This is a genomic window from Streptomyces sp. BE20, assembly GCF_036322525.1.
In the GTDB taxonomy this organism is placed as follows: Bacteria; Actinomycetota; Actinomycetes; order Streptomycetales; family Streptomycetaceae; genus Kitasatospora.
Map to the genome: position 1 here is coordinate 173015 of NZ_JAQYWW010001090.1, position 57522 is coordinate 230536.

The 57522-nt window shown below is 73.0% G+C and carries 47 protein-coding genes (2 of these 47 only partly in view); 21 read left to right on the top strand and 26 right to left on the bottom strand.

What is annotated here, in order from left to right:
- The 5 genes in view from PUR61_RS32295 to PUR61_RS32315 are tightly spaced (at most 22 nt apart) and all read right to left on the bottom strand, a layout consistent with a single transcriptional unit that may run on beyond the window.
- Positions 1-215 carry the start of a beta-ketoacyl synthase N-terminal-like domain-containing protein gene (locus PUR61_RS32295; protein WP_329883047.1) on the bottom strand. 1069 nt of this gene lie to the left of the window's left edge, so only the first 215 of its 1284 coding nucleotides appear in the window; its start codon is at positions 213-215; its stop codon lies beyond the left edge, outside the window.
- 22 nt (positions 216-237) lie between these two features.
- The gene (locus PUR61_RS32300) at positions 238-1086 is read right to left on the bottom strand and encodes an SDR family NAD(P)-dependent oxidoreductase (protein WP_329883048.1); all 849 of its coding nucleotides are present in this window, start codon (positions 1084-1086) and stop codon (positions 238-240) included.
- On the bottom strand, positions 1083-1622 hold the full coding sequence (locus PUR61_RS32305; RefSeq protein WP_329883049.1) for a MaoC family dehydratase: 540 nt from the start codon (positions 1620-1622) through the stop codon (positions 1083-1085). The genes PUR61_RS32300 and PUR61_RS32305 overlap by 4 nt, the downstream gene beginning before the upstream one ends.
- Positions 1619-2419 carry an SDR family NAD(P)-dependent oxidoreductase gene (locus PUR61_RS32310; protein ID WP_329883050.1) on the bottom strand — a complete coding sequence of 267 codons (801 nt, stop codon included), beginning with the start codon at positions 2417-2419 and terminating at the stop codon, positions 1619-1621. Before PUR61_RS32310 ends, PUR61_RS32305 begins: the two co-directional genes overlap by 4 nt.
- Entirely contained in the window at positions 2412-2681 is a 270-nt protein-coding gene (locus tag PUR61_RS32315; protein WP_329883051.1) for a phosphopantetheine-binding protein, read from the bottom strand. Before PUR61_RS32315 ends, PUR61_RS32310 begins: the two co-directional genes overlap by 8 nt.
- 442 nt (positions 2682-3123) lie before the next feature.
- On the opposite strand from PUR61_RS32315, the gene PUR61_RS32320 reads away from it, so the two are divergent.
- Positions 3124-3828, top strand: a complete 705-nt coding sequence (locus PUR61_RS32320) for a helix-turn-helix domain-containing protein (RefSeq protein WP_329883052.1) — start codon at positions 3124-3126, stop codon at positions 3826-3828.
- Here the strand turns inward: PUR61_RS32320 and PUR61_RS32325 are convergent.
- From PUR61_RS32325 to PUR61_RS32340, 4 genes are all read right to left on the bottom strand, one after another.
- Positions 3795-4793 (bottom strand): trypsin-like serine peptidase, encoded by a 999-nt coding sequence (locus tag PUR61_RS32325; protein ID WP_329883053.1) that lies wholly within the window; start codon positions 4791-4793, stop codon positions 3795-3797. The genes PUR61_RS32320 and PUR61_RS32325 overlap by 34 nt on opposite strands.
- Before the next feature lie 284 nt (positions 4794-5077).
- Positions 5078-6613 carry an MFS transporter gene (locus tag PUR61_RS32330; RefSeq protein WP_329883054.1) on the bottom strand — a complete coding sequence of 512 codons (1536 nt, stop codon included), beginning with the start codon at positions 6611-6613 and terminating at the stop codon, positions 5078-5080.
- Positions 6614-6938: 325 nt separating this feature from the next.
- Complete coding sequence (locus PUR61_RS32335; protein WP_329883055.1) at positions 6939-8663, bottom strand: DUF885 domain-containing protein; 1725 nt, start codon at positions 8661-8663, stop codon at positions 6939-6941.
- A 95-nt stretch (positions 8664-8758) separates the two neighbouring features.
- A complete protein-coding gene (locus PUR61_RS32340; protein WP_329883056.1) occupies positions 8759-9457 on the bottom strand; it encodes a rhomboid-like protein in 699 nt (232 codons plus the stop codon).
- A 174-nt stretch (positions 9458-9631) separates the two neighbouring features.
- Between PUR61_RS32340 and PUR61_RS32345 the strand changes: the two genes are divergently transcribed.
- A complete protein-coding gene (locus PUR61_RS32345; RefSeq protein WP_329883057.1) occupies positions 9632-10372 on the top strand; it encodes a TetR/AcrR family transcriptional regulator in 741 nt (246 codons plus the stop codon).
- Between the two features lie 184 nt (positions 10373-10556).
- Here the strand turns inward: PUR61_RS32345 and PUR61_RS32350 are convergent, their stop codons facing one another.
- Positions 10557-11417 carry a fumarylacetoacetate hydrolase family protein gene (locus PUR61_RS32350; RefSeq protein WP_329883058.1) on the bottom strand — a complete coding sequence of 287 codons (861 nt, stop codon included), beginning with the start codon at positions 11415-11417 and terminating at the stop codon, positions 10557-10559.
- A gap of 359 nt (positions 11418-11776) precedes the next feature.
- Here PUR61_RS32350 and PUR61_RS32355 point away from each other — a divergent pair, with 359 nt between their 5' ends.
- Positions 11777-12478 (top strand): MBL fold metallo-hydrolase, encoded by a 702-nt coding sequence (locus PUR61_RS32355; RefSeq protein ID WP_329883059.1) that lies wholly within the window; start codon positions 11777-11779, stop codon positions 12476-12478.
- On the opposite strand, the gene PUR61_RS32360 is transcribed toward PUR61_RS32355, so the two are convergent.
- The 7 genes from PUR61_RS32360 to PUR61_RS32390 form a co-directional block, all read right to left on the bottom strand.
- Positions 12434-13627: a serine/threonine-protein kinase gene (locus tag PUR61_RS32360; RefSeq protein WP_329883060.1), complete on the bottom strand. Its 1194-nt coding sequence runs from the start codon at positions 13625-13627 to the stop codon at positions 12434-12436. The genes PUR61_RS32355 and PUR61_RS32360 overlap by 45 nt on opposite strands.
- An 86-nt stretch (positions 13628-13713) precedes the next feature.
- On the bottom strand, positions 13714-14703 hold the full coding sequence (locus PUR61_RS32365) for an ABC transporter substrate-binding protein (protein WP_329883061.1): 990 nt from the start codon (positions 14701-14703) through the stop codon (positions 13714-13716).
- A 122-nt stretch (positions 14704-14825) separates the two neighbouring features.
- On the bottom strand, positions 14826-15578 hold the full coding sequence (locus tag PUR61_RS32370) for an amino acid ABC transporter ATP-binding protein (RefSeq protein WP_329883208.1): 753 nt from the start codon (positions 15576-15578) through the stop codon (positions 14826-14828).
- Positions 15579-15616: 38 nt separating this feature from the next.
- The gene (locus PUR61_RS32375; RefSeq protein WP_329883062.1) at positions 15617-16630 is read right to left on the bottom strand and encodes an amino acid ABC transporter permease; all 1014 of its coding nucleotides are present in this window, start codon (positions 16628-16630) and stop codon (positions 15617-15619) included.
- Between the two features lie 40 nt (positions 16631-16670).
- A complete protein-coding gene (locus tag PUR61_RS32380) occupies positions 16671-17618 on the bottom strand; it encodes an ABC transporter substrate-binding protein (RefSeq protein WP_329883063.1) in 948 nt (315 codons plus the stop codon).
- A gap of 173 nt (positions 17619-17791) precedes the next feature.
- Positions 17792-18286 (bottom strand): GNAT family N-acetyltransferase, encoded by a 495-nt coding sequence (locus PUR61_RS32385; protein ID WP_329883064.1) that lies wholly within the window; start codon positions 18284-18286, stop codon positions 17792-17794.
- A complete protein-coding gene (locus tag PUR61_RS32390; RefSeq protein ID WP_329883065.1) occupies positions 18283-19437 on the bottom strand; it encodes an LLM class flavin-dependent oxidoreductase in 1155 nt (384 codons plus the stop codon). Before PUR61_RS32390 ends, PUR61_RS32385 begins: the two co-directional genes overlap by 4 nt.
- Before the next feature lie 717 nt (positions 19438-20154).
- Between PUR61_RS32390 and PUR61_RS32395 the strand changes: the two genes are divergently transcribed.
- From PUR61_RS32395 to PUR61_RS32405, 3 genes are all read left to right on the top strand, one after another.
- The gene (locus tag PUR61_RS32395; RefSeq protein WP_329883066.1) at positions 20155-21216 is read left to right on the top strand and encodes an amino acid ABC transporter permease; all 1062 of its coding nucleotides are present in this window, start codon (positions 20155-20157) and stop codon (positions 21214-21216) included.
- On the top strand, positions 21213-23132 hold the full coding sequence (locus PUR61_RS32400; RefSeq protein WP_329883067.1) for an FAD/NAD(P)-binding protein: 1920 nt from the start codon (positions 21213-21215) through the stop codon (positions 23130-23132). Before PUR61_RS32395 ends, PUR61_RS32400 begins: the two co-directional genes overlap by 4 nt.
- A 247-nt stretch (positions 23133-23379) precedes the next feature.
- Positions 23380-25665, top strand: coding sequence for an FdhF/YdeP family oxidoreductase (locus PUR61_RS32405; RefSeq protein WP_329883068.1), 2286 nt, complete (start codon positions 23380-23382; stop codon positions 25663-25665).
- Positions 25666-25752: 87 nt separating this feature from the next.
- On the opposite strand, the gene PUR61_RS32410 is transcribed toward PUR61_RS32405, so the two are convergent.
- Entirely contained in the window at positions 25753-27405 is a 1653-nt protein-coding gene (locus PUR61_RS32410; protein ID WP_329883069.1) for an NlpC/P60 family protein, read from the bottom strand.
- A gap of 405 nt (positions 27406-27810) precedes the next feature.
- Here PUR61_RS32410 and PUR61_RS32415 point away from each other — a divergent pair, with 405 nt between their 5' ends.
- Both PUR61_RS32415 and PUR61_RS32420 read left to right on the top strand, forming a co-directional pair.
- Complete coding sequence (locus PUR61_RS32415) at positions 27811-28992, top strand: inorganic phosphate transporter (RefSeq protein WP_329883070.1); 1182 nt, start codon at positions 27811-27813, stop codon at positions 28990-28992.
- Between the two features lie 27 nt (positions 28993-29019).
- On the top strand, positions 29020-29274 hold the full coding sequence (locus PUR61_RS32420) for a hypothetical protein (protein WP_329883071.1): 255 nt from the start codon (positions 29020-29022) through the stop codon (positions 29272-29274).
- Between the two features lie 233 nt (positions 29275-29507).
- Here the strand turns inward: PUR61_RS32420 and PUR61_RS32425 are convergent, their stop codons facing one another.
- Together PUR61_RS32425 and PUR61_RS32430 are read right to left on the bottom strand one after the other, a co-directional pair.
- Complete coding sequence (locus tag PUR61_RS32425; RefSeq protein ID WP_329883072.1) at positions 29508-31055, bottom strand: MDR family MFS transporter; 1548 nt, start codon at positions 31053-31055, stop codon at positions 29508-29510.
- 142 nt (positions 31056-31197) lie between these two features.
- Entirely contained in the window at positions 31198-31740 is a 543-nt protein-coding gene (locus tag PUR61_RS32430; protein ID WP_329883073.1) for a MarR family winged helix-turn-helix transcriptional regulator, read from the bottom strand.
- Positions 31741-31852: 112 nt separating this feature from the next.
- Between PUR61_RS32430 and PUR61_RS32435 the strand changes: the two genes are divergently transcribed.
- Positions 31853-32941 carry an ABC transporter permease gene (locus PUR61_RS32435; protein WP_329883074.1) on the top strand — a complete coding sequence of 363 codons (1089 nt, stop codon included), beginning with the start codon at positions 31853-31855 and terminating at the stop codon, positions 32939-32941.
- Positions 32942-32976: 35 nt separating this feature from the next.
- Here PUR61_RS32435 and PUR61_RS32440 read toward each other — a convergent pair whose 3' ends face one another.
- From PUR61_RS32440 to PUR61_RS32455, 4 genes are all read right to left on the bottom strand, one after another.
- On the bottom strand, positions 32977-34191 hold the full coding sequence (locus tag PUR61_RS32440; RefSeq protein ID WP_329883075.1) for an ROK family transcriptional regulator: 1215 nt from the start codon (positions 34189-34191) through the stop codon (positions 32977-32979).
- A gap of 134 nt (positions 34192-34325) precedes the next feature.
- Positions 34326-34832 (bottom strand): GtrA family protein, encoded by a 507-nt coding sequence (locus tag PUR61_RS32445; RefSeq protein WP_329883076.1) that lies wholly within the window; start codon positions 34830-34832, stop codon positions 34326-34328.
- 164 nt (positions 34833-34996) lie between these two features.
- Positions 34997-37468 (bottom strand): endopeptidase La, encoded by a 2472-nt coding sequence (gene lon / locus PUR61_RS32450; protein ID WP_329883077.1) that lies wholly within the window; start codon positions 37466-37468, stop codon positions 34997-34999.
- 359 nt (positions 37469-37827) lie between these two features.
- Positions 37828-38607: a rhomboid-like protein gene (locus tag PUR61_RS32455; protein WP_329883078.1), complete on the bottom strand. Its 780-nt coding sequence runs from the start codon at positions 38605-38607 to the stop codon at positions 37828-37830.
- 550 nt (positions 38608-39157) lie between these two features.
- Here PUR61_RS32455 and PUR61_RS32460 point away from each other — a divergent pair.
- From PUR61_RS32460 to PUR61_RS32490, 7 genes are all read left to right on the top strand, one after another.
- Positions 39158-39895: a response regulator transcription factor gene (locus tag PUR61_RS32460; protein WP_329883079.1), complete on the top strand. Its 738-nt coding sequence runs from the start codon at positions 39158-39160 to the stop codon at positions 39893-39895.
- A gap of 98 nt (positions 39896-39993) precedes the next feature.
- Positions 39994-41124 (top strand): sensor histidine kinase, encoded by a 1131-nt coding sequence (locus PUR61_RS32465; protein ID WP_329883080.1) that lies wholly within the window; start codon positions 39994-39996, stop codon positions 41122-41124.
- 404 nt (positions 41125-41528) lie between these two features.
- Positions 41529-45311 (top strand): multifunctional oxoglutarate decarboxylase/oxoglutarate dehydrogenase thiamine pyrophosphate-binding subunit/dihydrolipoyllysine-residue succinyltransferase subunit, encoded by a 3783-nt coding sequence (locus PUR61_RS32470; protein WP_329883081.1) that lies wholly within the window; start codon positions 41529-41531, stop codon positions 45309-45311.
- Between the two features lie 257 nt (positions 45312-45568).
- Complete coding sequence (locus PUR61_RS32475; RefSeq protein ID WP_329883082.1) at positions 45569-47629, top strand: serine/threonine-protein kinase; 2061 nt, start codon at positions 45569-45571, stop codon at positions 47627-47629.
- Positions 47630-47676: 47 nt separating this feature from the next.
- Entirely contained in the window at positions 47677-47856 is a 180-nt protein-coding gene (locus PUR61_RS32480) for a DUF6104 family protein (RefSeq protein WP_329883083.1), read from the top strand.
- Between the two features lie 219 nt (positions 47857-48075).
- Positions 48076-48993 carry a DUF4097 family beta strand repeat-containing protein gene (locus PUR61_RS32485; protein ID WP_329883084.1) on the top strand — a complete coding sequence of 306 codons (918 nt, stop codon included), beginning with the start codon at positions 48076-48078 and terminating at the stop codon, positions 48991-48993.
- A gap of 1 nt (position 48994) precedes the next feature.
- A complete protein-coding gene (locus PUR61_RS32490) occupies positions 48995-50113 on the top strand; it encodes a PadR family transcriptional regulator (RefSeq protein WP_329883085.1) in 1119 nt (372 codons plus the stop codon).
- Between the two features lie 53 nt (positions 50114-50166).
- Here PUR61_RS32490 and PUR61_RS32495 read toward each other — a convergent pair whose 3' ends face one another.
- Both PUR61_RS32495 and PUR61_RS32500 read right to left on the bottom strand, forming a co-directional pair.
- Positions 50167-51129 (bottom strand): zinc-binding dehydrogenase, encoded by a 963-nt coding sequence (locus PUR61_RS32495; protein ID WP_329883086.1) that lies wholly within the window; start codon positions 51127-51129, stop codon positions 50167-50169.
- 108 nt (positions 51130-51237) lie between these two features.
- Positions 51238-52434 carry an NAD(P)-dependent malic enzyme gene (locus PUR61_RS32500; protein ID WP_329883087.1) on the bottom strand — a complete coding sequence of 399 codons (1197 nt, stop codon included), beginning with the start codon at positions 52432-52434 and terminating at the stop codon, positions 51238-51240.
- Between the two features lie 623 nt (positions 52435-53057).
- Here PUR61_RS32500 and PUR61_RS32505 point away from each other — a divergent pair.
- From PUR61_RS32505 to PUR61_RS32525, 5 genes are all read left to right on the top strand, one after another.
- Positions 53058-53987 carry an ABC transporter substrate-binding protein gene (locus PUR61_RS32505; RefSeq protein WP_329883088.1) on the top strand — a complete coding sequence of 310 codons (930 nt, stop codon included), beginning with the start codon at positions 53058-53060 and terminating at the stop codon, positions 53985-53987.
- Positions 53988-54417: 430 nt separating this feature from the next.
- Positions 54418-55344, top strand: coding sequence for an ABC transporter substrate-binding protein (locus PUR61_RS32510; RefSeq protein WP_329883089.1), 927 nt, complete (start codon positions 54418-54420; stop codon positions 55342-55344).
- A gap of 37 nt (positions 55345-55381) precedes the next feature.
- A complete protein-coding gene (locus tag PUR61_RS32515) occupies positions 55382-56356 on the top strand; it encodes an amino acid ABC transporter permease (RefSeq protein ID WP_329883090.1) in 975 nt (324 codons plus the stop codon).
- A 44-nt stretch (positions 56357-56400) separates the two neighbouring features.
- Positions 56401-57153 (top strand): amino acid ABC transporter ATP-binding protein, encoded by a 753-nt coding sequence (locus PUR61_RS32520; protein WP_329883209.1) that lies wholly within the window; start codon positions 56401-56403, stop codon positions 57151-57153.
- 112 nt (positions 57154-57265) lie between these two features.
- Positions 57266-57522: the 5' portion of a CGNR zinc finger domain-containing protein gene (locus PUR61_RS32525; protein WP_329883091.1), read on the top strand. 334 nt of this gene lie beyond the right edge of the window; the window shows 257 of its 591 coding nt (coding positions 1-257); it begins with the start codon at positions 57266-57268; its stop codon lies beyond the right edge, outside the window.

The window sequence follows — 57522 nt, forward strand, 5'->3', positions numbered from 1 at the left end:
CAGTAGGCGGCCAGGTTGGCGTACTTGCGGTTGTCCACCCAGGGCTTGCCGGGCGGCCACCCCACGGCGGCGCGGTCGACGGCGGCCACCGGCCAGGGCAGCGGCCCGTCCGAGTCGAAGAACGACCGGCCGGCGGCCATCGCGGACCAGAGCGGTTCGGTGCCCAGACCGGCCGGGGAGACCACCCCGGTACCGGTCACGATCACCTCGGACATGGCGACTCCCCCCTTCCCGGTGTCACTCCCCCACCCGCAGCGGACTGTTGAGGTTGCCCCAGAGCGCGTAGCCGCCGTCCACCGTGATGGTCTGCCCGACGATCCAGGCGGCCTCGTCCAGGCAGAGCATGGCGACCACGTCGGCGCTGTTCTCGGGGGTGGTCATCTGCCCCTCCGTCCACGGGGTGACCGAGAGCTCGTGCCGCACCCCGTGGTTGAAGTCGGGCCGGACGTTGAAGACGCCGGTCTGCACCAGGCCCGGGCGGACGCAGTTGGCGACGATGCCGTGCGGCGCCAGCTCGTAGGACAGGAACCGGGTGAGGTTCTCCAGGGCGGCCTTGGCGGCGCCGAGCAGACCGGCGCGCGGCACGATCCGGGTGGTGGTCGAGTTGGTGATGGTGATGAACCGGGCGCCGGGGCGGCCCTTCATCAGCGGCACCGCGTGCTTGGCCAGCAGCCAGGTGGCCCGGGCGTTGGTGTCCTGGACGAACTGCCACTGGCCGAGCGTGGCGTCCTCCAGCAGTGAGAACTTCGTGGCCGCGGCGTTCTGGACCAGGATGTGCAGGTCGCCGTGGGCCTCGGCGACCTCGGCGATCAGCTCCTCGGCGGCCTCCGCCTCGGACAGGTCGGCCCGGTGCAGGGTCACCTTGGCTCCCGCCGCGGTGAGTTCGGCGGCGAGCTCCTTCGCCGGTCCGCCCCGGTCGACGTAGTTGATCGCCACGGTGGCGCCCCAGGCCGCGAGCTTGCGGCTGATGCCCGCGCCGATGCCGCGCGAGCCGCCGGTGACCAGGGCCACCCGGCCCTCCAGCGGGCGGGGCGAGAGCGGCCCGGGCACCGGGGCCGGCGGGTGGTTCGCGGAATCGTCGGTCATCGGTCTGTCCTCTCGCTGGTCCGGGCGGGGGCGGTCGTCACCCGCGCCGGCTCGGTGGTGGTTCCCGGGGCGGCCGGGTCCGTTCGGGGGGTGAGCGCGACGGCCGCGGCCCGGCGCAGCACCACCACGCTCATCCGGCCGATCGCGTACACCCGGCCGTCCTCGTCGTGCACCCGCCGGGTGGACTCGACCAGCCCGAGCCGGTCGTCGATCTCGACGGCCCGGCCGGTCCGGGTGGTGAACCAGAACGGGGTGTCGGGGTAGAGCGGGCGGACGAAGTCCCAGGCCAGCGTCCGCAGGCCGACGACGGCGGCCGGCGAGCCGTGCTGGACGACCCAGCCGGAGGTGATCGAGTGGATGAAGCCGCCGGGCACGATCCGCCGGGTGCGGTCGAGGGCCCGGGCGAAGGCGTCGTCGTCGTGGACGGGGTGCTTCTCGCCCATCAGGTCGAGCAGGCGGTCGAGCAGGTCGCCGCCGAAGACCAGCGGACCGAACCGGTGGTCGGGCGCGCCCACCAGGTCCTCCCAGTACTTCACGCGGGCACCCCCGCCCGGCGCGGCCGGGCGCCGGCCGCGGCCCGCATCACCAGCCGGCCGCCGTCCACCGTGAAGGTCTGGCCCTGGATGTAGTCGGCCTCGTCCCCGGCCAGGAAGGCGACCAGGCCGGAGATGTCCTCGGGCAAACCCCAGCGGGTGCCGGCGCCGTCCGAACCGAGCCGCTCGGCGACGGCGTCGGTCATCTCGGTGCGCACCTTGCCGGGGGCGACGGTGTTGATCCGGATGCCCTTGCGTCCGACCTCGACGGCCAGCGTGCGGGTGAGTGCCTCCAGCCCGCCCTTGGCGGCCGCGTAGGCGCTCTGGCCCGGGCCGGGGATCCGCACCGAGTTGGACGAGATGTTGACGATCCGGCCCCACCCCTGGTCGAGCATGACCGGGAGGACCTCCCGGCAGGCCAGGAAGGGCCCGGTCAGGTTGATCCGGAGCACCCGCTCCCAGTGCGCGGTCGGGGTGGCGGCGACCAGCCGGTCGTCGATCACGGCCGCGTTGTTGACCAGGACGTGCAGCGCGCCCTCCAGGTCGGCGATCCGCTCGACCAGGTCGACGACCTGCTTCTCGTCCGCGACGTCGGCGCGGTGGGCGACCGCCCGGCCGCCGGCCGCCGTGACGGCGGCGACGACGTTCCGGGCGGCCTCCTCGGCCTCGCGGTAGACCAGGTGCACGGTCAGGCCCTCGGCGGCGAGGCGGTGCACGACGGCCGCGCCGATGCCGCGCGAGCCGCCCGTGACCAGGGCGACCCGGCCGGTGCCGGACTCGGTCGAGGGCCGCTCAGACACGCTGGGCCGCCTCGACCACGGCCAGGATCGAGCCGACCGTGCGGCGGTGCTCGGCCGCGGTCTCGTTCCAGCTGTCGAGGTCGAAGTCGACGCCGAGCCTGCGGTTGATTTTCCGGGCCAGCTGAAGAAGGTCCAGGGAATCCAGCCCGAGGTCCTCGACCACCGAGTCGGCCTGGGTGATCGGCTGGTCTTCCAGGCCGGATTTGACGTCCTTGAGCAGCTCGACCAGGACGTTGAAATCGGCGTTTTCCGTGGGCGACATAATGCCTCCTCCGAGAGTTCCTAAATACCGCTGCGGACGCCGCCAATGCCAACAGACCGGTAAAGGCTGCCGCAAGAGCCACTCGGCCCGGCGGCGCCGGACAATCACGCCGGCCGGACGCCCGCCGGGCCCGGCTTCACCCAGGCCAGGGCGGCGGAATCCGTTCCGCCGCATTCCGGACGAATTGAATCAACGGCTCCCCGCAAGACACTGTGGTGGTATCTCCCACAACGCGGGACGATGCAAAGAAGAGGCAAAGGGCATTGACCTTGGTAGAACCCGGTGACTACCGTGGTCGCACCCATACGTGTACCACCCGGAACGTCATTCGAGGCGATTCACGACATCGCACCGCAGTCGGCTGGCCGAACCGGTCGGACCAGGTTCCGGCCGCTACCGGGAACACCGGCCGACCGGGCGGCACGCCGTGGGGAGGGCGGCAATGGCGCGACGCAAGAATGCGATGCCATCGGCGGCACCGCACTACGAACTGGCCCAGTGGCTGCGCGCCCTGCGCGCGGAGTCCGGCCTCACCTACCGGCAGATGGCCGGCCGGATCACCCGGTCCGGGTGCTCCTCGGCCACGCTGTCACGGGCCGACAGCGGCTCCGCACTGCCCCGGCTGGGGGTGGTCGAGGCGTACGCGGCGGCCTGCGGGGCCTCGGTCCGCGAGGCGCGGCAGCGCTGGGAGCGGGCCGCCACCGGAGCGGGCACCGCGGCGGCCCGCGCCGACCGGCGGCCGGACAGGGCGCCGCCGGGCGGCCGGGCCCGCCGGGTCGAGCTGGTCTACGAACCGGCCCACCTGCTGGAGGCCATGCACCGGCTGCGGCTGGCCGCCGGGCAGCCCTCGCTGCGCGAACTCCAGGAGCGGGCCCGGACGGGCGGCTTCGGGGCGCTGCCGCGCAGCACCCTGGCGGACGTCCTGGCCGGGCTCCGGATGCCCTCGGAGCCGCTCCTGGTCACCTACGTCCGCTGCTGCGGCATCCCCGGGGACCGGATCGCCGCCTGGCGCGCGGCCTGGTTCCGGGCGGTCGGTTGTTGCGGGCCGACGGCGGTGCCGTCCGCGGACGCCCGGGTGCGCTCACTCGGACTGCACCGGCGCCGCTACGGCGGTCAGGAGCCGGCCGCGGCGAGCGCCTCCGCGTAGAGGGCGGCGACGGTGTGGTCGAAGTAGGCGCTGTACGAGGTGTCGGGGGTGTCGCCGCCCTCCTGGTAGCCGCCGATGGTGCCGACGACCCGGCCGGTGGTGGTGGAGATCCACGGGCCGCCACTGGTGCCGCCGGGGTAGTCGGGGCAGTCGACGACCCGTTGGTAGGCGCTGTGGCGGCCGGTCACGCTGGTGCAGAGGAGCGGCTCCTCGCTGCCGGACGGGTAGCCGTAGAGGCGGACGGTGGTGCCGAAGTCCTCGTCGGTGCCGAGCGGGTTGGCGCCGACCACCTCCTCGACCCGGTGGCCCGAGGCGTCGGCGGCGGTCTCCAGGACGGCGAAGTCCTCGTCCGGATCGCCGTCCCGGGACCAGCCGGTGGTGGTGTGCACGGCGGTGACCCGCCAGGTGCCGTACGGGGCCCGGCCGTCGCGGTAGCCGGGGGCGAAGGTGACGCCGGCCGGGTCGTCCAGGCAGTGGGCGGCGGTGAGCAGCAGGTTGCCGGTGCTGCTGTGCAGCACGCTGGCGGTGCAGAAGTGATTGCCCGGCCGGACGCCTCCGGTGAACAGTGCGCCGACGGTGGCCGCTTCGGCCGTGGCGGGCGCGACGGCGGTGGTGCCCGGCGCGGTCGCGGCCGGGGAGTCGCCGGCCGGGGAGTCGCCGACCGGGGAGGGCGCGGCGGTGGCGTCCGTCGGTGCGGGCGGGTCGGTGGCGGCCGGGGAGGGCCCGGCGGCGTCGGCGGTCACGGGGGCGGGCGAGGCCGCTCCGGTGGCGGCGGGGAGTTCGGGCGCGGCCGGGGCCGCGGTCGCGAACGCCGGGGCGGGCGGCCGGGCGGCGGTCGCCTCGGAGGTCGCTCCGTGGCTGCCCGCGAGGACGGCGGCGGCGGTGAGGACGGAGAGGGCCGTGGTGACCACCGCGGCGCGGGCCAGGAGGCTGCGGCGTGGTCGGTGGCGGCGGTGCTGGCCCATGCCCGGTCGGCTCCTGCCCTGGTCGGTGACGGTGGCGGCGGCGGTTCGAGAACGCTCCGACTATGGCGGTCGGAGCTGGGAGAGCGGTGATGCACGGCTGGGAGCCGGATGAGAATTCAGCCGGTCGCCGTCACCCGGCCGCCCGCGACCGCCGGATCGCCCACCGCCCCGCCCCCGCCGGGGAGGCAGGAGCGGGGCGGGGTGGACGGGAACCGGGCCGGGCCGGACCGCCGGAGGGTGACTGCGTGACCTCGCGGCGGGCCCGGGCGGGACCGGGATCGGGATCAGGAGGCGCGCTGCCGCGGACCCGGCGCCTGCGCGCCCGCCGTGGCGGTGGCCTCGGCGGCGCCGCCCGCCTCGCCGGCGGCCTCACCCGGCGCCGGCCGGTGGTCGATCATCAGGAACGCGATCAGCGCGGCCACCAGCAGGATGCCCATCGCGACCCAGGTGGCCACCACGTAGCCGTGCACCGCGCCCTGGGCCTGGACCCCCGGATCGGCCGAGATCCGGGTGGCGAGGTAGCTCGCGGTGGCGCTGGCCGCGATGGTGTTGAGCAGTGCGGTTCCGAAGGAGCCTCCCACCTGCTGGGCCGAGTTGATGGTGGCCGATGCGGCGCCCGCCTCGCTGGGCGCGACGCCGAGGGTGGCCAGGCTCATCGACGGCATGAAGACCAGGCCCATGCCGAAGCCGAGCAGCAGTTCGGCGGGCAGCACCATGCCGGCCCAGGGGCTGTCCACCTTCATCTGGGTCAGCCAGGCCATGCCGGCGGCGGCGAGCAGGAGCCCCGGCCCGATCAGGTTGCGGGACGGCACCCTCGTCATCAGCCGGGCCGCGAACCCGGTGGAGGAGATGACGATGGCCGCCGTCATCGGAAGGAAGGAGACGCCGGACATCACCGGCGAGAACCCCTTGATGACCTGGAGGTAGTAGGTCAGGAACAGGAACAGGCCGAACATCCCGATCATGGCCAGGCCGATCGAGAGCGCGCCGCCGCCGCGGTTGCGCTCGGCGACGATGTGCAGGGGCAGCAGCGCGTGTTCGGTGCGCTTCTCGACCAGGACGAACACCACGAGCAGGGCGACGCCGAGGATCAGCGAACCCAGCACCAGCCAGTCGCCCCAGCCCCGGGTCACCGCCTCGGACGTGCCGAACACGATGGCGAGCAGGCCGCCGCAGCCGAGCACCGCACCGGGCAGGTCGAGTTTGATCCGCCGGCCCTTGCCGATGTGGTCGCGGGAGAGCACGGAGAAGGCGGCGAAGGCGGTGACCACCGCGATCGGGGTGTTGACGAACAGGCACCAGCGCCAGTTCAGGTACTCGGTGAGCAGCCCGCCGGCGAGCAGGCCGATCGCGGCGCCGCCGCCGGCGATCGCGCCGAAGATGCCGAAGGCGGTACTCCGTTCCTTCGGGTCGGTGAAGGTGGTGGAGAGCAGCCCCAGGGCCGAGGGAGCGAGCAGCGCGCCGAAGGCGCCCTGGAGGGCGCGGGCCCCGAACAGCATCTCCGGGCCGGTCGCGGCGCCGCCGATCGCGGAGGCGAGGGCGAAGCCGAGCAGGCCGACGGTGAAGACGCGTTTGCGGCCGAAGAGGTCGCCGAGCCGGCCGCCGAGGAGGAGCAGACCTCCGAACGCCAGCGTGTAGGCGGTGATCACCCACTGCCGGTCGGCGTCGGATATGCCGAGGTCCTTCTGGGCCGACGGGAGGGCGATGTTCACGATGGTGATGTCGAGGACGATCATCAACTGGGCGATCGCGATGACCGCCAGGGCCCACCAACGGCGGGGGTCCGGCGTCTCATGACGGGTGGCAGCAGTGGAAGACACTGGGGGAGCCTTTCCGGAGGGGTGCGGAGAGGTCACGCAGTCGACTTCCAGCCAAACGCGCGTTCGGGCGGATGGCAAGGAAAAAGCTCACCAAATAGGGTGAAACAGGACCAAAGAACCAGAGGTGCGGGACCGGAGGACGAGCGGCTCCCGGGCCGGAGGACGGACGCCCCGGGCCGGACGCCGACCACGTGCTCAGGACGGCCCGAGGACCCGGGAGACCTCGGGACCGGACGGCCCGGGGCCGGAACGTGCGGGGCCCCCGGGGCTGACACCCCGGGGGCCACCGAGCGGTCCCGCGCCTCGGGCGCGGGGTCCGCCGCGCCTACAGCGCCGACAGCTCCGCGACCAGGTCGTCCAGGCCCAGCGAGCCCTGCGACAGCGCCGCCATGTGCCACGCCTTGAGGTCGAACACCTCGCCGCGCGCCTCGTGCGCCGCCCGGGCGGCGGCCCGGCCCCGCAGCCAGGCGCGCTCGCCCAGCTTGTAGCCGATCGCCTGGCCGGGCATGCCCAGGTAGCGGACCAGCTCGCTGTCCAGGAAGTCGGCCGACAGCCCGCAGTACAGGCCGAAGAACTCGCGCGCGGCGTCCGGCGCGACCGGCTCGCCCGCCCGGTACGGCGAGTCGGCCGGGAAGTCGAGGCCGGCGTGCATGCCGATGTCGACGATGACCCGCAGCGCCCGCATCATCTGGGCGTTGAGGTAGCCGAGCCGGTGGCCCGGGTCGGTCAGGTAGCCCAGCTCGTCCATCAGGCGCTCGGCGTACAGCGCCCAGCCCTCCAGGTTGGCGCTCACCCCTCCGACGCTGACCTGGTAGGTGGAGAGCCGGTCGGCGACGTAGCTCCACTGCGCGAGCTGCAGGTGGTGGCCGGGAACGCCCTCGTGGTACCAGGTCGAGACGAGGTCCCACTGGGGGAAGCGCTCGCGACCGAGGGTGGGCAGCCAGGTGCGGCCGGGGCGGGTGAAGTCCAGCGAGGGGGCGGTGTAGTACGGCGCGGCGGCGCTGCCGGCCGGGGCGATCATCGACTCGACCCGGGTGATCGGCTCGGCCAGGTCGAAGTGGGTGCCCTGGAGGTCGGCGATCGCCCGGTCCATCAGGCCCTGGAGGTAGGTGCGGGCGGCCTCGGCGCCGTGCAGCGCTGGGCCGTCGCTCTCCAGCCACTTCATGGCCTCCATCGGAGCGGCGCCGGGCCGCACCTTCTCGGCCTCGGCCTGCATCTGGGCGTTCAGGTCGTGGAACTCCTCCCAGGCCCACGCGTACGCCTCGTCGAGGTCGAGGTCGGCGCCCGTCCAGTAGCGGACCCAGCGGGCGTAGCGCTCACGGCCGGCGGTGTCGGAGACGTCGGCGGCGGCCGGACCGTAGACGTCGCGCAGCCAGTCGCGCAGCTCGGCGAGCGCCCCGGCGGCGGCCACGGCGTGCTCGGCGAGGCCCGCGCGCAGCGCCTCGGGGGCGTCCTGGACCAGCTCGCCGAACCAGCCGCCGGGCACGTCGCCCGCCAGCCACTCGCCCAGCTGGCCGGCCACGGTGGTGACCTGGCGGGGGCCGGAGAGCAGGCCGCGCCGGATGCCCTCGTCGAGGGTCTCGCGGTAGCCGGTGAGCGCGGCCGGTACCCGGGCGAGACGGCGGCCGAGGACCTGCCACTGCTCCTCGGTGTCGGTGGGCATGAGGGTGAAGACCTCGCGCACGTTGTGCACCGGCGAGCCGAGGTTGCGCACCGCCCGGTAGACCTCCCCCGCGTCGTGCACGGCGAGCTCGGCGGTGAGCCGCTCGCGCAGCAGGCGGGCGCAGCGCCGTTCGGCCTCGTCCCGGGGGGTGCCGGCCGCCTCGGCCGCGTCCAGTGCCGCCTCGGCCGCGTCGAGCCGGGCGAGGGTGCGGCGGCCCAGCGCGGCGATCGTCTCGGCGCCGGCCGGGGAGAGGTCGGGAAGGCGGTCGTCCTCGGGGTTGAGTCCCAGGTACACCGCGGTCAGCGGGTCGAGCTCCGCGAGCTCCCGCACGTGGTCGTCCGCGATACGGCGGGGGGTGGTGCCGTCGGAGGTGATCAGTTCAGCCATCCGGACATCATTTCGCGGCCGGAGCCGATTGCAAGCCCCTGACGAGTGGCATGGACCGGCCAATTCGGACGAACGACCGGTTTTCGCCGGAACGTTCAGCCGGGCAGGTGGCGGATCCGCCACCTGCGCAGGGCCGCACCCGGATCCCGGACCGGCCGTCCGCGCGCGAAGCGGAAGAAACAGAGGCCGATCAGAACGGCGCTGAAGTGCCCGAGATCCGTGAACGTGTGCGAGACGGCGAGCGGCAGACCGTAGAAGAGCAGCACCCCTCCCCCGTACACCGCGCGCCAGCGGCCGGCGAACCGGTAGGTGAGCACGGCGACCACGCCGGCCAGCGCGTACGAGACACCGACGTCCACGGTCTCGGCCATGCTCCGCTGCAGGCTGCCCCGGACGATCCCCCAGGCGACCACGCCCTCGCTCACCAGCGTGGCCAGCACGTGCGCGGCCGCGGCGACCGTGAACCAGCGCAACGTCCCCAGCCAGCGCTCGGCGTTGGCGTGGAACAGGGTGAAGAGGACGGCGTACGACGGCCAGCTCGCCTGCTCGGTCCAGAGCGCGCTGGCCACGAGGGCGTGCACCGGCCGCTCGCGCAACTGGTCGAGGTTGGTCGAGCGAGCGGCCAGGAACCAGTCCAGGGTGGCCGGGTCCGTCCGCGCCACCACGAAGCTGGTGACCCCGAGGAGCAGCAGCCACAGGTACGTCCCGGGGGCCGAGCGGACCCACCGCACCACCCCGCGCGGCAACCCGCGCAGCCCGCCGGCCCGGCTCCCCCGTCCCGGCGACTGCGCCATCCGGCGGGCCCTCCTCGGTAGCGCGGACGATCGGTCCCATCCTCGGTGGTCGCGCGGCAACCCGCCTCCGGACCGGTCCGCCCGGCACCGGGCCCGCGACGTCCGCAAACGCCCGTTCGGAAGATCGGTGCACGGCCGGATCCCATCCGGCCCGCGGCGACTACGCTGGCCGCCATGGAAGCCAGCTCAGCGCCCGTCCCGCCCGCACCCGAGCCGGCCCGGCCGCGGCGGGCCGGATACCGGCGGCTGCCGGTGCAGCAGCGGCGGGAGCAGCTGATCGAGGTGGCGCTGGAGCTGTTCGCCACGCGGCCGCCCGAGGAGGTCGGTCTGGACGACGTCGCGGAGGCCGCCGGGGCCTCCCGGCCGCTGGTGTACCGCTACTTCGCGGGCGGCAAGCAGCAGCTGTACGAGGCCGCGCTGCGCAGCGCGGCCGAGGAGCTGACCGGACGGTTCGCGGTACCGCTCGCCGGCACCCCGACCGAGCAGCTGTCGGCCGTGCTGGAGCGGTACTTCGCCTTCGTCGAGGAGCACGGCGCCGGCTACTCGGCGCTGCTGCGCGGCGGTTCGGTGGTGGAGACGGCGCGGACCTCGGCGATCGTGGACGACGTCCGGCGGGCCGCGCTGAAGCGGACACTGCGGCACCTCGGGGTCCGCGAGGCCGGACCGCTGCTGACCCTGCTGGTGCGCTCGTGGATCGCGGTGGTCGAGGGCGCCTCGCTGAGCTGGCTGGACGAAGGGCGGGCGCTGCCGGTCTCCGAGCTGCGGGAGTGGCTGGTGGACCAGTTCGTGGCGATGGCCGCGGCGTCGGCGCTGCACGATCCGCAGACCGCCGGGGTGCTGACCGCGCTGCTGGCCCTGGAGGGCGAGGACTCGCCCCGGACGGCGCGGCTGCGGGAGATCCTCTCCCCGCACTGACCCGCCTCCGGGTGCCCGGTCTGCGCGTGCTCTGCCTGCCTGTGCCCTGCCTGCGCGTGCCCTGCCCGTGCCGCGTCGGACCTCCGCCCCGGACCGGCCGGACCCTCTGGCCCTCCGGTCCGTGCGCCGCCGACCCCGAACCCCGACCTCCGACCCCCGTGCCAAGGGTCGGGTGCGCGGACGCTCAGGCCTTGCCGAGCACCTGGCGCTGCCGGCCGAGCCCGTCGATCTCGATCTCGACGATGTCGCCCGGCGCCAGGAAGGGCGTGCCCGGGCGGCCGAGGGTGACGCCGGCCGGGGTGCCGGTGACGAGGACGTCGCCCGGCTCCAGCACCATGAACCGGCTCGCGTAGCGGACCAGCTCCAGCACCGGGAAGATCATCTGCCCGGTGGAGCCGTCCTGCCGCAGCTCACCGTTGACCCAGAGCCGCAGCGGGAGCCGCTGCGGGTCCGCCACCTCGTCCGCCGTCACCAGCCAGGGCCCGAGCGGGGTGAAGGTCTCCGCCGACTTGCCCTTGTCCCACTGGCCGCCGCGCTCGAACTGGAACGCCCGCTCGGTGACGTCGTTGGCGATGGTGTACCCGGCTATCACCCCGGCCGCCGCCGCGTGGTCCTCCAGGTAGCGGCCGGTGCGGCCGATCACCACCGCCAGCTCCGCCTCGTAGTCCGTCTTCTCGCCGCCGCGCGGCACCAGCACCTCGTCGTACGGGCCGACCACGGTGGAACTCGGCTTGAGGAAGATCACCGGCTCGTCCGGGACCGGCGCGCCGGCCTCGGCCGCGTGGTCGCGGTAGTTGAGCCCGATGCCGACCACCTTGCCCGGCCGGGCGACCGGCGCGCCGACCCGCCGGCCGGCGATGTCGGTGACCGGCAGCCGCCCGGCCGTCACCGCGCCGGCCAGTTCGGCCAGGCCGGCGTCGTCCAGCCCGGCGAGGAACCCGCCGTCGATGTCCGCGGTCACCCCGGAGAGGTCGTACGCGGTGCCGTCCTGACCCAGCACGACCGGGCGCTCGGCGCCCGGCGGGCCGACACGGAGGAGCTTCATCTGAGCCTCACCATCAAGTTCGTCGCAGGTCACCGGGGCGGTCGCGGACCGCGCCGGCCTCTTGTCCAGGAGGTATATCAACGGCCCGCACCCCGGGACCAGACCGTCCCGGTCGGCGAAATCCTCCCGACCCGCCCGGGCCCGGGCCCCGCCTTTCGGCCGCCCGCACGGTTGACACCCCCGGGCATCCCACGGGCCCCCACCGGACACCCCTCCGGACACCCCTGCGGACACCTCGCCGCCACCCCGCCGTCGCCCGGGCAGCGCCCTCCCCGCCCGCCGTCACGCCGACGGCGAACACCCCACGCCCGAGGCGAACACGAGGACTGAACGACCGCCCCGCGGTCCAGGATTCCCGCATGGAGACCACCCGCATACGCCCCGAACTGACCCTCATCACGCTGGACTTCGGCCTCGTCTACCTCTGGCGCGACGAGGACGGCACGCTGACCCTGGTCGACACCGGCATCGCCGGCCAGGCCGACGCGATCGAGGCGGGGATCCGCGCCGTCGGCGCCGACCCGGCCGCGCTGCGCACCGTCGTGCTCACCCACTACCACGAGGACCACATCGGCTCGGCGGCCGAGCTGGCGAAGCGGCTGGGCGCCGAGGTGGTGGCGCACCGGCTGGAGGCACCGGTGATCCGCGGCGAGCAGGACGAGGCGCCGTTCGTGCTGAGCCCCTTCGAGCAGCAGATCTGGGACAGCCTCCCGCCGCGTCCGCCGGCCCCGCCGTGCGAGGTGCACCGCGAGGTCGAGGACGGCGAGGTGCTCGGCTTCGGCGGCGGCGCGGTCGTCGTGCACGTGCCGGGGCACACCGCCGGCTCGATCGCCCTGCACCTGCCCGGCCCCGGCGTGCTGTTCACCGGGGACGTCGCGGCCAACGTGGACGGCCGGACCATGCCCGGCGTCTTCAACGCCGATCCGGCCCTGGCCGTCGAGTCGTTCCGCCGGCTGGCCGCGCTGGACTCCCGGACGGTGCTGTTCGGACACGGCGACCCGGTCGTCGAGGACGGCTCAGCCGTGCTGCGGCGTGCCGTCGAGCAGCTGGGCCAGCACTAGCGGCCGGGCCGGGCCGGGGCCCGCGAGCAGGGTCTCGCGCTCCCAGCGGTCCAGGTCGCGTTCGACGTCTGCGCGGGCCCGCTCGTGGCCGTCCAGGGCGGGCACCAGGTCGCGCAGCAGCGCGACGGCCGCCCCCGGGCTGCCCGAGCGGGCCAGCCAGAGCGCCAGGTCGTGGCAGGTCCGCAGGGTCCGCGGGTCGGCCGGTCCGAAGGCCCGGGCGAACGCGGGGATCAGCGCGGTCAGCTGCTCGACGGCCCGGTCCGGCGAGCCGGCCGCACCGCGCCGCCAGGCGTCGTCGGCCCTGGTCCGCAGCTGCTCCGGGTCGGGGCCGAGCCTGACGTCGCGCAGCCGTCGGCGGACCTCCGCCGCGTCGGCGGGCCGGTCGGCCGGGTCCTTGGCGAGCAGCTGCAGGACCAGCCGGTCGAGCGCCGGGTCCGCGGTGCGCAGCGGCGGCGGGGCCTCGTTGAGGTGCTGGAACATCATGGTGACCGCCGAACCGGCGTTGAACGGGCGGCGGCCGGTGGAGAGTTGGTAGAGCAGCACGCCGAGCGCGTACAGGTCCGTCCGGGCGTCGATGTGCCCGCCGGCCCAGCACTCGGGCGCCAGGTACGGCGGGGTGCCGATGACCACGCCGGTGGAGGTGAGCCCGCTGCCGGACTGGGTGAGCAGGCGGGCGATGCCGAAGTCCAGCACCTTGGCCTCGCCGGTGTCGGCGATCATGATGTTCTCGGGCTTGATGTCCCGGTGCACCACGCCCGAGCGGTGCGCGGCGTCCAGCGCCTTGCAGACCTGCCGCACCCACTTGAGGGAGAGCGTCAGGTCGGGGGTGCCGTCGCGGAGCAGCGCGGAGAGCGGACGGCCCCTGACCAGCTCCATCACCAGGTAGTGCGTCCAGCGGGAGCCGTCCTGCACCCGGCCGTAGTCGTGCAGGGTGACGATGTGCGGGTTGGAGAGGCCGCCGACGGTCTTGGCCTCGCGGACGAACCTGCTGACCGCCTCGTCGTCGGTGGCCTTCTCCTCGGAGAGCACCTTGAGCGCGACCGCCCGGCCGATGGTCTCGTCGTAGGCGGCCCACACCACGCCGAAGCCGCCCTGACCGAGCTCCCGGTCCAGCCGGTAGCGGCCGCCCACGACATCGTCCGCCTTCATGCCTTCCCCCAAGTCCGCCGGAATCGAACGCCGTTCATCCTGACCGGGTCACGATAGCGGTGGGGGAAGGCAGGGAGGTGAACGGGTCAGACCTTGGGCTTGGGCAGGCCGACCGGATTGACCTCGGAGGTCGGGACGGCCTCGGCGTCCAGGCCCCAGCGCTTCAGCACCTGGCCGTAGGTGCCGTTCTTGATGACCTCGTTGATCGCGCCGTTGAGTGCCTGGACCAGGCCGTTGTCCTTCTTCGTGGTGGCCCCGATCTTGCCGAGCACGTCGGCGCCGCCGCCCGAGTAGGTGCCGATCACCTCGGTCTCGCCGGTCTGCACGCCGTGGAAGGCGGCCACCGGGTTGGGGCCGACGTAGGCGTCGATCCGGCCGGAGGAGAGCGCCAGGTAGTAGTCGGACGAGCTCTGGAAGTACTTGATGTCGGCGGCCTTCAGGCCGTTCTTGACGTTCTCCTCGTTCCAGGAGATCAGCAGCTTCTCCTGGTTGGTGCCGGACGAGACGGCGACGGTCTTGCCCGCGATGTCCTTGGGCCCGGTGACCTTCCAGCCGCTGCCCTTCTTGGCCTCGAAACCGAGGATGTCGAGGCGGTAGGTGGCGAAGTCGTACTTCTCCTTGCGGGCCTCGGTGACGGTGATGTTGGAGATGCCGACGTCGTACTTGCCGCTGTCCAGGCCGACGAAGATGTTCTCCCAGGAGACCGGGTTGAACTCGACCTTGAGGCCCAGCACGTTGCCGACCAGCGAGGCGATGTCCGGCTCGACGCCGATGATGGTCTTGTCGTCGTTGGCGTAGAAGTCCAGCGGCGGGGTGGTGCCGAGCGAGTCGACCACGGTCAGTGTGCCCCGCTTTCTGATCTCCTCCGGCACCAGCGCCGCGATGGCGTCCACCTTGGGCGTGGTCACCCGGTTCTGGTCCGGGGTGAGGTTCACCGTGGTGCCGTTCGGCGCGGTGCTGCCCTTCGCGGGGGCGAGTTCCGCCGTCGCGTCCGAGGAGCTGCCGCAGGCGGCCAGGGTGAGGGCGGCGGCGAGCGCGGCGGCGGCGGTCACGAGGGCGCGACGGGGTAGGGACATGGCGGAACTCCTGCGGATGGAAGGGGGTCGTTCGGGAGGGTGGTCGTTCGGAGGACCTCGGCTCGGAGGACCTCGGCTCGGAGGACCTCGGTTCAGAGGACCTCGGTTCAGAGGACCTCGGTTCAGAGGACCTTGGCCAGGAAGGCCCTGGTCCGCTCGTGCTGCGGGTCGTCGAGGACGGCCGCCGGGGAGCCCTGCTCGACCACCAGGCCGTCGTCCATGAAGACCACGGTGTCGGCGACCTCGCGGGCGAAGCCGATCTCGTGCGTGACCACGATCATCGTGGTGCCGCCCCGGGCGAGATCCTTGATGACGTCGAGCACCTCGCCGACCAGCTCCGGGTCGAGCGCCGAGGTGGGCTCGTCGAAGAGCAGCACCTTCGGGTCCAGCGCGAGCGCGCGGGCGATCGCCACCCGCTGCTGCTGGCCGCCGGAGAGCTGGCGCGGGTAGGCGTCCTCCCGGTCGGCCAGGCCCACCCGGTCGAGCAGTTCCCGCGCCCGGGCCCGGGCCTCGGCCTTGGGCCGGCGCAGCGCGCTGACCGGCGCCTCGACGATGTTCTCCAGCACCGTCAGGTGCGGGAAGAGGTTGAAGTTCTGGAAGACGAACCCGATGTTGGTCCGCTGCCGCAGGACCTCGCGCTCCTTCAGCTCGTGCAGCCGGTCCCCCGACCGGCGGTAGCCGATCAGCTCGCCGTCGATCGCCACGAAGCCCCTGTCGAGCTTCTCCAGGTGGTTGATCGACCGCAGCAGGGTGGACTTGCCGGAGCCGGACGGACCGAGCACCACGGTCACCGAGCCGACCGCGACGTCGAGATCGACGCCGCGCAGCACGGTCTGCGGGCCGAAGCTCTTGTACAGGCCGCGGACCTGCACCATGGGCTCCGCGGCGGGGGCGGGCTTCTCGACGGCGGTGGTCACGAGCGTCCTCCGGGGGCGGTCTCGACGGTGCTGGTGCGGGCCCGCAGGCCCTGGACGACTGTCCGGGCCCGCTGGAGCGGAGTGGGCGGCGGGGTCCGGTCGGCGCCCCGGGCGAAGTAGCGCTCGACGTAGTACTGGCCGATCGACAGCACGGTGGTGAGCAGCACGTACCAGACGGTGGCGACCATCAGCATCGGCACCACCCGGCCGGTGCGTCCGTAGACCACCTGGACCTGGTAGAAGAGCTCGCCGATGGCCATCACGTAGACCACCGAGGTGCCCTTGAAGAGCGAGATCACCTCGTTGGCGGCGGACGGCAGGATGCCGCGCATCGCCTGCGGCAGCACGATCCGCCACGCCTGGCGCCAGCGCGGCACGCCCAGCGCGGCGGCGGCCTCCCGCTGGCCCGCGTCGACGGCGATGATGCCGCCGCGGATGATCTCGGCGGCGAACGCGGCCTGGTGCAGCCCGAGGCCGAGCACGGCCGCGCCGAGCGCGCCCAGCACGCCGATCGTCTCGAAGTCGCCGAAGGTCGGGCCGAACGGGATGCCGATGCCGAACGTCTTGTAGAGGTACGACAGGTTGAACCAGAAGACCAGCTGGACGATCAGCGGGATCGAGCGGAACGCCCAGACGTACGCCCAGGCGATGGACTGCAGGATCGCGCTGCGGGAGAGCCGCATCGCGGCCACCACGGCGCCCAGCAGGAAGCCCAGCAGGGTTCCGTAGGCGGTGAGTTCGACGGTCCGGCCGACCGCCCGCAGGATGGTGTCGGCGGAGAAGTAGACCCGGAACGTCGCCCAGTCCCAGCCGGGGTTGGTGGCCAGCCCGTGGGCGAACTGGGCGAGCACGACGAGCGCGGCGACGCCGGCCGCCCAGCGCCAGGGGTGCCGGGCGCGGACGGTGCGCAGCTCGGCGAGTTCGCCGAGGTCGAGCGGGGCGGTGTCCGGTCTGCCCGCGGACTTCCCGGGGGCGGCCGGAACGGCCGGGGTCGTGGTGGTGACGGTCATGGTGGGATTCCTCCAAGGGCCCCGGGGCCCGGACAGGGGGTCACGCGTGCTCGGGCGGGCTGATCTGGGACTCCTTGATGGCCGAGTCGGCCACCCCCCACTTCTTCAGGATCCGCTCGTAGCTGCCGTCCTTGATCAGCTGGTTGACCGCCGCCTGGAACGCCGGGGTGAGCGTGGAGCCCTTCTTGAACGCGAAGCCGACGTCCAGCCGGTGGAACTCCCCGAGGAACTTGGTGCCGGACGCCTCCTGGGAGGCCTGGTAGCGCAGACCGTTGATGGTGGACATCGAGATGTCCACCCGGCCCTGCTGGAGGCTGGTCAGCGCGGCGCCGGCGTCGCTGAACGCCTTCACCTCGTAGGGCTTCTTGCCGGCGTCGGTGCAGACGTTCTTCTTGGCGTTGAGGGTGGTCTCGAAGGTGGTGCCGGCGCCGGTGCCGATGGTCAGGCCGCACAGCTGGACCAGGTCGGTGACCGGCTGGATGCTCGTGTTGTCCTTCTTGACCGCGAAGCCCTGGCCGTCGTCGATGTAGGTGACGAAGTCGATGGTCTTCAGCCGGGTCGCGGTGACGCCGAAGTTTCCGGTGCCGACGTCGTACTTGCCGCTGCCCAGCGCGGGGAGGATGGTCTCGAAGGCGGCCTCCTCGCGCTGCACGGTCAGGCCGAGCAGCTTGGCCACCGCGTCGGAGAAGTCGATGTCGAGCCCGGCGGCCTTCTTGGTGGCCTGGTCGGCGTAGAACGCGCTGGGCGGGGCACCGAACGAGGAGCCGAACTTGACCGTCCCGGCGGCGCGGACCTCCGCGGGCAGCAGGGCGGCGGCGGCGTCCGACTTCTTGAGGCCGGAGATCAGGTCCTCGGCGGCGGCGGAGACGGCCTGCCCGCCGGGGCCCGGCGTGCCCCCGCTCTTCGGGTCCGAGCCGCACGCGGCCAGCGCCAGGATCGGCAGCAGGGCGGTCGACGCGAGCAGGCGGCGGGCGGTGGTGGTTCTCACGGGGGCTGGTGCCTTTCGGTGCTTCGGTGCTTCGGTGCGGGACTCGGCTTCGGTGCCGGGCGCGGCTTCGGCGCGGGACGGTGTCTCGGTGCGGGACTCGGCTTCGGTGCGGCTGGGTGCTCCGGTGCGGCTGGGTGCTCGGGCGGTGCAGCGGTGAACCGGAGCGGTCGGGCTCACCGCAGGTCCTTCTCGAACGGCAGCGGGCCGATGGTCAGCGGGTCGGCTCCGACGTCGAACTGCGGGGTGTAGCCGGTGGCCAGGTACAGCTCCTTGGCCTCCGGCTGGAGCGGCCCGGTGGTGAGGAAGATCCGGCTGTAGCCGACCGCCGCGGCGGCCCGCTCCAGCTCGACCAGGACCCGGCGGGCCAGGCCCCGGCGGCGGTGCGCCGAGTGCGTCCACATCCGCTTCACCTCGGCGGTCCGCTCGTCGTACCGCTTGTACGCGCCGCCCGCCACCGGCTCGCCGTCCTCCAGGAGGATCAGCAGCACGCCGTCCGGCTCGGTCCAGCTGTCGGCCGGGTAGCGGGTCATCTCGCTGTGCGCGGACGGTCCGTACCGGCGGACGTACTCCTCGGTGAGTTCGCGCAGCAGCGGCTCGACGAGCGGGTCGTCGATGGTGACCCGGCGGACCTCGACGTCGAGGCCGGTGCCGGGGCCGGCGCCGCTCACGCCTGCACCGCGATCAGCTGCTGCCGGTCCCGCTCGTCCCGCTCGGCCCTGGCCGCCTTCTCGGCGTCCCGCTTGGCGACCTCCTCGCGGACGATCGGGATCACGTGCCGGCCGAAGTCGATGGTGTCGCCGATCAGGTCGTAGCCGCGCGCCGAGAGGATGTCCACGCCGAGGTCGTAGTAGTCGAGCAGCGCCTGGGCGACCGTCTCCGGGGTGCCGACCAGCGCGTTGGAGTTGCCGGCCCCGCCGGTGGCGGCGGCGGTCGGGGTCCACAGCGCCCGGTCGTACCTCTCACCGGCCTCGGCGATCTCCAGCAGTCGCCGGGAGCCGGTGTTCTCGGGGGCGGTGCCCTGCGGCTGCCCGCGGCGGACCAGCTCGCCGCCCTCCCGGCGGGCCTTGATCGCGTCGACCGTCCGGTGCGCCTTCTCCCAGGCCAGTTCCTCGGTCGGCGCGATGATCGGCCGGAACGCCACCTGGATCCGCGGCACGTCGCTCCGCCCGGCGGCCCGCGCCGCCTCCTTCACGCGCTCGATCTGCTCGGCGGTCCGGGCCAGCGGCTCGCCCCAGAGGCAGAAGATGTCCGCCTCGGCACCGCCGGCCGCGTAGGCCGCCTCCGAGGAGCCGCCGAAGGAGACGCCCGGGCGCGGCTGCTGCACCGGGAAGACGTCGGAGACGAAGTCGTTGAACCGGTAGTACTCGCCCTCGTGGTCGAAGGGCTCCCGGCTGGTCCACGCCTTCTTGACGATGCCGATGTACTCCCGGGTGCGGGCGTACCGCTCGTCCTTGGTGAGGAAGTCGCCCTCGCGCTGCTGCTCGTGGTCGTTGCCGCCGGTGATGAAGTGGACGGTGAGCCGGCCGTCGCTGATCCGGTCGAGGGTGGCGAAGGTCTTGGCGGCGAAGGTCGGGTAGGACACGTTCGGCCGGTGGGCGAGCAGGATCTGCAGCTTGTCGAGGCGCGAGGCGAGGAAGGCCGCGGCGGGTGCCGGGTCGGGGGCACCGGCGCCGTAGGCGAAGAGCACACGGTCCCAGCCGTGGTCCTCGTGGGCGCGGGCCAGCCGCAGGGTGTAGTCGCGGTCGAAGGCGGCCGTGGTGCGGGCGGTGGTCTCCGAACCGTCGCCGGTGGCGGCTATGCCGAGGAATTCGACGGGCATGGTGGTGGAACCTTTCGGGTCGTGCGCGGTCCGGTGGGCTGCGGGTGGGCAGGCCGGAGAGGGCCCTGGCGGGGCCGGGCCGTGGTGCTGGACGGGCGCGTACGGGGTGGTGGCGGTGCGGTGGCCGGGTGGGCGGGTCCCCGGTGAACGGGTCGCGGGTGAGCGGGACCGCCCGGGTGTGCGGGGTGGCGTGCATGACCGGTCGGCCGGGGCGAGAGGGGAGACTGCCGGAGCGCAGAGCTGGGGAGGAGAGGGGCGGCGGCAGCGTGCGCCAAACGAACCGTCAGGTGACGACGGCTCTCCCGGCCCGCGACGGGGCACCGAGGGAAGGTCCTCCGCAGGAGGACGGGGCCGGCTGGACGGCCCGCTGCCGGGTCAGCCGCGACACGCCGCGGACCACACTCGACCGAAGTCGATGTGGTCGCGGGTGACCAGGGGCTGCTCGGCGTACATGGACCCAAGTTGAGCAGTGAACCATGCATGGCGTCAACCACCCTCCATTACCGCTCTGTTGCGATCTCCTGTCGCCCCGCGACGCGTCCCGGGGCCCCGGCGCACCACCCTTGACAGCCGCCGATCGCTCATGCGTACGATCACGGAGGAGTGCAGTGCAGGGCCGGCCGTGTTGAGGGACGCGGGCCGGCCGCAACGGCCGTACGTGACCACGCCGTGCCCCCCGCCTGCCCGCATCTCCGCCCTCCCGCCTGGAGCCTCCGCATGGCCACCCCGCAGGACGTCCTCCCCGCTCCCGCCCTCACCGCCACCACCGCCGCACCACCACCGGCCACCGCCACCGACGCCACGGCGGCCGACGCCCGGATCGTCGCCCGCCGCCGGACCGGCCAGTGGGTCTCCGCCGCCGTCGCCCTGCTGGTCTTCGCGATGGTCGTCAACTCCCTGGTCCGCAACCAGGCGTTCCAGTGGGACGTGGTGGCCGACTGGTTCACCGCCACCTCGGTCCTGAACGGCCTCACCCTGACTCTCTGGCTGACCGCCGTCACCCTCGCCCTCGGCTTCGTGCTCGGCACCGTCCTCGCCACCATGCGGCTCTCCACCAACCCGGTGCTGCGCACGCTCAGCTGGGTCTACATCTGGATCTTCCGCTCCACTCCGGCGCTGGTGCAGCTGCTGCTCTTCTTCAACATCGGCGCGCTCTACCCGACCCTGGGCATCGGCATCCCGTTCGGCCCGGAGTTCCTCACCGTCAAGACCGTCAACCTCTTCGGCCCCACCCTGACGGCCGTCGTGGGCCTGACCCTGCTGGAGGCCGCGTACGCCGCCGAGGTGGTGCGCGGCGGGATCCTCTCCGTCGACCGCGGCCAGCTGGAGGCCGCCTCGGCGCTCGGGATCGGCCGGCTGCGGGTGCTGCGGCGGATCATCGTCCCCCAGGCGATGCGCTCCATCGTGCCCACCGCCGGGAACATGCTGATCAGCGCGCTCAAGGGGACCAGCATCATCAGCGTGCTGGCCGTCTCCGACCTGCTCTACTCGGTCCAGCTGGTCTACCTGCAGTCCTACCAGGTCATCCCGATGCTGATGGTCGCCACCATCTGGTACATCGTGATCACCACCGTCCTCTCCGTCGGCCAGTACTACGTCGAACGGCACTACGCGAAGGGCGCCACGCGGGAGGGCCTGCCGCCCACTCCGCTGCAGAAGGCCCGGACCGCGTACCGGCGACTGCGCGCCGCGGCGGACGCCGACACCGGCGGCGCCGACACCGGCACCGGCACCGGCCCGGGCTCCGGTCACACCTCCGCGAAGGGGACGGCCCGATGACCGCCGAGAGCACCCTGGTCGTCGTCGGCGCCGGCCCGCGCGGCACCGGACTCCTGGAGCGGATCGCCGCCAACGCCGCCGAGCTGCTGCCCGCCGACCGCCCGCTGCACATCCACCTGGTCGACCCGTACCCGCCCGGCGCCGGCCGGATCTGGCGCCACGAGCAGTCCCCCCTGCTCCGGATGAACTCGATGGCCGAGGACGTCACGATGTTCACCGACGAACGCTCCACCATCGACGGACCGGTCCGCCCCGGCCCCTCCCTCGCCGAATGGGCCTCCCACATCGAGGAGTTCGAGCCCTACCGGGAACTGACCGACCCGACCGTGCTGGCCGAGCTGCGCACCCTGGCGCCCACCGACTTCCCCACCCGGCGGGCCCAGAGCGCCTACCTGGACTGGGTGTTCCGCCGCGCCGTCGCCGACCTGCCGCCGCACGTCACCGTCACCGTCCACCGGGACACCGCGCACCGCATCGAAGGGCCGGTCGACGGCCCGCAGCTCATCCACCTCACCGACCGGGTCCTCACCGCCGACCACGTCGTCCTCACCCTCGGCCACCTCGACTCCGCCCCGGACCCCCGGTACTCCGCCGACGCCGAGTTCGCCGCCCGGCACGGCCGCTACCACCTGCCGCCCGCCTTCTCCGCCGACGCCGACCTCGACGGCATCGCCCCCGGCGAGCACACCGTGCTGCGCGGCTTCGGGCTCGCCTTCGTCGACCTGGTCTCGCTGCTCACCGAGGGCCGCGGCGGACGCTTCGACCGGACCGACGACGGCCTGGTCTACCGCCCCTCCGGCCGGGAGCCGGTGATCCACGTCGGCTCGCGACGCGGCGTGCCCTACCACTCCAAGACCGACTACCGGCTCCAGGGCCCGCGCGCGCCGCTCCCCCGCTACTTCGACGCGACCGCCGTCGACGCCCTGCTCGACCGGCCCGGACCGATCGAACTACGGCGCCAGGTCTGGCCGTTGATGGCCAAGGACATCGGCTTCGGCCACTACCACGAGCTGTTCCACGCCCACCCGGAACGCACCGCGCTGCCCTGGGCGGACTTCCTCGCCGACTACGACGCCCACGACTGGTACTCCCCCGAACTGAGCGCCCTGGTCGAACGCGCCGTCCCCGACCCGGCCGACCGGCTCGACCTCGAACGCCTCGACTTCCCCCTCGCCGGCCTCGAACTCGGCAGCGACGAAGAACTCCAGGCCCACCTGCGCCGCTACATCACCGAGGACGTCGACCGCCGCGCCGACCCCGCGTACAGCGCCGACCTCGGCGCCTTCCTCGCCCTGCTCTCGCTCTTCGGCCAGCTGCCCCGGGTACTCGCCTCCGGCCGACTCACCGCCCGCTCGGTCGCCGAGGACGTCGACGAGTGGTTCTTCGGCTACTTCAGCTACCTCGCCTCCGGGCCGCCCGGCTTCCGGCTGCGCCAGCTGCTCGCGCTCTCCGAGGCCGGCGTGGTCCGCTTCCTCGGCGCGGGCGTCAGGGTCGAACGGGACGAGGCCGGTGGCACCTGGCGGGCCTCCGGCGCCACCGTGCCCGGCCACACCGTCACCGCCACCGCGCTCGTCGAGGCGTACCTGCCCAAGCACGCCCTGACCCGCACCCGCGACCCCCTGCTGCGCGACCTGCACCGCACCGGGCGCATCGTCGAGGAGGTCGTCACCGACGAGGAGTACACCCACCGCTCCGGACTGCTCACCATCCGGCCGGGTGACAGCCGCGTCCTCGACCCGGCCCTCGACGACGGACCGCACCCGCGCCGCACCGCTCTCGGCCCGCACACCAGCCTCCGGGCCGCCGCCGCCTTCGCCCGCCCGCGCACCGACTCGCCCGGCTTCCGCCAGAACGACGCCGCCGCACGGGCCCTGCTCTGCACGCTGGCCCGGACCGGCTCGGCCGTCGCGGTCTGAGCGCCCCGGTGGGAAGGGGGGCGGACCCCGGTCCCGCCCCCTCCCCACCGGGCTCCGCGCGCCGGCCCACGCGCGCACGCCGACGGGCCGCCCGCGACGCGTCCCACCTGCGGCCTTCTTCCTCCGACCGCCCGGCGCGTCCTAGCATGACGGCCGTCGCGCCGGCCCCCGTCACCCGAACGGATGGAAGGATGGGCTCAGGCCCCCGCGAAGGAGCTGCGGGCCGAACGATCCGAGGAGCGCAGTCATGGCCAAGCAGGCCCCGCAGAGCGATCCGGCGCAAGACGCCCCCCGGGTGTCGGCGCCCCAGCACGCCGCGGCCGGGCTGCCCGCCGTCGGCCACAGCCTGCGGATGGCCGCCGAGCAGATGGGCGCCCGCCGCACCCTCTCCACCCTGCTCAAGGTCAACCAGCCCGACGGCTTCGACTGCCCCGGCTGCGCCTGGCCCGAACCGGGCAAGACGCACACCGCCGAGTTCTGCGAGAACGGTGCCAAGGCCGTCGCCGAGGAGGCCACCGAACGCCGGATCCGCGCCGAGTTCTTCGCCGCCCACCCGGTCGCCGAACTGGCCGGGCGCTCCGGCTACTGGCTCGGCCAGCAGGGCCGCCTCACCGGTCCGATGCTGCTCGACGAGGGCGCCACCCACTACACCCCGGTCTCCTGGGACGACGCCTTCGCGCTGATCGCCGAGGAGCTCCGCGCCCTGGACACCCCGGACGGCGCCGCGTTCTACACCTCGGGCCGGACCAGCAACGAGGCCGCGTTCGCCTACCAGCTCCTCGCCCGCCGGCTCGGCACCAACAACCTGCCGGACTGCTCCAACATGTGCCACGAGTCCTCCGGCTCGGCGCTCACCGAGACGCTCGGCGTCGGCAAGGGCAGCGTCAGCCTCCAGGACCTCTACCAGGCCGACCTGATCATCGTGGCCGGCCAGAACCCCGGCACCAACCACCCCCGGATGCTCTCCGCCCTGGAGCGGGCCAAGCGCGCCGGCGCGGCGATCGTCAGCGTCAACCCGCTGCCGGAGGCCGGCCTGGAGCGGTTCAAGAACCCGCAGCAGGCGCGCGGCCTGGTCGGCCACGGCACCAAGCTCACCGACCTCTTCCTGCAGATCCGGCTCGGCGGCGACCTCGCCCTGTTCCGGGCGCTCAACCAGCTGATCCTCGACGCGGACGGCGTCGACCGGGCGTTCGTCGACGAGCACTGCCACGGCTTCGACGAGTTCGCCGCCGAGGCCCGCCGGACCACCCGCGAGGAGGTGCTGGCCGCCACCGGCCTGCCCTGGGCGCAGATCGAGGAGCTCGGCCGGCTGGTCCTCGCCTCGAAGAAGGTCATCGTCTGCTGGGCGATGGGCCTCACCCAGCACAAGCACTCCGTGCCGACCATCCGCGAGGTGGTCAACTTCCTGCTGCTGCGCGGCAACGTCGGCCGCCCCGGCGCCGGCGTCTGCCCGGTGCGCGGCCACAGCAACGTCCAGGGCGACCGGACGATGGGCATCTTCGAACGCCCCTCGACGGCCTTCCTGGACGCCCTCGGCAAGGAGTTCGGCTTCGAGCCGCCGCGCGAGCACGGCCTCGACGCGGTCGACACCATCCGGGCGATGCGCGACGGCAAGGTCGGGGTGTTCTTCGCGATGGGCGGCAACTTCGTCGCCGCCACCCCGGACACCGACGTCACCGAGGCGGCGATGCGCCGCTGTCGGCTGACCGTGCACGTCTCCACCAAGCTCAACCGCTCGCACGTGGTCACCGGCGCCCGCGCCCTGATCCTGCCCACCCTCGGCCGCACCGACCGGGACGTCACCGCGCGCGGCGCCCAGTTCGTCAGCGTCGAGGACTCGATGGGCCAGGTGCACTCCTCGCGCGGCGGCCTGCGCCCGCCTGCGCCCGGGCTGCTCTCCGAGGTGGCGATCGTCTCCCGGCTGGCCCGCGCGGTGCTCGGCCCCCGGGACACCGTGCCGTGGGAGGACTTCGCCGCCGACTACGACACCGTGCGGGACCGGATCGCCCGGGTGGTCCCGGGGTTCGAGGACTACAACGACCGGGTCCGCCGCCCCGGCGGCTTCACCCTGCCGCACGGCCCGCGCGACTCCCGGACCTTCCCGACGGCGACCGGGAAGGCCAACTTCACGGTCAACCCGCTCACCGCCCCGGAGGTCCCGCCGGGCCGCCTGCTGCTGCAGACGATCCGCTCGCACGACCAGTACAACACCACCGTCTACGGCCTCGACGACCGCTACCGGGGCATCCGCGGCGGGCGCCGGGTCGTCCTGGTCAACCCCGAGGACGCCGCCGGGTTCGGTCTCGCCGACGGCGCGTACGTCGACCTGGTCAGCGAGTGGAAGGACGGCGTCGAACGCCGCGCCCCGCACTTCCGCGTGGTCCACTACCCCGTCGCCCGCGGGGGCGCCGCCGCGTACTACCCGGAGACCAACGTCCTGGTCCCGCTCGACTCGACGGCCGACATCAGCAACACGCCCACCTCCAAGGCCGTCGTGATCCGCTTCGAACCCGACTCCGGCGCGGAGGTCTGACCACCGCGCACCTCCCGCAGTGCACGGCGGAGAGGCAGCACGGTGCCCCGCCGGATCCCGGGGGGCACCGTGCTGTTCGGGGTGTCGTCAGTTCTGGCCGGGCGGCAGGGTGCCGGTCGCCGTGCCGGTCGCCCTGCCGGAGGCCGAGGCGGTGCCGGTCGCGGTGGCCGAGCCGGACGCGGCCGGGGTGCCGGTCGGCGTCCCCGTGGGCGTCCCCGTCGGCGTGCTGCTCGGCGGGTCGGTCGGCGTCCCGGTGGGCGTGCCCGTCGGCGTTCCGGTCGGCGTCCCCGTGGGAGTGCCCGTGGGCGTGCCCGTCGGCGTCCCCGTGGGGGTGCCGGTCGGCGTGCCGGTGGGTGTCCCGGTCGGGGTACCGGTGGGGGTTCCCGTCGGCGTCCCCGTGACGGGGTCGGTCGGGGTTCCCGTCGGAGTGCCGGTCGGCGTGCCGGTGCCGTCCGGGGCAGGCGTGCCGGGAGCCGGCGTGCCCGGGGCCGGAGCGGTGCCGGGCACCGGGGCGTCGGTCGGCGCTCCCGGCACCGGAGCGACGGGCACCTGGTTGAGCGGGCTCGGCGCGATCGCGGTGACGGAGTCCCAGCCGGCCGGCAGGTCCGGCACCTTCCAGGCGCCGCCCGCCTCGTCGGCCGCGCCGTCCGGGTCGGGACGGACGGCGCCGAGGATCGGGTTGCCCCCGATCGGCGCCACCTTGACGACCGAACCCGGCCGGGGCGCGTGGACGACCAGGCCGCCGCCGATGTACATCCCGACGTGTGTGGCGCCCCCGAAGTAGATGATCAGGTCGCCGGCGCGCAGCTGGTTGAGCGGGATGTGCTGGAGCCGGGCCCACTGCTCCTGGCTGGTGCGCGGGATCGGCCTGCCGGCGTGCAGCCAGGCCTGCGAGGTGAGGCCGGAGCAGTCGAAGACGTCCGGTCCGGCGCCGCCCCAGACGTACGGCTTGCCCAGCTGGGCGAGCGCGTAGGCGACCGCGCCCCGGCCGGCCTGCGAGGGGGTGCGCTCGCCCTGGCCGAGCACGCCGGAGGCGAGGAAGGCGATCTGGGCCTCGTCGGCCTTGGCCTTCTCCAGCTTCTCCAGGTCGGCCCGCTGGGCGCCGGTGAGCGAGGCGACCAGCTGCTCGACGGAGGCGAGGTCGGCGGCCATCTTGGCCTTCGCCGTGTCCTGCTGGGTGACCAGGGTCTGCGAGTTCGCCAGCGCTTCCTCGTTCTGCTTCTGCAGTCCGGTGAGCGCGTCGCGGTCGACGGTCAGCTTGTTGAGGAACTCGGACTGGGAGCGGCTGGCCGCGGTCAGCAGCTCGGCGATGGTGACGGCCTCGTACGGGTCCTTGGAGAGCAGCAGCTCGGCGTAGGCGGAGACGGCGCCGTTGCGGTACTGGGCGGCGGCGAGCTGGGCGGCGACGTCGGTGCCGGCGTCGACCTGCTTCTGCTGGCGCTCCAGCTTGCCCTTGAGCTCGGTGAGCGCGGCCTGCTGTTCGGCGACCTTGGCCACCGAGGCGTTGTACTGCTCGGTGGCGGCCTCGGCGCCCTGGTAGAGCGCGTGCAGCTGGTCGAGGAGCGGGCCCAGGGTGGCCCTCGCCTCGGCGAGCGGGTCGGCGCCGGGGTCGGCCCCCGGGACGGTCGGGCCGGTGGTGCCGGGAACCGGCGGCGCGGGGTCGGCGTAGGCCGGTCCGGCCAGCGGCAGGGCGAGCGCGGCGGCCGCGAGGACGGCTCCGCAGCGCAGGGCGGCCCGCACCCAGGGTCGTGTGCCGGTCGACGGGCGTGTGCCTGTCCGCTCCGTGTGCTGCCCAGCCCCGCCCATGGGTCTCGCCCTCCCCGCCCACCTGCCCGTACTCCGGGGTCCCCGGATCCCCGCTGATCCTGCCATGTGTTACTCGCGGGAAACAGACCGCACCCGTACGGCCCGGTGAATTCTACGAGCAGGCTGTGAGACAGCTCTCAACAAAACGGGTGAAGTGGGCGTTTCTCCGCGAATGTCCAGCTCAGGACAGTGGCCGACACGCCCCGGCAAGGCTGTGGCAACCCCGCCGACACTGTCGGAACCATGAGTCCGACGCCAGTTCACCTTCCGTTCATCAAGCGTCCCTAGCGTCGCGCACGACACCAACGTCAGTGCGACAACTACGACGATTGTTTGGGTATGGAACACATCTCGTTCCTGGTGGCCGTTGTGATCATCACGGCGCTCGCCTTCGATTTCACCAACGGCTTCCACGACACCGCCAACGCGATGGCCACCTCCATCGCGACGGGAGCCCTTCGGCCCAAGGTCGCGGTCACCATCGCGGCCGTCCTCAACTTCGCGGGTGCGTTCCTCTCCGTGAAGGTCGCCACCACCATCTCGGGCGGCATCGTCAACGAGAAGGCCGGCATCCATCCGGAGATCATCTTCGCCGCCCTGGTCGGTGCCATCCTCTGGAACCTGCTGACGTGGCTGCGCGGCCTCCCGTCGAGCTCGTCGCACGCCCTCTACGGCGGCCTGATCGGCGCCACCGTCGTCGGCGTCGGTGTCAACGGCGTCAACTTCGACACCGTCGTGTCCAAGATCCTCATCCCCGCCGTCGCCTCCCCGCTGGTCGCCGGCCTGGCCTCCTGGGGCGCCACCAAGCTGGCGTTCGCGATCACCCGCAAGAGCAACGGCGGGACGGTCAACAAGGGCTTCAAGACCGGCCAGATCTTCTCCTCCTCGCTGATCTCGCTGGCTCACGGCACCAACGACGCCCAGAAGACGATGGGCATCATCACCCTGACCCTGGTCTCGGTCGGCGCCCTGCCGAAGGGCGCGCTGCCCCCCACCTGGGTCATCATCTCGGCCGGTGCAGCCATCGCGATCGGCACGTACATGGGCGGCTGGCGGATCATCCGCTCGATGGGCAAGGGCCTCGCGGACATCACCCCGCCGCAGGGCTTCGCCTCCGAGTCGGCCGCCGCGACCGTCATCCTCACCTCGTCGCACATGGGCTTCGGCCTCTCCACCACCCAGGTCTGCTCCGGCGGCATCATGGGCGCCGGTCTGGGCGGGCCGAAGGGCCAACTGCGCTGGAGCCTGGTCCGCCGCATGGTCTACACCTGGGGCCTGACCCTGCCCGCCGCCGCCACGGTGGCCGGCCTCGCGGCCTTCCTCGCCGAGCAGGGCACCTGGGGCGTCGTCCTGGTCGGCGCCGTGCTGGTCGCCGGCTCGGGCGCGATGTGGATCGTCTCCCGCCGCCAGCCGGTCGGCGCGGACAACGTCAACGAGGTCCACGACGTCACCCCGGTCGAGGTGGACCCGGCCACCGCGCCCCCCACCCCGACCCCCGCCTCGACCACGGTCGCGGCCTGACCGCCGCAGGCTGAGGAGCACAGCACCATGCACATCAAGTGGAACGCCCTGGCCCAGACCGCCGGCTTCAGCTTCGGCATCACGGTCGCCGTGGTCACCGTCTTCGCGCTCGGCATCCTGGCGCTGTCGCGTCACGAGGCCGCGCTCACCGCGCGCCGCGAGGCGGCCGGCCCGGGCACCTCGGTGTCCGGCAGCCGGCTGGCCCTGGCCGGCGCGTACGCCTGCTTCGCCGTCTGCGGCGCGGCCGTCCTCTACGGGCTGACGCTGATCGCCGGCCGGTAGCCGCCACGCCCACGGGCGCCGAGTACCCGACACAGGCACCGGCACCGGCACACGGGCACGCACGCACACGGCAGGAGGGCCGGGAGTGGATCACCACTCCCGGCCCTCCCGCCTTTCCCCGCCCCCGGCGCCCGTTCCCGGTGGCCGGACCCGGTTGACCGGACCCGGTTGACCGGACCCGCGGGCTCGACCCCGGAGCCGCCCCGGCCGGAGCGGCCCACGCGGGTCCGCACTCACTCCCGGCCGGTCCGCAGCACGGTCTCGCGGATGAACAGCACCGTGACGAAGGCCAGCAGCGCGAACGGCGCCGCGACCAGGAAGACCACGCCCACACCGTGCCCGAAGGCGTCGGTCACCAGCGGGACGAGCGGGGCGGGCAGCTTGTGCAGGTCCGGAATGCCGCCGCCGAGCGCACCGCCGCCCGCCGGGACGTGCGCGGCGGCCAGGTTCTCCGTCAGGTAGTGGCCGACCCGGTTGTTCATCAGCGCGCCGAGTGCGGAGACGCCCATCGCGCCGCCCATGGTGCGGAAGAAGGTGACCACCGAGCTGGCCGCGCCGAGCTCGCTGCGCGGCACGGTGTTCTGCACCGCGAGGACGAGGTTCTGCATGGTGAGCCCGAGGCCGATCCCGGTGATCGCCATGTAGAGGGAGAGCAGGCCGTAGTCGGTGTCGGCCCGGGCGGTGCCGAGCAGGCCGAAGCCGACGGCCAGCAGCAGGGTGCCGGCGACCAGGTAGGCCTTCCACTTGCCGTACTTGGTGATGAGCTTGCCCGCGACCGTGGAGGAGACGGCCAGGCCGAGGATCATCGGCAGGGTCATCAGACCGGCGATGGTCGGGGACTTCTCCCGGGCCAGCTGGAAGTACTGGCTGAGGAAGGTGGTCGCGCCGTACATCCCGATGCCGACCAGGACGCTGGCCAGCGCGGACAGGACGACGGTCCGGTACCGGAACAGGCTCGGCGGGATGATCGGCTCGGCGGCCCGGCGCTCGACCACGACGGCGAGCGCGCCCAGCAGCAGTCCGCCACCGACCATGACCACGGTCTGCCAGGACAGCCAGGCGTAGTTCTTGCCGGCCAGCGTGATCCAGATCATCAGCAGGCTGACGGCGGCGGTGATGACCAGCGCGCCGAGGTAGTCGATCTTCACCTTGCGCCTGACCACCGGCAGCTTGAGAGTGCGCTGCAGCACCAGGATCGCGGCCAGCGCGAACGGGATGCCGACGTAGAAGCACCAGCGCCAGCCCAGCCAGGAGGTGTCGACGATGATGCCGCCGATCAGCGGGCCGCCGATGGTGGCCAGCGCGAAGACGGCGCCGAAGTAGCCGCTGTACCGGCCGCGCTCGCGCGGCGGGACCATCGCCGCCAGGCAGATCTGGGCCAGCGCCGTGACGCCGCCGGCGCCGATGCCCTGGAGGGCGCGGCAGGCGATCAGCTGGCCGGTGTTCTGGGAGAACCCGGCCAGTGCGGAGGAGGCGATGTAGATCACCAGGGCGATCTGCAGCAGCAGCTTCTTGCTGGCGAGGTCGGACAGCTTGCCCCAGATCGGGGTGGACGCGGTGAGGGTGAGCAGGGTCGCGGTGATCACCCAGGTGTAGGCGGACTGGCCGCCGTGCAGGTCGGTCAGGATCCGCGGCAGGGCGTTGGAGACGACGGTCGACGAGAGCACGGCCACGAAGAGACCGAGCAGCAGGCCGGAGAGCGCCTCCATCACCTGCCGGTGCGTCATCGGTTGGTCGGTGGTGGCGGCGACTCCGGTCGAGGCGGGGGCGGTGACGGTCATCGAGGTCCTTAAATTCGTTGCCTGACACAACCATAAGGGGGTTGGTTGACTTGGGCAACATTCGTCAAGGGCAAGTAAAGCCCGGGCCGACCACTCGGCCCGGGCCTCGATCCCGGTGACGCCTCCTCGCGGCGCCTCCCCGCTACGCCTCCTCGCCGCGCCCGCCCGCCACGCCCGACGGGGCGGCCGACGCCACGCCCGACGCCACGCCCGACGGGGCGAGCGACGGGACGGCCGCCTCGCCGACCACGTCGTTGAAGCGGTGCAGCAACTCGGCGAACCGGGCCACCTCCTCCGACGACCAGCCGGCCATCAGCTCCCTGACCCGCCCCATCCGGGCGTCCCGGGCCGCCAGGTACCGCCGCCGGCCGTCCTCGGTGAGCGAGACCAGCGCCGAGCGGCGGTCCAGCGGGTCCGCCACCCTGGCGACCAGACCCAGCTCCTCCAGGGCGCGGATCTGCCGGCTGACCGTGGCCTTGCCCACGGCGAAGTGCACGCCGACGTCCGTCACCCGCACCCGGCCGGCCTGTTCGATGTAGCCGAGCATGCTGTACGCCATGCCCTCCAGCTGCGGATGGACCCGCCGGGAGAGCTCCGCCACCCGCGCCCGGCCCCGCCGGAAGAGCACCCCGACCTCGCGCTCCACCGCCAGCAGTGGTTCCTCGTCCTCGTTCGCCGCAGTCACCGCGCCAGTATCGCGCAGCACGAGAACGCCGGACCCGGCGCGGGAGAAACGTCAACGAAACTAGTTCATGCTATTAAGTATCCGGTTTCCCCCGATACGCAAGGAGATGTCGATGACCGCCCCAGGGCAGGGACCAGGGCAGGCCACGGCACCGGAGCAGGCATCACCGCCGGCACCGGGGCAGGGCTTCGCCGCCGAACTGAAGGGCGCGGTCACCCCGCGTGCGGCACTGCTGGTGATCGCCGTGCTCCTCCTCCAGCTCGGCTTCATCACGTCGTACGTCGGGGCGCTCCACCACCCGACCCCGCACGAGCTGTCGATCGCGGTGGTGGCCCCGCCGCAGGTGGCCCCCCAGCTGGTGGAAGGACTGGAGTCCGTCCCGGACGAGGCCGTGAAGGCCGTCACGGCGCCGGACGCGGCCACCGCCACCGAGCAGCTCAAGGACCAGAAGATCTACGCCGCGCTGGTGGTGAACCCGGCCTCCACCGAGGACGTGCTGCTGGTCGCCAACGCACGCGGGCCGTCCGCGGCCCGGGCCGCCGAGAGCATCGTCACCGGCCTGGAGAAGTCCCAGGGCCGGACGGTCAAGGTCGAGGACGTCGTCCCGCTGGCCAAGGGGGACGCCAACGGCCTCTCCTCCTTCTACCTGGTGATCGGCTGGTGCGTCGGCGGCTACCTGGTCGCCTCGATCCTCGGCGTCAGCGCCGGGGCGAAGCCCGCCAACGCCAACCGGGCGGTGATCCGGCTCGGCACCCTGGCCCTGTACTCGGTCGCGGCCGGCATCGGCGGTGCGATCATCGTCCAGTCGGTGCTGGACGCGCTGCCGGGCTCGTTCTGGGGCCTGTCGGCGGTCGGCGCGCTGGTGGTCTTCTCGGTCGGCGCGGTCACCATGGCGCTCCAGTGCCTGTTCGACATCATCGGCATCGGGATCGCGGTCCTGCTCTTCGTGGTGCTCGGCAACCCGAGCGCCGGCGGGGTCTTCCCCCCGCCGATGATGCCGACGTTCTGGCGGGCGATCGGTGCCTGGTTCCCGAACGGCGCCGGGACGGACGCGGCCCGCTCGATCGCCTACTTCGGCGGCTCCGGCCTCGCCGTACCGCTGGTGGTCCTGCTGGTGTGGGCGGCGGTCGGCGTCGCCGTCACCTTCGCCGCCGTACTCCGCCGGCCGGGGCACCTCACCCGCACGCTGACCACGGGCTGACGCAGTCGGCGACCGGCGCCGGTCGCCGGGCGGCCTCAGTCCTCCGGCCGCCCGGGGTCGGCGATCACCGACCGGACCACGCCGACCGCGGCCCCCAGCAGGGGGCCGCGGCGGCCCAGCCGGGAGACCGTCAGCCGCTCGTCCGTCCAGGGGCGGACGGTCACCCGGGCGGCCAGCTCGGCCCTCATCGCCGGCACCAGCCAGGGCGCCAGCTGCGCGTAGCCACCGCCCAGCACCACCTCCGCCGGGTCGAGCAGGTTGACCGCACCCGCCGAGGCGATGCCCAGCGCGGCGCCCGCCCCGGCCAGCGCCGCCACCACCTCCTCGTCCCCCGCGGCGGCGCGCTCGGCGAGCAGCGCCACCCAGTCGCCGCGGATCCCCTCCAGACCGGCCTGGCGCATCACCGCCGCCTCCCCCGCGTACTGCTCCAGGCAGCCGGTCGCCCCGCAGGCGCAGCGCGGCCCGTCCGGGTGGACGGGGACGTGGCCCAGCTCGCCCGCGTAGCCGCGCACCCCGCGCAGCAGCCGGCCGCCGACCACGATCGCCGAGCCGACACCGGCCTCGGCCGAGACGTGCAGGAAGTGTTCCGGCCCGCCGCCCAGCCAGAGTTCGGCGAGCCCGCCGAGGTTGGCCTCGTTGTCGGCCAGGATCGGCAGCTCGGCCAGTTCGTCGGCGTTGGCGGCGCGCAGTGCGAGCCGCAGCTCGGCGGTGACCGGGACGTCCCGCCAACCGAGGTTGGCGGCCCGTTGGAGCATCGCCCCGTCGCCGCCGACCAGTCCGGGCACGGCCAGGGTCAGCCCGGCCGGGCGCAGTCCGGCGTCGGCGGCGGCGCGGCGGAGCAGCTCGGCCAGGTCGGCCATGACGGCGGCGGGATGCCGGCCCCGGTTGCGGATCTCCTGCCGTCGCCAGGCCCGGACCTCGCCGCGCAGGTCGACCACGCAGGCGCCCAGGTGCTCCACGCCGATCTCGGCGCCGAGGCCCCCGGGGCCGTCCGGGTGGAGGCCGAGCGCCGTGCCGGGCCGGCCGACCTTGCCGCTGGGGGCCGACGGGCCCTCCTCGACCACCAGGCCGGCCGCGATCAGCTCCTCGGCGAGCGAGGAGACGGCCGCCCTGGTCAGCCCGGTGTCGGCGGCGACCTCGGCCCGGGAACGCGGGGCGCGCGCGATGACCCCGAGCACCAGCGCCAGGTTGGCCCGGCGCATGCCCTGCTGGCTGGCGGGCCCTGACCGGAGACCGTCCGTCTCGCGCATCGCCATCACCCCGATCGGCTTCCGCAGACTCGTTTGCAGCGTAGCCCGGTTTCGCCGACCGCTCCCGGCCGGTCGGGGGCCGGTCGACGGGCCGGCCGGAGGAGCCGCCGCGGGCCGGACGCGGGGGCCTGCCGTCAGGGTTGCTCCACCCGGGTGGAGGCGGGCTCGGCGAGCCGGAACACCCACCGCTGCATGGCCCAGAACCGGAAGAGCATCGCCACGAAGGTGCCCAGGACCATCCCGCTGAGGAAGTCGGCCAGTTCCTGGGCGAAGGGGCTGACCCAGGGCTCCCGCAGGTTCAGCATGTACCGCGAGACGATCAGCGGGACGTCGTTGACGGCGATCGCCGCCACGCTGACCAGGAAGTAGAGCAGTGCCTCGCGCTGCCGGCCGTTCGCCCGGAAGGCCCACCGGCGGTTGAACACGTAGGAGACGACGGTGGCCACCACGGTCGCCACGGTGAGGGCCACCACCGGCTTGTGCGCCAGCAGGGTGAGCCGCAGCGAGTAGTTGATCACCACGGTCAGGGCGAAGCACCCGCTGCCGACCAGCAGGAACTTCACCAGCCTCCGGTGCCGGAGCAGGACCGGGCGCAGCCCGGCCGGCACCCGGGCCAGGACGCGCTGCGTGGGGGACGCCATCTCCGCAGTCTGGCACGGGGCCCGCCGCCGTTCCCGCCGGAACCCGTCCGCCGTCCGGGCACGCCGGTGGCCCGGCGGAGGAGTACTCCGCCGGGCCTGTCCCGGGGCCGTTCGGGCCCTGCCCGGGGCCGTCGGCGCCCCGCCGGTGGCCGCCCGGCGCCGCCTCAGGCGGCCGCGACCAGCACCTCGGCCGGCTCCAGGGCCAGCCTCAGCACCTCCCGGACGTCCGAGACCGGGTGGACGGTGAGCCGCTCCAGCACCTCGGCCGGGACGTCGTCCAGGTCGGCCTCGTTCCGCCGGGGGATGATCACCGTGGTGACGCCGGCCCGGTCGGCGGCGAGCAGCTTCTGCTTCACCCCGCCGATCGGCAGCACCCGCCCGGTCAGCGACACCTCACCGGTCATCGCCACGTCGGTGCGCACCTTGCGGCCGGAGAGCAGCGAGGCCAGCGCCGTGGTCATGGTGATGCCGGCACTCGGACCGTCCTTGGGCACGGCCCCGGCCGGGACGTGCAGGTGCACGCCGCGGTCGCGCAGCGAGGTGACCGGCAGCTCCAGTTCGGCTCCGCGCGAGCGCAGGTAGGAGAGCGCGATGTGGGCGGACTCCTTCATGACGTCGCCCAGCTGGCCGGTCAGGGTCAGCCCGGTGCCGCCGGTCTCGGCGTCCGCGAGCGAGGCCTCGATGTAGAGGACGTCGCCGCCGGCGCCGGTGACCGCCAGGCCGGTCGCCACCCCGGGGACGGCGGTGCGCCGCTCGGCCGGCTCCTGGGCGGCCTCCGGGACGTGGTGCGGGCGGCCGATCAGGGCGCGCAGGTCGTCGGCGCCGATCCTGACGGGCAGCTCGCGCTCGCCCAGCTCGCTCTGTGCGGCGATCTTGCGCAGCACCCGGGCGATCGAGCGTTCGAGGGTCCGGACGCCGGCCTCGCGGGTGTACTCGCCGGCCAGCCGGCGCAGTGCGGTCTCGTCGACGGTGACCTCCTCGTCCCGGAGGCCGGCCCGCTCCAGCTGACGCGGGAGCAGGTGGTCACGGGCGATGACGACCTTCTCGTCCTCGGTGTAGCCGTCGAGCCGGACGAGTTCCATCCGGTCGAGCAGCGGCTCGGGGATGGCCTCCAGCACGTTGGCGGTGGCGAGGAAGACGACGTCGGAGAGGTCCAGCTCGACCTCCAGGTAGTGGTCCCGGAAGGTGTGGTTCTGGGCCGGGTCGAGCACCTCCAGCAGGGCGGCGGCCGGGTCGCCCCGGTAGTCGGAGCCGACCTTGTCGATCTCGTCGAGCAGGACGACCGGGTTCATCGAGCCGGCCTCCTTGATGGCGCGGACCAGCCGCCCGGGCAGCGCGCCGACGTAGGTGCGCCGGTGGCCGCGGATCTCCGCCTCGTCCCGGATACCGCCGAGCGAGACCCGCACGAAGCTGCGGCCCATCGCCCGGGCCACCGACTCGCCGAGCGAGGTCTTGCCGACGCCGGGCGGGCCGACCAGCGCGAGCACCGCCCCGCCGGCCCGTCGCCCTCCGCCGCCCTTCCCGGGCAGCGCGCCGTCCCGCCGCTCCTTGCCGTCGCCGCCGGCACCGGCACCGACGTCGGCACCGACCGGCCCGAGCCCCTGCTCGGCCCGGCGCTTGCGGACCGCGAGGTACTCGACGATGCGGTCCTTCACGTCGGCCAGGCCGGCGTGGTCGGCGTCCAGCACCGCGCGGGCGCCGACGATGTCGTAGGCGTCCTCGGTCCGCTCGTTCCAGGGCAGCTCCAGGACGGTGTCCAGCCAGGTGCGGATCCAGGAGCCCTCCGGCGACTGGTCGCTCGCCCGCTCCAGCTTGTCGACCTCCTTGAGCGCGGCCTCGCGCACCTTCTCCGGGAGGCCCGCAGCCTCGACCCGGGCGCGGTAGTCGTCCTCCTCGTCGGCCGGGTCGCCGTTCAGCTCGGCCAGCTCCTTGCGGACGGCCTCCAGCTGGCGGCGGAGCAGGAACTCCTTCTGCTGCTTGGCCACGCCCTCCTCGACGTCCTTGCGGATGGTGTCGTTGACCTCCTCCTCGGCGAGGTGGTCGCGGAGCAGACCGAGCGCGTACTCCAGTCGGGCGACCTGGTCGGCCTCCAGCAGCACCTTGAGCTTCTGCTCGGCGGTGACGAAGGGCGCGTAGCCGATGTTGTCGGCGAGCTCGCCGACGTCCTCGATGGCGGCGACCCGGTCGACGATCTGCCAGGCGCCGCGCTTGCGCAGCCACTGGGTGGAGAGGTTCTTGTAGTCCCTGACCAGCTCGGCGGCCCGCCCGGCCACGGGGGTGCCGGCCGAGGACTCGCGGAACGGCGTGGTCTCGACCCAGAGCGCGGCGCCGGGCCCGGTGGTGCCGACGCCGATCCGCACCCGCCGCACCGCGCGGACCAGCGCGGCCGGGTCGCCGTCCGCCAGTCGGCCGACCTGCTCGACGGTGGCGAGGGTGCCGGCGGCCGCGTACGAGCCGTCCACCCTCGGGACGAGCAGGACCTGGGGCTTGCCCGTCCCGGCCGCGGCGCGGGCGGCCTCGACGGCGGCGCGGACCTCGGTGTCCTTCAGGTCCAGCGGGACGACCATGCCCGGGAGCACGACCTCGTCGTCGAGCGGCAGCACGGGCAGGGTGAGCGGTGTGGACGTCGATGCCATGATCTCTCCCCAGTCAGCGAACTTGAGTCGACCTGACTAAGGATCTGCGGGCGCCGGATGTTCCCCGCCAGTTGTTCGCCGTGAGCGAACGCGGAGTCGGCGCAGGGAGCGCGCGCGGGGGCTGTCAAAAAGACGCGTCCCGGGGTGGCCGCGCCGTCGGCCGGGCGCCGTCGGCCGGGGGCGCCGGCCCGAAGGACGGCCGGAAGGACGGAGACGGACGGAGACGGACGGCCGTGGGCTGCACCCGGAGGAACTCGATCGGAAAGCGGCACCGGAACGACACCGGAGCGGTACCGGAGCCACACCACCGGGAGGCGGCCACCGCCGCCGAAGCCGCCGGGCGACGGCCGGCCGGGCGCCTACAGCCGGTCCAGCACCGCGGTCCGGCCGCGCGCGGTCACCGGCGCCGGCACCCCGGCGGCCGGCGCGACCGCCCGGCCGCGCCCCGGCCCGCGGCCGTCCCAGCGGCGCAGCCAGCGCCACAGCGCCACCCCGGCCAGCAGCGCCACCGGGTGCCCGACGCCGGTGACCAGGTCGCGGTCGGTCGCGATCTGCTCGGCGATCAGCACGCCGGCCAGACCCAGGCCGAACACCCGGCCGGGCAGGGGGAGCAGCCCGGCCAGTGCGCCGAGGCTGGCCAGCACGCCGTAGCTGACCCCGATGTCCAGGTGGTCGAGCGCCGCGGCCTCCAGTCGCCCGGTCTCCACCGCGGTGATCACCACGGCCTGGGAGAGCAGGGTGGCCGTGACGTGCCCGGCCGCGAAGACCACCGCGGCGCGGACCGCCCCGACCCGGCGTTCCAGTGGCGCGACGGTCAGGGCGAAGGCCCACAGGTAGGGCATCCAGACCGTGCCGGCCACCCAGAAGCCGCTGAGCAGGAGCGCGCGCAGCGGATGGTGCAACAGGTTGTGCCCGTCCGAGCTGGACGCCTCCTGGAGGCGGGCCACCAGTTCCGGATCGGCGAGCATCGCGAACGTGGTGGTGGCGCCGACCACGGCGAGGTAGCCGAGCGCGAAGGGGTTGCGCCGGGGGGTCGGCACCCGGGCCAGCACCCAGGCGAGCGGGCCGGCCCGCAGCCCGTGGCGGAGCATCCCGTACGGCGGCCCGCCCTGCCCGGCGCCGATCCGTCGCCCCGTCATGCCGCCTCCGCTCAGACGCCGCAGCCACCGGCCCCGCCCGGTGCCCAACGTACCGGCGGGCTCCGGCGATCCCACCTCCACGACTTGTCGTGGCCACGGTACGTCCGGCTCCTGGGAGCCGGCTGGGAAAATGCCGTGAGTATTCCGATACCGGTAGAGACCCGACATTGGTCCAGACCATCCCCCTCCCCGCAGGGGGGTGGCGCCCCTGACCGGCGGGTTGGTGTCAACTCATGTGCATACGTACCGTTACTGAGTGAAAAATCGCCGGGTAAGGTATCGGCCCGTGCCCACTTCCGAGTGGGTCCGGAAACCGGTCCGACAGGCCGGTCCACGGGCCGGAAACGTCCGGTCCGCCTGCCGGGAAGCATCCTCTGTCCGTACGCTGCGGAGTGTGCGGAAGAGAAGGGCGGTCCACACCCGCCCTCCGACGCCGCACGCGCGACGGGACGGCGGACCCGGCACAGTCCACGACGGAACAAGACTACGAGCGGAGCCTCGCCATCCCCACAGGTGGCCGGCCCGCAGCCCTGGGGGCGGTGGCGTGACCGTGACAGAAATTCAGCAGGACCACCAGAACAACGGCGGCACGGTGAGCAGCCAGCGCAGAGTGCTGGTGGTGGAGGACGAGCCCACGATCGCCGAGTCCATCGCGGCCCGGCTGGGCGCGGAGGGCTTCAAGGTCGCCGTGGCCCACGACGGACCCGGCGCCGTCGACGGCTTCCACACCTGGCAGCCCGACCTCGTCGTCCTCGACATCATGCTGCCCGGCTTCGACGGGCTGGAGGTGTGCCGCCGGATCCAGGCCCAGCGCCCGGTCCCGGTCCTGATGCTCACCGCGCGCGACGACGAGACGGACCTGCTGGTCGGCCTCGGCGTCGGTGCCGACGACTACATGACCAAGCCCTTCTCCATGCGCGAACTGGCCGCCCGGGTCAACGTGCTGCTGCGCCGCGTCGAGCGCGCCCAGCAGGCCGCCCGGACGCCCGCACTGGGCTCGCTGCGCTTCGGCGAGCTGGAGATCGACCACGTCCAGCGCCGGGTCCGGCTGGCCGCGGGCGACGTCCACCTGACGCCGACCGAGTTCGACCTGCTCGCCTGCCTGGCCGCACAGCCGCGCGCGGTGCTCACCCGCGAGCAGCTGCTGGCCGAGGTGTGGGACTGGACCGACGCGTCCGGAACCCGGACCGTCGACAGCCACGTCAAGGCGCTCCGCCGCAAGATCGGCGCCAGCTGGATCCGCACCGTCCACGGTGTCGGGTACGCGCTGGAGGCCCCGCTCTCCTAGCGGCGCCTCGGGCGGCGGGCCTCCGGGGGGCCCGTGTCCCGAACCGCCGTGCGCGCCACCCGAGGGTTCACAGCACGCGGGGGATTCACAGGGGACCAATGACCTTTCCACAGCAACGCAACGGGGACACCACCGGCGGCAGGCCGCCCACGCTGGCCACGCGTGCCGCCCGCCGGGTCTGGGCCGACATCCGGCCGCTCGACCCGGTCCGCTCCATCAAGGGCAAACTCGCCCTCCTGGTGATCGTCTCGGTCTTCCTGGCCACCGGCATGGTGGTCGTGGCGATCCGGTCCGAGACCCAGATCCGGATCATCATGATCTTCTCGATGATCGCCTCGCTGCTCTTCATGCAGTTCCTCGCGCACGGGCTGACCGCCCCGCTGCGCGACATGACCGCCGCCGCCCGCGCGATGGCCTCCGGCGACTACACCCGCCGGGTCGAGGTGAACTCGCGCGACGAGATCGGCGAGCTGGCGGCGACCTTCAACCAGATGGCGGCCGATCTCGGAGCCGCCGACCGCCACCGCCGCGAGCTCGTCGCCAACGTCTCGCACGAACTGCGCACGCCGATCGCCGCGCTGCACGCCGTGCTGGAGAACGTGGTCGACGGCGTGGTCCAGCCGAACCCGGCGACCCTGGGTGCCGCGCTGGAACAGACCGAACGGCTCGGCCGGCTGGTCGCCCACCTGCTCGACCTGTCCAAGATCGACGACGGCGTGGTCGACCTGGACGCCCGCCCCTTCGAGGTGCGCGAGTTCCTGGACGGCGTGCTGCGCGGGGTCACCGTGGACGGCGCGACGGCCGGCGGGGCGTTCTCCCGCCGGGGCGACGTCCGGCTCGCCCTGGAGGTCAGCCCGGCCGGCCTGACCGGCGTCGCCGACCCGGAACGGCTCCACCAGGTGGTCGCCAACCTGGTCGACAACGCCTGCAAGCACTCCCCGCCGGGCGGCACCGTGACGGTCCGCGCCCGGCCCGGCGACATGCCGGGCGGGCTCCTGCTGGAGGTGGAGGACGAGGGTCCGGGCATCCCGGCGGCCGACCGGACCAGGGTCTTCGAGCGGTTCAGCCGCAGCGGCACCGCCACGGGGGCCGGGCCGGGTGCCGACGGCGGCACCGGGCTGGGCCTGGCCATCGCCCGCTGGGCGGTGGACCTGCACGGCGGGCGGATCGAGGTCGCCGAGGCCGAACGCGGCTGCCGGATCGCGGTCCGGCTGCCCGGCCCGCGCTGACCGCGCGGGCGGCCCCGACGGCGCTCGCGTCCGCGTTCACCCCGGTGAGCGCGCCGGTGATCCCACCGGTGTCCCGCAGGCGGTTCCGTCGGAGGTCGCCGCGATGTTCGCGTCGAGCGGACTTCGCCCGCATGTCACAGAAGCGACACAGACATGTGCGGCGGAGTCCGCCGGTCAATCGAATACTTTTGTCCGTTTTTGCCCGCATATGGGACGCGATCAGGCGCGATCGGTTCCCCTCCGATGCGGCCTTCTAACGCACATTTTCAGCCAACCTGCAGGTCAGGACTGTGATCTGGGCGACGCCTGGGCCCCGGGGACTGCGCGATCACTGGTCAGAGGCGTAGCCTTAATCCCCGCTGTCCAAACATCCCAAAAGGAAGCGGAAGAGGGCGGTTGCCGCCGTGTCGCCACAGTCCCATGAAACCTCCAACAGCTCGGCAAGCTCCACGGGCTTCGGCCCCAATGAGTGGCTCGTCGACGAGATCTACCAGCAGTACCTCCAGGACCCGAACTCGGTCGACCGAGCCTGGTGGGACTTTTTCGCCGACTACAAGCCCGGTACCGAGGTGACCCCAGTGACCCAGGCCGCGACCCAGGTCGGCCCCACGCCGACCCCCGCCGCCGCCCCCGCGCCCGCCGCCGCTGCTGCTCCGGCGGCTCCGGCCCCGGCAGCGCCGGCTCCGGCAGCGCCCGCCGCCCCGGCAGCTCCGGCCGCCGCGGCCCCGGTCTCGGCCCCGGCCGCGCCGCTCGCCGCAGCCCCCGCCGCGCCTCCGGCCCCCAAGGCCGCCGCCCCGGCCGCCGCGCCCGCCACCGACGCGACCGGCCCCGAGCTGGTCCCGCTGCGCGGCCCGGCGAAGGCCGTCGCGACCAACATGGACGCCTCGCTGGAGGTGCCGACCGCAACCTCGGTCCGCGCCGTCCCGGCCAAGCTGTTGATCGACAACCGCATCGTCATCAACAACCACCTGCAGCGCGCCCGTGGTGGCAAGGTCTCCTTCACCCACCTGATCGGGTACGCCCTGGTGCAGGCCGTCAAGGCCTCCCCCGGGATGAACAACAGCTACAAGGTGGAGAACGGCAAGTCCTACCTGGTCAAGCCGGAGCACGTGAACCTCGGCCTGGCCATCGACCTGGTCAAGCCGAACGGCGACCGCCAGCTCGTCGTCGCGGCCATCAAGAAGGCCGAGACCCTCGACTTCTTCGGCTTCTGGCAGGCCTACGAGGACATCGTCCGCCGGGCCCGCGCCAACAAGCTGACCATGGACGACTTCACCGGCGTCACGGTCTCGCTGACCAACCCCGGCGGCATCGGCACCGTGCACTCCGTGCCGCGCCTGATGCAGAACCAGGGCACCATCGTCGGCGTCGGCGCCATGGAGTACCCGGCCGAGTTCCAGGGCTCCGCCCCGGAGACCCTGTCCCGGCTCGGCGTCTCCAAGATCATGACGCTGACCTCGACCTACGACCACCGCGTCATCCAGGGTGCGGCGTCCGGCGAGTTCCTGCGCGAGATCCACCGCCTGCTGCTCGGCGAGAACGGCTTCTACGACGAGATCTTCGAGTCGCTGCGGATCCCGTACGAGCCGGTCCGCTGGGCCACCGACGTCGCCACCACCCACGACGACGAGGTCAACAAGACCGCGCGCGTCATCGAGCTGATCCACTCCTACCGGGTCCGCGGCCACCTCATGGCCGACACCGACCCGCTGGAGTACAAGCAGCGCAAGCACCCCGACCTGGACGTCACCACCCACGGCCTCACCCTGTGGGACCTGGAGCGCGAGTTCGCGGTCGGCGGCTTCGGCGGCCAGCGGATGATGAAGCTCCGCGACATCCTCGGCCTGCTGCGGAACACCTACTGCCGCACCGTCGGCATCGAGTACATGCACATCCAGGACCCGAAGCAGCGCAAGTGGCTGCAGGAGCGCGTGGAGAAGCCGTACACGAAGCCGGAGCGCGAGGAGCAGCTGCGCATCCTGCGCCGCCTGAACTCCGCCGAGGCCTTCGAGACCTTCCTGCAGACCAAGTACGTCGGGCAGAAGCGTTTCTCGCTGGAGGGCGGCGAGTCGCTCATCCCGCTGCTGGACGCCACCATCGACTCGGCGGCCGAGCACCGCCTGGACGAGGCCGTCATCGGCATGGCCCACCGCGGCCGCCTGAACGTGCTGGCCAACATCGTCGGCAAGCCGTACGGCAAGATCTTCGGCGAGTTCGAGGGCAACCTCGACCCGAAGTCCATGCACGGCTCCGGCGACGTGAAGTACCACCTCGGCTCCGAGGGCACCTTCACCGGCCTGGACGGCGAGACCATCAAGGTCTCGCTCGCCGCGAACCCCTCCCACCTGGAGGCCGTGGACCCGGTCGTCGAGGGCATCGCCCGCGCCAAGCAGGACATCCTGGACCAGGGCGGCACGACCTTCCCGGTGCTGCCGATCCAGATCCACGGCGACGCGGCCTTCGCCGGCCAGGGCGTCGTCGCGGAGACCCTGAACATGTCGCAGCTGCGCGGCTACCGCACCGGCGGCACCGTGCACGTCGTGGTGAACAACCAGGTCGGCTTCACCGCCGCCCCGGCGTCCTCGCGCTCCTCGATGTACTGCACCGACGTGGCCCGGATGATCGAGGCCCCGATCTTCCACGTGAACGGTGACGACCCGGAGGCCGTGGTCCGCGTCGCGCGGCTCGCCTTCGAGTTCCGCCAGACGTTCCACAAGGACGTCGTGATCGACCTCATCTGCTACCGCCGCCGCGGTCACAACGAGGCCGACAACCCGTCGTTCACCCAGCCGCTGATGTACGACCTGATCGACAAGAAGCGCTCGGTGCGCAAGCTCTACACCGAGGGTCTGATCGGTCGCGGCGACATCACCATGGAAGAGGCGGAGCAGGCGCTCCAGGACTTCCAGGGCCAGCTGGAGAAGGTCTTCGCGGAGGTCCGCGACGCCGCCCAGGCCCCGGCCCCCGCCACCAACGGCAAGCCGGTCGCCGACTTCCCGGTCAACATCCAGACCGGCATCTCCCAGGAGATGGTCAAGCGGATCGCCGCCTCGCAGGTCAACCTGCCGGACTGGCTGACCGTCCACCCGCGCCTGCTGCCGCAGCTCCAGCGCCGGGCCGCCTCGGTCGAGGACAACACCATCGACTGGGCGACGGGCGAGACCCTCGCCATCGGCTCGCTGCTCATGGAGGGCCACCCGGTCCGCCTGGCCGGCCAGGACAGCCGCCGCGGCACCTTCGGCCAGCGGCACGCCGTCCTGATCGACCGCCAGACCGGCGAGGACTACACCCCGCTGCAGTACCTCACCGAGGACCAGGCCCGCTACACCGTCTACGACAGCCTGCTGTCCGAGTACGCGGCCATGGGCTTCGAGTACGGCTACTCGCTGACCCGCCCGAACGCGCTGGTCATGTGGGAGGCGCAGTTCGGCGACTTCGTCAACGGCGCGCAGACCGTGGTGGACGAGTACATCGCCTCCGCCGAGCAGAAGTGGGGCCAGCACTCGGGCGTCACCCTGCTGCTGCCGCACGGCTACGAGGGCCAGGGCCCGGACCACTCGTCCGCCCGCCCGGAGCGCTTCCTCCAGCTGTGCGCGCAGAACAACATGACGGTCGCCATGCCGACCCTGCCGTCGAACTACTTCCACCTGCTCCGCTGGCAGGCGCACAACCCGCACCACAAGCCGCTCGTCGTCTTCACCCCGAAGTCGATGCTGCGTCTGAAGGCCGCGGCGAGCGCCACCGAGGAGTTCACGTCCGGCTCGTTCCGCCCGGTCATCGGTGACAACACCGTCGACCCGGCGAACGTCCGGAAGGTGGTCATCACCGCCGGCAAGTTCTACTACGACGTCGAGGCGGCCCGCACCGAGCGCGGCGTCACCGACACGGCGATCGTCCGGGTCGAGCGGCTCTACCCGCTGCCGGTGGCCGAGCTCCAGGAGGAGCTGGCCCGCTACGGCGAGGACGTCCAGTTCGTCTGGGCCCAGGAGGAGCCGGCCAACCAGGGTGCCTGGCCGTTCATCGCGATGAACCTGGTCGACCACCTCCAGGTCGTCATCGGCCGCAGTGCCGACGCCGCCCGCCTGCGCCGCGTCGCCCGCCCGGCCTCCTCGGCCCCCGCGGTCGGCTCGGCCAAGCGTCACGCCGCCGAGCAGCAGTCGCTGCTGGAGGAGATCTTCACCATCTGACCCTCCCGGTCGGACTCCGGCACCGTCGTACCTCCGGCCCCCCGCGCATCCCTGGTCCCCAGGGCCGCGCGGGGGGCCGGAGGCGTATCACCACGGCGTGTGCGAAGGTCCCAGCTCTGCAACCAAAGCGGTACCGACCTGCGGGGAAGACTGACGGGTCGATAGGTTAAGCCTCGCCAGACCGTCGTCGGGGCCGCCGTCAACGAGCCCGGGACGCGGTCGGACGACCTCACCGCTCTCCCAGGGGGATCTACCGCATGACCGCCGACACGCCGAGGGACGCCTCAGCCACCCCGCTCCCACCGGTCTTCCAGCCGCTGCACCCGGACGACCCGAGGGAGGTGGGCGGCTACCGGCTGTTCGCCCGGCTCGGGGCCGGCGGCATGGGCCGGGTCTACCTCTCCTACACGCCCGGCGGCCGGCCGGTGGCACTCAAGGTGGTCCGCCCGGAGTTCGCCGAGGACAGCGAGTTCCGCCGCCGCTTCGCGCAGGAGGTCTCCAACGCCCAGCGGATCCACGGGCTCTACACCGCGCAGGTGATCGACTCCGGCGGCCTGGACGGCGACGCCCCCTGGCTGGTCACCGCGTACGTCCCCGGCCCCTCGCTCCAGCAGGTGGTGCGCGAGAACGGCGCGCTGCCGGTCCGTACCGTGCTGCTGCTGATGGGCGGCGTCGCCGAGGCCCTCCAGGCGATCCACAGCGTCGAGGTGGTCCACCGCGACCTCAAGCCGGCCAACGTCCTGGTCGCCGGCGACGGCCCGCGCGTGATCGACTTCGGCATCGCCCGGGCCGCCGACGCCACCGCGCTCACCGGCACCGGCTACCGGATCGGCTCGCCCGCCTTCATGTCCCCCGAGCAGGCCCAGGGCCGCCCGGTCACGCCGGCCACCGACGTCTTCGCACTCGGCGCGCTGGCCGCCTACGTGGCCGCCGGCTCCGCACCGTTCGGCGACGGCCCGGACACCGCGGTGCTCTACCGCGTGGTGCACGAGCAGCCCGACCTGGACGCCGTCCCGGCCGACCTGCGCGAGCTGATCCTGCGCTGCCTGGCCAAGTCCCCCGAGGACCGGCCCCGGCCCGCCGAGATCATCGAGATCGCCCGCAACCACCCGGCCGTCGGCGGCCAGCTGCGGTTCTCGGACGACTGGCTGCCCCGGCAGGTCAACACCGAGATCACCCGCCGCTCCGACCTGCCGAAGACGCCGCCCACCCCGCTGCCGGCCGCGCCCACCGCTCCCCCCGCCCCGGCCGGGCCGCCGACCGCCCCGCCGCAGCCGGCCGGCGTCCCCACCCACCCGGGCACCGCGCCGTCCTTCGGCCCGCCCACCGGCTACGGACCCACCCAGCCGGCCACCCCGCCCACCGGCTACGGCCAGGCCCACCAGGCCACCCCGCCGCCGGGCTTCGTCCCGCCCGCGCTCGGCGCGTACGGCGCCGCGCAGTCGCCCACCGAGGCGCCCACCGGCCCGCTGCTCCCCGCACCGCCGACCGTCCAGCTGCGCCAGGAGCCGCCGTCCTACGACACCCCGCCGCCGGGACCGGTGGTGACGGACACACCGGCGGCGCCGGAGCCGAAGCGCAAGGGCGTCTCCTGGAAGGTGCTGCTGACCGTCGCCCTGGTGATGGCGCTCGGCGGCACCGCGGGCGGTGTGGTGCTGATGGACCGGATGGACAAGTCGAAGAAGGACGAGGCCAAGGCCGGCTCCGCCCCGAGCGCGCCGGTCACCCAGCAGCCCGCCGCCCTGCCGACCACTCCGGTGGAACCGACCCCGACCGCCACGACGGGCGGCTCGTCACCGAAGGCGAGCCCGTCCGCGACCTCCGCGCCGGTCAGCGCCGTGCCCCTGCCCGGCTCGTCCAGCGCCTCCGGGGTCACCGCCCCGGCCCGGCCGACCGGCTACCAGCTGGTGATCGACAAGAAGCCGCTCTCGATCCCGGGCGCCGAGTACTCCAGCGAGGCGTACCGGATCGACCTGACCACCGGCAACGTGGTGCCGCGCGGCTCCGACCTGAAGTGGGGGCTCGGCCTGACCCGGGAGTCCACCTCCAGCGGCAGCCGGGCCGACTCCTTCGCCAGCTCCGGCGACAGCAAGTCGGACTTCGCGGTCATCACCGAGGCGGCCGTCACCCCCGAGCAGTGCGCGGCGGCGATCGACTCCCGTCCGGACACCGACCTGACCTTCAACCGGGTCACCCCGGGCCGGCTGCTCTGCATCCGCGACCGCGTCACCCGCAACATCGCCATCGCCGCGGTCGAGGTCGCGGACGCCACCACCGGTGCGGCCAAGGTGAACCTGTCCACCTGGCGCGCCAGCTGACCGGACTATCCTGACCAGGTCGAATCCCCACCGGACCGGAGCGAACCGTGTACTTCACCGACCGCGGCATCGAGGAGCTGCAGAGCCGGCGCGGCGACGAGGAGGTCACCTTCGAGTGGCTGGCCGAGCGCCTGCGCGAGTTCGTCGACCTCAACCCGGACTTCGAGGTCCCGGTCGAGCGGCTGGCCACCTGGCTGGCCCGGCTCGACGACGAGGACGACGACTGACCCGGTAGGCCGTCCTCGCAGGCCGGCTGGGCGAAGGGCCCGGAGAGCACCCGCTCTCCGGGCCCTTCGCCGTCCCCCGTAGGGGACGGCTCGGGGTGGGCTCCGGGTCCGCTCGGGGTCGGGGTCCGGCCGGATTCCCTTGACTTCACCGTCACGCGATATATCGTCTTTGGAGAGAGAACGCGATACATCGCGAGTCACCAACGGGAGGCGGCAGAGATGAGCCAGTGGACGGTCGAAGGACCTGACAGGATCACCATCGAGGAGGCCGTCCGGACCCTCCAGGTGCGGATCATCGACGGCACGGTGAACGTGGTGGCCGCCGAGGGGCCCGCCCGCCTGGAGGTCACCGAGCTCAAGGGCGAGCCGCTGCACGTCACCCTGGTCGACGGTGTCCTCACCGTCACCTACAAGGACCTCAGCAGCTGGAACGAGTTCGGCGACGTCCTCAAGTCGGTCGAATCGGTGAAGGGCTTCTTCACCTCGTTCAAGCGCAAGCGGACCGCCGAGGTCACCCTGACCGTGCCCGCCGGCACCGAGGTCAAGGTCGGCACCGTCTCGGCCGCGACGACGGTCTCCGGCTTCACGGAGCGCGTCTCGGCGCAGACCGCCAGCGCCGACGTCACCCTCGTCGGCCTGGCCGGCCGCACCGACGTCAACACCGTCACCGGCGACGTGGACGCCCAGTCGGTGGCCGGCCGGCTCAAGCTGAACACCGTCTCGGGCCGGCTCACCGTGGTCGCCGGCACCGCGGAGAAGGTGTCGGCCAACGCCGTCACCGGCGCGGTCACCCTGGACCTCGCCGCCGCCACCCCGACCGAGATCAAGGTCACCACGGTCAGCGGGGCGGTCGGCGTCCGGCTGCCGTCGCTGGCCGACACCAAGGTCGAGGCCGGCACCACCAGCGGCGACCTCTCCTCCACCTTCGAGCAGCTGAAGGTCGGCGGCTCCTGGGGCACCAAGCGGCTCTCCGGCCAGCTCGGCGACGGCAAGGGCAGCCTCTCGGTGACCACCGTCTCCGGCGCCGTCACCGTCCTGCACCGGCCCGACGCCGAGGAGGACGCCCCGGCCGTGGTGCGGGAGCTGCCCGCCCCGGCCGACCTCACCAAGGGCCCCGACCTCACCGAGGAGGTCTGAGATGACCCCCGTCTTCGGCCACGGCCGGCTCCGCCTCTACCTGCTCAAGCTGCTGGACGAGGCCCCGCGGCACGGCTACGAGGTGATCCGCCTGCTGGAGGAGCGCTTCCAGGGCCTGTACGCGCCCTCGGCGGGCACCGTCTACCCGCGGCTGGCCAAGCTGGAGCAGGAGGGCCTGGTCACGCACAGCACCGAGGGCGGCCGCAAGGTCTACCGGCTCACCGACGCCGGCCGGGCCGAGCTGGAGGCCCGCCAGGGCGAGCTGGACGACCTGGAGCTGGAGATCCACGACTCGGTGGCCCAGCTCGCCGGGGCGATCCGCGAGGACGTCCGCGACAGCGCCCAGGACCTGCGCGAGGAACTGTGGGGCGCGGCGGCGAAGCAGGCCCGGCGGCGCGCCGCCGGTGACGGGGACGCGACCGGGGACGGGGACGAGGGCACCACCGGGGACGGCAGCCCGTGGGCCGGACCGTGGAGCGACAGGGCCGCCTGGCAGCGGGCCAAGGACGAGTTCGCCGAGTTCAAGCGGCAGGCGAAGGAGCAGGCCAAACGGGCCAAGGAGCAGGAGAAGGCCGCCAAGGCCAAGGCCAAGGCGGCCGAGGAGGAGGCCCGCCGGCTGCGCGAGCAGTCCCGGGCGGCCCGCACGGCCGCGCAGCAGGAGGCGCTCCGGATCAAGCGCCGGGTCGAGCAGCAGGTCCGCGACCACGCCGCCCGCGGCGACTGGCCGACCGGGCTGGCCGAGGGGCTCTCCGAGCTGACCAGGGGCCTGGCCGGGCTGGCCGACGCGGCCCGCTGGGGCCAGCAGGCCGACGACCGGGCCGAGGAGCGGGGCGAGCGGCCCGCCGACCGGCCGGCCGGAGCGCCCACCGAGAAGGTCACCGTCACCCGGATCGACCTCGACAAGGACGAGCCGACCGGCGCGGCCCCGGCCGACCTGCCGGCGTGGGCGGCCACCGACCCGGCCGGTGACCCGGCCCGGGAGCTGGAGCGGCTGCTCGACCGGTTCCGTGACCAGGTCCGCGACGCGGCCCGGGACGGCGGCGTGTCCGCCGACCGGCTGGCCGAGGCCCGCGCGGTGCTGGGCGCCGCCGGCGAGCGCCTGAAGCGGCTGCTGGGCTGACCCCCGGCACCATCGGGTCCGGCATCCCCGCGGGGGTGCCGGACCCGCGCGCGTCACGGGGTCAGGACGATCTTCCCGAAGACGTCGCCCCGCGCGAGCCGGGCGAAGCCGTCCCGGGCGTCGGCCAGCGGGAGCACCGAGTCGATCACCGGGCGGACGCCGGTGGTGGCGCAGAACGAGAGCAGCCCGGCCAGTTCGTCCCGGTCGCCCATGGTGGAGCCGACCACCTTCAGCTCCAGGAAGAAGATCCGGTTCAGCTCGGTGGCGGCCGGGTTGGGGCCGGAGGTAGCACCGGAGATGACGATCGTGCCGCCCGGGCGGAGCGACTTCACGGAGTGGGACCAGGTCGCGGCGCCGACCGTCTCCATCACCGCGTCGACCCGCTCGGGCAGTCGGGCCCCGGCGGGGAACGCCGCGTCGGCGCCGAGCTCCACGGCCCGGGCGAGCTTGGTCTCGTCGCGGCCGGTGACCCAGACCCGCAGCCCGGCCGCCTTGCCGAGGACCACCAGCGCGGTGGACACACCACCGCCGGCGCCCTGCACCAGGACGGTGTCCCCCGGCCGCACCCCGGCGTTGGTGAACAGCATCCGGTAGGCCGTCAGCCAGGCGGTGGGCAGGCAGGCGGCCTGCTCGAAGGAGAGCCCGGCGGGCTTGGGCAGCAGGTTCCAGGTGGGGACGGCCACCTGCCGGGCGAAGGTGCCCTGGTAGCGCTCGGTCAGGATCGAGCGGGGCTCGTCCGGCCCGACGCCGTGGCCGGACTGGCCGATGACCGAGTGCACGACCACCTCGTTGCCGTGCTCGTCGACCCCGGCCGCGTCGCAGCCGAGGATCATCGGCAGCTTCCCGGCGGGCAGGCCGACCCCGCGCAGCGACCAGAGGTCGTGGTGGTTGAGGCTGGCGGCCTTGACCGTCACCACGCTCCAGCCCGGACGGGCCTGCGGCTCGGGGAGCTCGCCCAGCTCCAGCCCGCCGAGCGGGTCGTCGGCGTCGATTCGTGCGGCGTAGGCAGCAAACATGATCCGGACGATAGCGGCGGGCGCCCGGGGCCGGAACCGCGCGTACGTGTGACGCGCGTCCCGGGGAGGGGGAGCGCCCCCGCGAGGGCGGCGCTCCCCCGGCGCGCGTCAGCGGCGGGCGACGCCCTCCGCGCGGGCGGCCTCGGCGACGGCCTTGCTGACCGCCGGGGCGACCCGCTCGTCGAACGGCGAGGGGATCACCTTCTGCGGCGTCAGCTCGTCCGCCACCACACCGGCGAGCGCCTTGGCCGCGGCCAGCTTCATGCCCTCGGTGATCCGGGTCGCCCGGACCTGCAGGGCGCCGGCGAAGATGCCCGGGAAGGCCAGCACGTTGTTGATCTGGTTCGGGAAGTCGCTGCGCCCGGTGGCCACCACGGCCGCGTACCGGTGCGCGACCTCCGGGTGGATCTCCGGGTTCGGGTTCGCCATGGCGAAGACGAACGCGCCCGCGGCCATGGTCGCGACGACCTCCTCCGGCACCGTGCCGCCGGAGACGCCGATGAAGACGTCGGCGCCGGCCAGCGCGTCGGCCAGCGAGCCCTTGAGGCCGGCCCGGTTGCTCAGCGCGGCGATCTCCGCCTTGACGTCGGTGAGGTCGCCACGGCCCTCGTACACCACGCCCTTGCGGTCGCAGACCGACACGTCGCCGATGCCGGCGGCCAGCAGCATCTTGGCGATCGCGATACCGGCCGCGCCGGCGCCGGAGATGACGGCCCGCAGCGAGCCGATCTCGCGGCCGGTCACCTTGGCCGCGTTCCAGAGCGCGGCGGTGGTGACGATGGCGGTGCCGTGCTGGTCGTCGTGGAAGACCGGGATGTCCAGGGCCTCCTGGAGCCGGCGCTCGATCTCGAAGCAGCGCGGGGCGGAGATGTCCTCCAGGTTGACCCCGCCGAAGGACGGCGCGAGCCGGACCACGGTCTCGACGATCTCGTCCACGTCGGTGCAGGCCAGCGCGATCGGGACGGCGTCCACGCCGCCGAACTGCTTGAAGAGGATCGCCTTGCCCTCCATGACCGGGAGGGACGCCTCGGGGCCGATGTCGCCGAGGCCGAGCACGGCGGTGCCGTCGGTGACCACGGCCACCGTGTTGGCCTTCCAGGTGTAGTCGTTCACCAGCTCGGGCTGCTCGGCGATGGCCGTGCAGACGCGGGCGACACCGGGGGTGTAGGCGAGGGACAGGTCGTCCGCGTCGCGCACCGGGACGGTCGCCCGGACCTCCATCTTGCCGCCGCGGTGGAGCGCGAACACGGCATCGACCGGATCGTCGGTGTCCTGAGTAGTGCTGTGGATGATCTCCGCTGCCACGATGACCTCTTCGTCATTGATCGAGCGAGGGCACGCGCCCGACGGAGCGGACGGCCCGGCCTGGACCGACGTCCGGTCAGCGGTGACCGGTCACCGGTGTCCGGGGACGCCGGGACGTCCCCGGGAAGGCCGGGTCGGGGCGCCGCCGTCGGGCGTGCGCCCTCGGATGAGGGTTTTATTCGAGTTTTCTGCTGCGCCTGGTCTGCGTCGTGCTTCCGCGCCGAGCGTAGGTCGGAGAGAGGCATCGCACCCATGCCTTTTCGTCCAAGTCACATACCGGTCGTACGCCTCACGGCCACCCTGAGGAACCAGGCGTCGCGAGCACCGGCCCCGGCGGCGGCAATGGCGAACGAGCACGCACACCCGCAGGAGTGAACGCAGACACGGAGGGAGGCCGGTGCCTCGGATACGGAGTCGACGTCATGGACTTCCGTTCCTGCGCACCCCGAGCCGGTTGCGGCTCGGCGGTCTGGTTCGAGCGTCGGGGGTCACCCGGTACCGAATTCTGACACACCCGCCCACGGGCCCGGCAGAGCGGGATGGGAGGATCCCTCATCCCGCCATCTCGCGTACACCTCCGCGATGCCGCGGTGCCACTCCATCCCTCCCACAGGAGTACCCCCATGCATCACCGTCCCCACTCCCGACGACCGGCCGCCGCCGCACTCGCCCTGGCCACCGCCGGAGCCCTGCTGCTGAGCGGCTGCGGCGGCGGCGGCGACGAGCAGGCCGCGCAGGACCCGCTCCAGGGGATCCGCGGGAAGATCCCGAAGGCCCAGCAGACCGCGAAGGCGCTCCGGATCGGCATGGACGTGAACTACCCGCCGGTGCAGTTCCGCGGCGCCGACGGCAAGCCGGACGGTCTGGACCCCGACATCGCGGCGGCGCTCGGCCGGATCCTCGACCTGCGGATCGAGTACGTCGACACCCCGTTCGACAAGCTGATACCGGAGCTGCACAAGAAGCAGTTCGACGTGGTGATGTCCGCGCTGAGCGACATCCGCCAGCGCCGGGAGGGCGTGGACGACCAGGGCAAACCGACGGGCCCCGGCGTGGACTTCGTGGACTACTTCATCGCCGGCACCTCGCTGGTGGTGCCGAAGGGGAACCCGAAGGGCATCCGCACCCTGGACGACCTCTGCGGCCGGACCGTCGCCGTGCAGCAGGGCACCACCCAGGACGAGATCGTGGCCCGGCAGGTCACGGCCTGCACCCGGGCCGGCAAGCCGCTCACCGTGCACAAGTTCGACACCGACGCCAAGGCGCTGGCCGAGGTCGCCTCGGGTGCGTCGCAGGCCGGCCTGAACGACTTCCCGGTGGCCGCCTACGCGGCGAAGAACACCGACGGCGGCAACCGCTTCGAGGTGACCGGCTCGCAGTCCCGGTCCAACCCGTACGGGATCGCCCTGCGCAAGGAGGACACCGAGCTGCGGGACGTCCTGGCCAAGGCGGTCGACCAGCTGATCCGCACCGGCGAGTACGACAAGATCCTCGCCAAGTGGAACGTCTCCGCGGGCGCGGCCCAGAACGCGGTGGTCAACGGCGGAATCTGAGCGGGGACGGAGCACGGGGCCCGCGTCCGGGCGGGCGCGGCGGGGCAGCCGCAATTCGGGCGAGGGCGCGGGCGGGCCTCCGGGCGGACCGCACGGGGGTCTGCATACTTATACACAGGGTGACAGGGACACGGTATCCGTCCGAATAGCGGACGGCACGCCCCCTCGTTATCCGATTTTGATCTGAATAAGGACCACCCGCCCGTCATCAGATGGCAGGATTCCCCCCATCTCGGATCGAGCCGGCCACTGGTCGAGGCGGTTCGGTCAAACGCCCACCTCGGCGGACGGTGGCGGAGAGCAGTACCTCGTACCACCCTGCGCAGTCACCCTGCCCCACCCGTACAGCGCCGTACGGCCTACTGCCCCGGTGTGCCGCTCCCCCGCGGCGCGCTCCGCCCGACCTCTCCCTCAGGAGGAGATCTCCCCCATGATCGTCCGTACCCAGCGCACCCGTCTCCTCGCCGGCGCGGCCGTGCTCGCGTCCGCGTCGCTCGTGCTGACCGCCTGCGGCAGCAGCAAGGAGGAGAGCAGCGGCGCGCCGAATGCCTCCGCAACCGTCAACGAGGTGAAGGTCGACGAGAAGCTGACCGCGCTCGTCCCGGCCGACGTCAAGTCGTCCGGCAAGATCGTGGTCGGTACGGACGCCTCCTACGCGCCGAACGAGTTCAAGGACGACGGCGGCAAGATCGTCGGCATGGACGTCGACCTGGCCAACGCCGTCGCGGCCAAGCTCGGCCTCAAGGCCGACGTCCAGGACTCGCAGTTCACCGCGATCATCCCGGGCATCCAGTCGAACAAGTTCCAGCTCGGCATGTCGTCCCTCACGGACAACAAGGAGCGCGAGCAGACCGTCGACCTGGTCACCTACTTCAACGCAGGCAGCGCGATCGCGGTCAAGAAGGGCAACCCGGACAAGATCAACGCCGACGACCTCTGCGGCAAGAAGATCGCCGTCCAGACCGGCACCACCCAGGCCCAGGAGATCACCGACACCCGCAGCCCCGCCTGCGTCAAGGCCGGCAAGCCGGGTGTCGTGAACGACGGCGACAAGTTCGACCTGCAGACCGACGTCACCAACGCGGTGGTCTCCGGCCGCGACCAGGCGATGATGGCCGACTCCCCGGTCGTCGACTACGCGATCAAGCAGTCCGGCGGCCAGCTGGAGAAGCTCGGCTCCACCTACGACTCGGCCCCCTACGGCATCGCGCTCGCCAAGGGCTCCGCGCTCGCCCCGGCCGTCCAGGGCGCCGTCCAGTCGCTGATCGACGACGGCACCTACAAGCAGATCCTCGCCAAGTGGGGCGTCGAGGCCGGCGCCCTCGACAAGTCCACGCTCAACGGCGCCGTCAGCTGACCCTCCGCCGGATTCCTCTCTCCCCCGAGGCCACACCGTGAATTCTCTGGACAAGGGGCACGCGGAGAAGGGACGGCCTGAGACCATCAAGGCCGTCCCGGTCCGCCACCCCGGACGCTGGGCGGGCGCCGTCGTCATCGCCGTCCTCGGCGCGATGCTGCTGAGCGCCCTCTTCACCAACCCCGCTTTCAAGTGGGACATCGTCGGGAAGTACCTCTTCCACGACAGCATCGTGCACGGCATGCTCGTCACGCTGGAGCTGACCGCGCTCGCCATGATCATGGGTGTGGTCGGCGGCATCATCCTCGCGGTGATGCGGCTCTCCCGGAACCCGCTGCTCTCCGGCACCGCCTGGATCTACATCTGGATCTTCCGCGGCACGCCGGTCCTGGTGCAGCTGGTCTTCTGGAACTTCCTCGGCCTGATCTGGGCCAAGCTCTCGATCGGCGTGCCGTGGGGACCGGAGTTCTGGTCCGAGTCCACCAACGTGCTGATCCCGACCTTCGTCGCCGCCCTGCTGGGCCTCGGCCTGAACGAGGCCGCCTACATGGCGGAGATCGTCCGCGGCGGCATCCAGTCGGTGGACGAGGGCCAGGCCGAGGCGTCGCACGCGCTCGGCATGAGCCAGTTCCAGACCATGCGGCGGGTCATCCTGCCGCAGGCCATGCGGGTGATCATCCCGCCGACCGGCAACGAGACCATCTCGATGCTCAAGACCACCTCGCTGGTCTCCGTGATCTCCCTGGAGGAGATCTTCCGCGCCGGTCAGATCATCTACTCTCGGAACTACCAGAACATCCCGATCCTGATCGTGGTCAGCCTCTGGTACCTCGCCTTCACCTCCGTGCTGACCGTCGGCCAGTACTACATCGAGCGGCACTACGCCCGCGGCTCCAACCGGACCCTCCCGCCCACCCCGCTGCAGCGACTGCGGGGCCTGTTCGCCGGGAAGCCCACCCCGAAGACCCAGTCCGACGTGGTCCCGGGGCTTGAGGGAGGTGGTCACGTATGACCGATCTGACCAAGCCGACCGCCGACGCCGCCCAGGGCGGCCCGATGGTCCGGTCCGAGAACGTCCACAAGTCCTACGGCACCGTCCAGGTCCTCAAGGGCATCGACCTGGAGGTCAAGCAGGGCGAGGTGTTCTGTCTGATCGGCCCCTCCGGCTCCGGCAAGTCGACCTTCCTCCGGTGCATCAACCACCTGGAGAAGATCAACGGCGGCCGGCTCTGGGTGGACGGCGACCTCGTCGGCTACCGCCAGAAGGGCGACAAGCTCTACGAGCTCAAGGACAGTGAGGTCGCGCTGAAGCGGCGCGACATCGGCATGGTCTTCCAGCGCTTCAACCTGTTCCCGCACATGACCGCCATAGAGAACGTCATCGAGGCGCCGGTTCAGGTCAAGGGCGAGAGCAGGAGCTCCGCCCGGGAACGCGGGATGGCGCTGCTGGAGCGGGTCGGTCTGGCCGACAAGGCCAAGAACTACCCGTCCCAGCTCTCCGGCGGCCAGCAGCAGCGGGTGGCGATCGCCCGGGCCCTGGCCATGAAGCCCAAGCTGATGCTCTTCGACGAGCCCACCTCGGCGCTCGACCCCGAGCTGGTCGGCGACGTCCTCGACGTCATGCGCGGCCTCGCCGAGGAGGGGATGACCATGGTGGTCGTCACCCACGAGATGGGCTTCGCCCGCGAGGTCGGCGACGCACTGGTGTTCATGGACGGCGGCGTCGTCGTCGAGTCCGGCAACCCGCGCCAGGTCCTCACCGACCCGCAGCACGAACGCACCCGCGCGTTCCTCTCCAAGGTGCTCTGAGCACGTCCACGTCGGCGCCCGGCAGGCCCGTCCTGCCGGGCGCCGACGTTTTCCCCGCACAGGTAATAGGCTGGACGCAGTCAGCCCGTTACCAACCCCTGGAAGGACCCCCGTGGAGCTCGCCTCGTACGCCGATCTGGCCGTCCGGCTGGTGAACACCGAGGAGCCCGAGCGCGGCACCGACTCGCTGACCTCGGTGGATGCGGTGCGCGGACTGTTCTCGGACTCGTCCCGGGCCCGCGACCTCGCCGACGAATCCGACCTGCCCCGGCTGCGGGCCGTCCGCACCCGGCTGCGCGGAGTCTTCGAGGCCGCCGCCGAGGGCGACGAATTCCGCAGCGTCGACCTGCTGAACAGCCTGCTCATGGA

What these genes read in the sequence shown, in the direction of transcription:
- PUR61_RS32425 (WP_329883072.1), bottom strand. Translation starts at nt 31,055, where the DNA reads ATGACCGTCACCGCCCCCGCCTCGACCGGAGTCGCCGCCACCACCGAC.
- PUR61_RS32300 (WP_329883048.1), bottom strand. Translation starts at nt 1,086, where the DNA reads ATGACCGACGATTCCGCGAACCACCCGCCGGCCCCGGTGCCCGGGCCG.
- PUR61_RS32475 (WP_329883082.1), top strand. Translation starts at nt 45,569, where the DNA reads ATGACCGCCGACACGCCGAGGGACGCCTCAGCCACCCCGCTCCCACCG.
- PUR61_RS32510 (WP_329883089.1), top strand. Translation starts at nt 54,418, where the DNA reads ATGATCGTCCGTACCCAGCGCACCCGTCTCCTCGCCGGCGCGGCCGTG.
- PUR61_RS32370 (WP_329883208.1), bottom strand. Translation starts at nt 15,578, where the DNA reads ATGGTGCAGGTCCGCGGCCTGTACAAGAGCTTCGGCCCGCAGACCGTG.
- PUR61_RS32420 (WP_329883071.1), top strand. Translation starts at nt 29,020, where the DNA reads ATGCACATCAAGTGGAACGCCCTGGCCCAGACCGCCGGCTTCAGCTTC.
- PUR61_RS32355 (WP_329883059.1), top strand. Translation starts at nt 11,777, where the DNA reads ATGGAGACCACCCGCATACGCCCCGAACTGACCCTCATCACGCTGGAC.
- PUR61_RS32345 (WP_329883057.1), top strand. Translation starts at nt 9,632, where the DNA reads ATGGAAGCCAGCTCAGCGCCCGTCCCGCCCGCACCCGAGCCGGCCCGG.
- PUR61_RS32335 (WP_329883055.1), bottom strand. Translation starts at nt 8,663, where the DNA reads ATGGCTGAACTGATCACCTCCGACGGCACCACCCCCCGCCGTATCGCG.
- PUR61_RS32395 (WP_329883066.1), top strand. Translation starts at nt 20,155, where the DNA reads ATGGCCACCCCGCAGGACGTCCTCCCCGCTCCCGCCCTCACCGCCACC.
- PUR61_RS32495 (WP_329883086.1), bottom strand. Translation starts at nt 51,129, where the DNA reads ATGTTTGCTGCCTACGCCGCACGAATCGACGCCGACGACCCGCTCGGC.
- PUR61_RS32465 (WP_329883080.1), top strand. Translation starts at nt 39,994, where the DNA reads ATGACCTTTCCACAGCAACGCAACGGGGACACCACCGGCGGCAGGCCG.
- lon (WP_329883077.1), bottom strand. Translation starts at nt 37,468, where the DNA reads ATGGCATCGACGTCCACACCGCTCACCCTGCCCGTGCTGCCGCTCGAC.
- PUR61_RS32405 (WP_329883068.1), top strand. Translation starts at nt 23,380, where the DNA reads ATGGCCAAGCAGGCCCCGCAGAGCGATCCGGCGCAAGACGCCCCCCGG.
- PUR61_RS32445 (WP_329883076.1), bottom strand. Translation starts at nt 34,832, where the DNA reads ATGGCGTCCCCCACGCAGCGCGTCCTGGCCCGGGTGCCGGCCGGGCTG.
- PUR61_RS32360 (WP_329883060.1), bottom strand. Translation starts at nt 13,627, where the DNA reads ATGAAGGCGGACGATGTCGTGGGCGGCCGCTACCGGCTGGACCGGGAG.
- PUR61_RS32400 (WP_329883067.1), top strand. Translation starts at nt 21,213, where the DNA reads ATGACCGCCGAGAGCACCCTGGTCGTCGTCGGCGCCGGCCCGCGCGGC.
- PUR61_RS32520 (WP_329883209.1), top strand. Translation starts at nt 56,401, where the DNA reads ATGGTCCGGTCCGAGAACGTCCACAAGTCCTACGGCACCGTCCAGGTC.
- PUR61_RS32365 (WP_329883061.1), bottom strand. Translation starts at nt 14,703, where the DNA reads ATGTCCCTACCCCGTCGCGCCCTCGTGACCGCCGCCGCCGCGCTCGCC.
- PUR61_RS32440 (WP_329883075.1), bottom strand. Translation starts at nt 34,191, where the DNA reads ATGCGCGAGACGGACGGTCTCCGGTCAGGGCCCGCCAGCCAGCAGGGC.
- PUR61_RS32325 (WP_329883053.1), bottom strand. Translation starts at nt 4,793, where the DNA reads ATGGGCCAGCACCGCCGCCACCGACCACGCCGCAGCCTCCTGGCCCGC.
- PUR61_RS32390 (WP_329883065.1), bottom strand. Translation starts at nt 19,437, where the DNA reads ATGCCCGTCGAATTCCTCGGCATAGCCGCCACCGGCGACGGTTCGGAG.
- PUR61_RS32435 (WP_329883074.1), top strand. Translation starts at nt 31,853, where the DNA reads ATGACCGCCCCAGGGCAGGGACCAGGGCAGGCCACGGCACCGGAGCAG.
- PUR61_RS32315 (WP_329883051.1), bottom strand. Translation starts at nt 2,681, where the DNA reads ATGTCGCCCACGGAAAACGCCGATTTCAACGTCCTGGTCGAGCTGCTC.
- PUR61_RS32415 (WP_329883070.1), top strand. Translation starts at nt 27,811, where the DNA reads ATGGAACACATCTCGTTCCTGGTGGCCGTTGTGATCATCACGGCGCTC.
- PUR61_RS32350 (WP_329883058.1), bottom strand. Translation starts at nt 11,417, where the DNA reads ATGAAGCTCCTCCGTGTCGGCCCGCCGGGCGCCGAGCGCCCGGTCGTG.
- PUR61_RS32320 (WP_329883052.1), top strand. Translation starts at nt 3,124, where the DNA reads ATGGCGCGACGCAAGAATGCGATGCCATCGGCGGCACCGCACTACGAA.
- PUR61_RS32375 (WP_329883062.1), bottom strand. Translation starts at nt 16,630, where the DNA reads ATGACCGTCACCACCACGACCCCGGCCGTTCCGGCCGCCCCCGGGAAG.
- PUR61_RS32455 (WP_329883078.1), bottom strand. Translation starts at nt 38,607, where the DNA reads ATGACGGGGCGACGGATCGGCGCCGGGCAGGGCGGGCCGCCGTACGGG.
- PUR61_RS32505 (WP_329883088.1), top strand. Translation starts at nt 53,058, where the DNA reads ATGCATCACCGTCCCCACTCCCGACGACCGGCCGCCGCCGCACTCGCC.
- PUR61_RS32490 (WP_329883085.1), top strand. Translation starts at nt 48,995, where the DNA reads ATGACCCCCGTCTTCGGCCACGGCCGGCTCCGCCTCTACCTGCTCAAG.
- PUR61_RS32485 (WP_329883084.1), top strand. Translation starts at nt 48,076, where the DNA reads ATGAGCCAGTGGACGGTCGAAGGACCTGACAGGATCACCATCGAGGAG.
- PUR61_RS32340 (WP_329883056.1), bottom strand. Translation starts at nt 9,457, where the DNA reads ATGGCGCAGTCGCCGGGACGGGGGAGCCGGGCCGGCGGGCTGCGCGGG.